Annotated in this window: 52 protein-coding genes and 1 pseudogene (2 of these 53 only partly in view); 11 read left to right on the plus strand and 42 right to left on the minus strand. The window is 56.6% G+C overall.

Translation table 11 applies throughout. From position 1 onward, the window contains the following. The 4 genes from FE782_RS14240 to FE782_RS14255 form a co-directional block, all read right to left on the minus strand. Positions 1-897: the 5' portion of an ABC transporter permease gene (locus tag FE782_RS14240; protein WP_238392488.1), read on the minus strand. Its footprint begins 114 nt before the window's first position; 897 of the gene's 1011 nt are visible here — the first part of the coding sequence; the start codon lies at positions 895-897; the stop codon falls past the left edge of the window. Between the two features lie 200 nt (positions 898-1097). Beyond that, entirely contained in the window at positions 1098-1475 is a 378-nt protein-coding gene (locus FE782_RS14245; RefSeq protein ID WP_138194882.1) for a Rieske (2Fe-2S) protein, read from the minus strand. Next, entirely contained in the window at positions 1472-2614 is a 1143-nt protein-coding gene (locus tag FE782_RS14250; RefSeq protein WP_138194883.1) for an amidohydrolase family protein, read from the minus strand. The genes FE782_RS14245 and FE782_RS14250 overlap by 4 nt, the downstream gene beginning before the upstream one ends. Positions 2615-2805: 191 nt before the next feature. Then, positions 2806-5082 (minus strand): helix-turn-helix domain-containing protein, encoded by a 2277-nt coding sequence (locus FE782_RS14255; protein ID WP_138194884.1) that lies wholly within the window; start codon positions 5080-5082, stop codon positions 2806-2808. Positions 5083-5336: 254 nt separating this feature from the next. On the opposite strand from FE782_RS14255, the gene FE782_RS14260 reads away from it, so the two are divergent. Beyond that, positions 5337-6131, plus strand: a complete 795-nt coding sequence (locus FE782_RS14260; protein WP_138194885.1) for a helix-turn-helix transcriptional regulator — start codon at positions 5337-5339, stop codon at positions 6129-6131. A 42-nt stretch (positions 6132-6173) separates the two neighbouring features. Beyond that, on the plus strand, positions 6174-7430 hold the full coding sequence (locus tag FE782_RS14265) for an ATP-binding protein (protein ID WP_138194886.1): 1257 nt from the start codon (positions 6174-6176) through the stop codon (positions 7428-7430). Here FE782_RS14265 and FE782_RS14270 read toward each other — a convergent pair. The 4 genes from FE782_RS14270 to FE782_RS14285 all read right to left on the minus strand — a co-directional run bounded on the left by FE782_RS14270 (position 7427) and on the right by FE782_RS14285 (position 10865). Next, the gene (locus FE782_RS14270; RefSeq protein ID WP_138194887.1) at positions 7427-7996 is read right to left on the minus strand and encodes a helix-turn-helix domain-containing protein; all 570 of its coding nucleotides are present in this window, start codon (positions 7994-7996) and stop codon (positions 7427-7429) included. The two genes, FE782_RS14265 and FE782_RS14270, sit on opposite strands and share 4 nt — an antisense overlap. Before the next feature lie 75 nt (positions 7997-8071). Beyond that, positions 8072-9043 (minus strand): NAD-dependent epimerase/dehydratase family protein, encoded by a 972-nt coding sequence (locus FE782_RS14275; protein WP_138194888.1) that lies wholly within the window; start codon positions 9041-9043, stop codon positions 8072-8074. An 18-nt stretch (positions 9044-9061) separates the two neighbouring features. Next, the gene (locus FE782_RS14280) at positions 9062-10255 is read right to left on the minus strand and encodes a glycine C-acetyltransferase (protein WP_138194889.1); all 1194 of its coding nucleotides are present in this window, start codon (positions 10253-10255) and stop codon (positions 9062-9064) included. A 202-nt stretch (positions 10256-10457) separates the two neighbouring features. Further along, positions 10458-10865 (minus strand): hypothetical protein, encoded by a 408-nt coding sequence (locus FE782_RS14285; protein ID WP_138194890.1) that lies wholly within the window; start codon positions 10863-10865, stop codon positions 10458-10460. Positions 10866-11073: 208 nt separating this feature from the next. On the opposite strand from FE782_RS14285, the gene FE782_RS14290 reads away from it, so the two are divergent. Further along, entirely contained in the window at positions 11074-12315 is a 1242-nt protein-coding gene (locus tag FE782_RS14290) for an alpha/beta hydrolase family protein (protein ID WP_138194891.1), read from the plus strand. Positions 12316-12387: 72 nt separating this feature from the next. Here FE782_RS14290 and FE782_RS14295 read toward each other — a convergent pair whose 3' ends face one another. After that, the gene (locus FE782_RS14295) at positions 12388-12975 is read right to left on the minus strand and encodes a hypothetical protein (RefSeq protein WP_138194892.1); all 588 of its coding nucleotides are present in this window, start codon (positions 12973-12975) and stop codon (positions 12388-12390) included. A 233-nt stretch (positions 12976-13208) separates the two neighbouring features. Between FE782_RS14295 and FE782_RS14300 the strand changes: the two genes are divergently transcribed. After that, positions 13209-14120, plus strand: coding sequence for an ArsR/SmtB family transcription factor (locus tag FE782_RS14300; RefSeq protein WP_138194893.1), 912 nt, complete (start codon positions 13209-13211; stop codon positions 14118-14120). A 4-nt stretch (positions 14121-14124) separates the two neighbouring features. On the opposite strand, the gene FE782_RS14305 is transcribed toward FE782_RS14300, so the two are convergent. Together FE782_RS14305 and FE782_RS14310 are read right to left on the minus strand one after the other, a co-directional pair. Beyond that, positions 14125-14358 (minus strand): DUF6171 family protein, encoded by a 234-nt coding sequence (locus FE782_RS14305; protein ID WP_238392489.1) that lies wholly within the window; start codon positions 14356-14358, stop codon positions 14125-14127. A 53-nt stretch (positions 14359-14411) separates the two neighbouring features. After that, positions 14412-15905: an alpha-N-arabinofuranosidase gene (locus FE782_RS14310; RefSeq protein ID WP_138194895.1), complete on the minus strand. Its 1494-nt coding sequence runs from the start codon at positions 15903-15905 to the stop codon at positions 14412-14414. A gap of 283 nt (positions 15906-16188) precedes the next feature. Here FE782_RS14310 and FE782_RS14315 point away from each other — a divergent pair, with 283 nt between their 5' ends. Further along, a complete protein-coding gene (locus FE782_RS14315; RefSeq protein WP_138194896.1) occupies positions 16189-16395 on the plus strand; it encodes a hypothetical protein in 207 nt (68 codons plus the stop codon). An 11-nt stretch (positions 16396-16406) separates the two neighbouring features. Here the strand turns inward: FE782_RS14315 and FE782_RS14320 are convergent, their stop codons facing one another. Next, positions 16407-17870 carry a PAS domain S-box protein gene (locus FE782_RS14320; RefSeq protein ID WP_138194897.1) on the minus strand — a complete coding sequence of 488 codons (1464 nt, stop codon included), beginning with the start codon at positions 17868-17870 and terminating at the stop codon, positions 16407-16409. Positions 17871-18004: 134 nt separating this feature from the next. Continuing rightward, on the minus strand, positions 18005-19291 hold the full coding sequence (locus FE782_RS14325; protein ID WP_138194898.1) for a class II aldolase/adducin family protein: 1287 nt from the start codon (positions 19289-19291) through the stop codon (positions 18005-18007). Positions 19292-19558: 267 nt separating this feature from the next. On the opposite strand from FE782_RS14325, the gene FE782_RS14330 reads away from it, so the two are divergent. Beyond that, positions 19559-19978, plus strand: coding sequence for a tyrosinase family protein (locus FE782_RS14330; protein ID WP_238392493.1), 420 nt, complete (start codon positions 19559-19561; stop codon positions 19976-19978). Positions 19979-20080: 102 nt separating this feature from the next. On the opposite strand, the gene FE782_RS14335 is transcribed toward FE782_RS14330, so the two are convergent. From FE782_RS14335 to FE782_RS33400, 15 genes are all read right to left on the minus strand, one after another. After that, on the minus strand, positions 20081-23836 hold the full coding sequence (locus FE782_RS14335) for an OmpL47-type beta-barrel domain-containing protein (protein WP_202914535.1): 3756 nt from the start codon (positions 23834-23836) through the stop codon (positions 20081-20083). Positions 23837-24075: 239 nt separating this feature from the next. Continuing rightward, complete coding sequence (locus tag FE782_RS14340) at positions 24076-26472, minus strand: glycosyl hydrolase family 95 catalytic domain-containing protein (protein ID WP_138194899.1); 2397 nt, start codon at positions 26470-26472, stop codon at positions 24076-24078. 34 nt (positions 26473-26506) lie between these two features. Further along, positions 26507-27652 carry a glycoside hydrolase family 88/105 protein gene (locus FE782_RS14345; RefSeq protein ID WP_138194900.1) on the minus strand — a complete coding sequence of 382 codons (1146 nt, stop codon included), beginning with the start codon at positions 27650-27652 and terminating at the stop codon, positions 26507-26509. Positions 27653-27689: 37 nt separating this feature from the next. After that, positions 27690-28820 (minus strand): oligogalacturonate lyase family protein, encoded by a 1131-nt coding sequence (locus tag FE782_RS14350; RefSeq protein ID WP_138194901.1) that lies wholly within the window; start codon positions 28818-28820, stop codon positions 27690-27692. Positions 28821-28839: 19 nt separating this feature from the next. Next, positions 28840-30900, minus strand: coding sequence for a glycoside hydrolase family 65 protein (locus FE782_RS14355; protein WP_138194902.1), 2061 nt, complete (start codon positions 30898-30900; stop codon positions 28840-28842). Beyond that, the gene (locus tag FE782_RS14360; RefSeq protein ID WP_138194903.1) at positions 30863-33226 is read right to left on the minus strand and encodes an AraC family transcriptional regulator; all 2364 of its coding nucleotides are present in this window, start codon (positions 33224-33226) and stop codon (positions 30863-30865) included. The genes FE782_RS14355 and FE782_RS14360 overlap by 38 nt, the downstream gene beginning before the upstream one ends. A 125-nt stretch (positions 33227-33351) precedes the next feature. Beyond that, positions 33352-35580, minus strand: a complete 2229-nt coding sequence (locus tag FE782_RS14365; protein WP_138194904.1) for a glycoside hydrolase family 88/105 protein — start codon at positions 35578-35580, stop codon at positions 33352-33354. Beyond that, positions 35577-36911 carry a Gfo/Idh/MocA family protein gene (locus tag FE782_RS14370; protein WP_138194905.1) on the minus strand — a complete coding sequence of 445 codons (1335 nt, stop codon included), beginning with the start codon at positions 36909-36911 and terminating at the stop codon, positions 35577-35579. Before FE782_RS14370 ends, FE782_RS14365 begins: the two co-directional genes overlap by 4 nt. A gap of 101 nt (positions 36912-37012) precedes the next feature. Further along, positions 37013-38596 (minus strand): extracellular solute-binding protein, encoded by a 1584-nt coding sequence (locus FE782_RS14375; RefSeq protein ID WP_138194906.1) that lies wholly within the window; start codon positions 38594-38596, stop codon positions 37013-37015. A 62-nt stretch (positions 38597-38658) separates the two neighbouring features. After that, positions 38659-39528: a carbohydrate ABC transporter permease gene (locus FE782_RS14380; protein WP_138194907.1), complete on the minus strand. Its 870-nt coding sequence runs from the start codon at positions 39526-39528 to the stop codon at positions 38659-38661. Next, complete coding sequence (locus tag FE782_RS14385) at positions 39529-40458, minus strand: ABC transporter permease (protein WP_138194953.1); 930 nt, start codon at positions 40456-40458, stop codon at positions 39529-39531. 302 nt (positions 40459-40760) lie between these two features. Further along, positions 40761-40928 carry a hypothetical protein gene (locus tag FE782_RS32295; RefSeq protein WP_158299399.1) on the minus strand — a complete coding sequence of 56 codons (168 nt, stop codon included), beginning with the start codon at positions 40926-40928 and terminating at the stop codon, positions 40761-40763. Between the two features lie 76 nt (positions 40929-41004). Further along, the gene (gene mraY / locus FE782_RS14390) at positions 41005-41958 is read right to left on the minus strand and encodes a phospho-N-acetylmuramoyl-pentapeptide-transferase (protein WP_138194908.1); all 954 of its coding nucleotides are present in this window, start codon (positions 41956-41958) and stop codon (positions 41005-41007) included. Positions 41959-41996: 38 nt separating this feature from the next. Continuing rightward, positions 41997-42503, minus strand: a complete 507-nt coding sequence (locus FE782_RS14395; RefSeq protein WP_138194909.1) for a GNAT family N-acetyltransferase — start codon at positions 42501-42503, stop codon at positions 41997-41999. A 42-nt stretch (positions 42504-42545) separates the two neighbouring features. After that, positions 42546-42992: a phosphotransferase family protein gene (locus FE782_RS33400; protein WP_439116434.1), complete on the minus strand. Its 447-nt coding sequence runs from the start codon at positions 42990-42992 to the stop codon at positions 42546-42548. An 889-nt stretch (positions 42993-43881) separates the two neighbouring features. On the opposite strand from FE782_RS33400, the gene hcp reads away from it, so the two are divergent. Then, positions 43882-45174, plus strand: a complete 1293-nt coding sequence (gene hcp / locus FE782_RS14405) for a hydroxylamine reductase (protein WP_138194910.1) — start codon at positions 43882-43884, stop codon at positions 45172-45174. Positions 45175-45265: 91 nt separating this feature from the next. Here the strand turns inward: hcp and FE782_RS14410 are convergent, their stop codons facing one another. Beyond that, a complete protein-coding gene (locus FE782_RS14410; protein WP_138194911.1) occupies positions 45266-46120 on the minus strand; it encodes a copper amine oxidase N-terminal domain-containing protein in 855 nt (284 codons plus the stop codon). An 89-nt stretch (positions 46121-46209) separates the two neighbouring features. Beyond that, positions 46210-47079, minus strand: coding sequence for a LysR family transcriptional regulator (locus FE782_RS14415; protein ID WP_138194912.1), 870 nt, complete (start codon positions 47077-47079; stop codon positions 46210-46212). 125 nt (positions 47080-47204) lie between these two features. Here FE782_RS14415 and dapA point away from each other — a divergent pair, with 125 nt between their 5' ends. After that, a complete protein-coding gene (dapA, locus tag FE782_RS14420; protein ID WP_138194913.1) occupies positions 47205-48080 on the plus strand; it encodes a 4-hydroxy-tetrahydrodipicolinate synthase in 876 nt (291 codons plus the stop codon). Between the two features lie 9 nt (positions 48081-48089). Here dapA and FE782_RS14425 read toward each other — a convergent pair whose 3' ends face one another. The 9 genes and pseudogenes from FE782_RS14425 to FE782_RS14465 all read right to left on the minus strand — a co-directional run. Further along, a complete protein-coding gene (locus FE782_RS14425) occupies positions 48090-50345 on the minus strand; it encodes an ATP-binding cassette domain-containing protein (protein WP_138194914.1) in 2256 nt (751 codons plus the stop codon). 30 nt (positions 50346-50375) lie between these two features. Beyond that, positions 50376-50747, minus strand: coding sequence for an iron chaperone (locus FE782_RS14430; RefSeq protein WP_138194915.1), 372 nt, complete (start codon positions 50745-50747; stop codon positions 50376-50378). A 221-nt stretch (positions 50748-50968) separates the two neighbouring features. Then, entirely contained in the window at positions 50969-51154 is a 186-nt protein-coding gene (locus FE782_RS14435) for a hypothetical protein (protein ID WP_238392490.1), read from the minus strand. Positions 51155-51245: 91 nt separating this feature from the next. Then, a complete protein-coding gene (locus FE782_RS14440) occupies positions 51246-51629 on the minus strand; it encodes a VOC family protein (RefSeq protein WP_138194917.1) in 384 nt (127 codons plus the stop codon). A gap of 3 nt (positions 51630-51632) precedes the next feature. Beyond that, complete coding sequence (locus FE782_RS14445) at positions 51633-51911, minus strand: ArsR/SmtB family transcription factor (RefSeq protein WP_138194954.1); 279 nt, start codon at positions 51909-51911, stop codon at positions 51633-51635. Between the two features lie 128 nt (positions 51912-52039). Then, entirely contained in the window at positions 52040-52633 is a 594-nt protein-coding gene (locus tag FE782_RS14450) for a YdeI/OmpD-associated family protein (RefSeq protein WP_138194918.1), read from the minus strand. Positions 52634-52671: 38 nt separating this feature from the next. Next, positions 52672-53088: an SRPBCC family protein gene (locus FE782_RS14455; RefSeq protein WP_138194919.1), complete on the minus strand. Its 417-nt coding sequence runs from the start codon at positions 53086-53088 to the stop codon at positions 52672-52674. Beyond that, positions 53085-53414: an ArsR/SmtB family transcription factor gene (locus FE782_RS14460; RefSeq protein ID WP_138194920.1), complete on the minus strand. Its 330-nt coding sequence runs from the start codon at positions 53412-53414 to the stop codon at positions 53085-53087. The genes FE782_RS14455 and FE782_RS14460 overlap by 4 nt, the downstream gene beginning before the upstream one ends. A gap of 55 nt (positions 53415-53469) precedes the next feature. After that, a pseudogene (locus FE782_RS14465) lies at positions 53470-53721 on the minus strand (DoxX family protein); the annotation flags it as partial. 214 nt (positions 53722-53935) lie between these two features. Between FE782_RS14465 and FE782_RS14470 the strand changes: the two are divergent. Beyond that, positions 53936-54577 (plus strand): hypothetical protein, encoded by a 642-nt coding sequence (locus FE782_RS14470; RefSeq protein ID WP_138194922.1) that lies wholly within the window; start codon positions 53936-53938, stop codon positions 54575-54577. Between the two features lie 85 nt (positions 54578-54662). Here FE782_RS14470 and FE782_RS14475 read toward each other — a convergent pair whose 3' ends face one another. From FE782_RS14475 to FE782_RS14485, 3 genes are all read right to left on the minus strand, one after another. Beyond that, a complete protein-coding gene (locus tag FE782_RS14475) occupies positions 54663-54983 on the minus strand; it encodes a 2Fe-2S iron-sulfur cluster-binding protein (protein WP_138194923.1) in 321 nt (106 codons plus the stop codon). A 77-nt stretch (positions 54984-55060) separates the two neighbouring features. After that, positions 55061-56107 (minus strand): flavin-containing monooxygenase, encoded by a 1047-nt coding sequence (locus FE782_RS14480; RefSeq protein WP_138194924.1) that lies wholly within the window; start codon positions 56105-56107, stop codon positions 55061-55063. A gap of 51 nt (positions 56108-56158) precedes the next feature. Then, positions 56159-56608: a MarR family winged helix-turn-helix transcriptional regulator gene (locus tag FE782_RS14485; RefSeq protein ID WP_138194925.1), complete on the minus strand. Its 450-nt coding sequence runs from the start codon at positions 56606-56608 to the stop codon at positions 56159-56161. A 136-nt stretch (positions 56609-56744) separates the two neighbouring features. Between FE782_RS14485 and FE782_RS33405 the strand changes: the two genes are divergently transcribed. Together FE782_RS33405 and FE782_RS14495 are read left to right on the plus strand one after the other, a co-directional pair. Further along, entirely contained in the window at positions 56745-57500 is a 756-nt protein-coding gene (locus FE782_RS33405; RefSeq protein ID WP_138194926.1) for a metalloregulator ArsR/SmtB family transcription factor, read from the plus strand. Between the two features lie 13 nt (positions 57501-57513). Then, positions 57514-57671, plus strand: partial view of an arsenic transporter gene (locus tag FE782_RS14495; RefSeq protein ID WP_138194927.1) — the beginning only. Its footprint extends 1135 nt past the window's final position; only the first 158 of its 1293 coding nucleotides appear in the window; it begins with the start codon at positions 57514-57516; the stop codon falls past the right edge of the window.

Raw genomic sequence — 57671 nt, forward strand, 5'->3', positions numbered from 1 at the left:
GGCTTCCTCGAACGCCAGCTTATATAAGTACGTATCCAATATTTCGCTGACCTCGTACACGATCGGGTTATAGAGCGCATACACCTGCTCCAGCCCGGCGTTCAGAAAGCTCCCTACGTTGAAAATGAGCAGAATGACGATCGTCGTCCGCAGACCCGGCAGCGTGATGTGCCAGATTTGGCGCCATTTCTTGGCGCCGTCGACCTTCGCCGCCTCGTACAGATGCGGATCGATCGTCACGATCGTGGCCAAGTACAGCACCGTTCCGAAGCCGGCCTCCTTCCAGATGCTCGACGTAATGAGCAGCCCTCGGAAGTACTCGCGGCTGGCCATCAAGTTCGCGACCGCGTCGCCGTGGCCGAACCACATGGCGATCTCCTTCGCGACGCCGGTCGTCGGCGAGAGGATCGCGTACAGAATGCCGCCGATGACGACCCACGACACGAAGTGCGGCAGGTAGACGCTCGTCTGCACGAACTTCTTGAACTTCACGTTCCTGACTTCGTTAATCAGAAGCGACAGGAGGATCGGCGCCGGGAACACGAACAACAGCTGATAGGTCGCGATGATGATCGTGTTTCGCAGGGCGCGCTGAAAGCCGGACATCCCGAACAGCGTCCGAAAATTTTCGAACCCGATCCACTCGCTGGCGAATACGCCTTTATAGATGTTGTAATCCTTGAAGGCGATCGCGACGCCGTACATCGGGCCGTAATGGAAGACGAGGAAAAACGACAATCCCGGCAGCGCCATGAAGTACAGCCATTTGTCCTTCTTCATGATGTCGAGCGTGCGTCTCGTTCGACCGACCTGACTCGCTGCATCCGCTTGACTCACGCGTTTCGTCTGACTTACCAAAGGCTCGATCTCCTCCGTTCCTTGCGTTCTTGCCCTCACTATACCCGCACTCTTCGCCGGCGAACAACCTTCAAGATTCCGCGGTGCCTACAATTTTCTTCGACGTCGCTTCGCCGCCGGCTCCTCCCGCACCCTACACGATTCTCGTTCCCTGCACGATTCTCGCGCCGCGCCGGGCCGCGCCGCCCCGCCCGCAATGCAAAGAGGCTGCCCTCGAAGGGACAGCCTCTCATCCAACGCTATCGAATATGCACGTAGATATACTCTTCGTCGTCCACCGACACGTCGTACTTCTCTACCGAGACCTCGTAGGCAATCGTCCGCGTCGCGGGATCGACGACCATCTGGCCGGTCTTCACGTCGAATTCCCACTGATGCCACGGACAGCGAACGATTTCGCCTTCGCACTCGTACGCGAAGTCGCCCGGACCGGACGACGTGACGAAGGCGGTCGTCACGCCCGTGCACAGCGCCGCCCCTTGGTGCGGGCATAAGTTTCGCAGCGCGTAATACCGGCCCTGCACGTTGTAGACGCCGACGCTGCGACTTCCCGCGTCCACGATTTTTTTCCCGCCGGGCGGGATGTCGCCGACCTTCCCTACGAGGTACTTCGTCATGCCGACGCTCCCTCCGTTTCGCTCCTCCGCGCCGGCAAGCCGTACAGCTCGGCGGCGTTCCGGTAGAAGATCCGGTCCCACATTCCGTCGTCCATCTTCGGGAACGACTTGAACGGGTTGTCGAAGTCCCAGTGCGGATAGTCGCTGGCGAAGAGCAGGTTCGTCTCCGCGAACATCGACTTCATGAGCGGCAGGAAGAGCGATTCGTCCGGCGGCAGCTCGATCGGCTGCGACGTGAATTTCACATGCTTGCGCACGTATTCGCTCGGCGGCTCCTTCACCCACGGCGTCTGGCTGCGAAGCGCCTTCCAATCCTGGTCCATCCGCCAAATATACGGCGCGATCCACAGCATGCCCGCTTCGATCATAACGAATTGCAGCGTCGGGAACCGGTCGAACACGCCCTCGAAGATCATGCTCGCCAGATGCGCCATCATGATTTGCGTGCGCGCCATCCGGTATTCGATATAGTGATTGACGTGGCCGGCGCCGGTCGGCGGGTTGTTGATGCCGATGCCCTCCATGCTGACGTGCACGGCGAACGGCAGATTATGCCGGACGCACGCTTCGTAGATCGGATAATAAAACCGATGACCGTAAGGCTTCTCCGCGCCGTTGGACGAGATGACTTGCACGATTTGCGGATGGGAACCGACCCGGTCGATCTCCTTCGCCGCGAGCAGCGGGTCCTGCTTCGGGATCATGACCGAGCTCTTGATGCGCGGGTCGTTCGCGAGGTAATGGTCGATGCCGTAATTGTTGTAGGCCGTGCACAGCGCCGCCGCGTAATCCGCGTCCGGCGTCGTCTGAATCGCGTAGTCGCCGAGACCGGTCAGAATGGCGTGTTCGATGTTGTATTTGTCCAGATGCTCGGTTTGGAAATAAGCCAGCAGGCTCGAAGCCTTCCCGTCCTGCGGGAAGCTTTGGTCTTGCATGATGCCCCCTTTCGCCCCGTTCAAATACATCGCCCCTTGCGTCGGGAGCCGCATGCCGAACGTGTCGATTTGTTCGCGGTAATGGCGCGGCAAGTAGGAGAGTACCTCATCTCTCGCCGTAGGCATATGAATGTCGCAATCGATGATCGACAGCCGCTTCCTGCCTCTTCTCGGGGTTTCCTGCGTCGCTGCAACGCTTTCCATTTTTTGACCTCCTTCGAATATAACGATACGTTAATGGTACAGCGGAAAAAGGTGCGAGTGAATACACAATTCAATTCACTTCTTTCACATTTTTGCGCATCGAGCAGCTCGGAACGAACGAAAGGAGACAGGCGCCCGAACGCGGCGCTCCGTCTCCCTTCACAGCCGTTCCGTATCGTTCCTCCGCACGCTTACGCCTTCCGCAGCGCTACCGGCGTCACGCCCTCCATCCGCTTGAACGCCCGGGTGAAGGACAACGCGTTGGCATAGCCGACCTCCCGCGAGATGTCTTGGATCGGCGCGCCGGATTCGAGCAGCAGCAGCTTCGCTTCCGCGATGCGCCGCCGCATCAAATAATCGACGAAGTTTTCCCCGAATTGCTCCTTGAACGAGCGGCTCAGCGTCTTGCTGTTCATCTCGAACTTGTCGCTCAGCATCGCGAGCGACAGATTCGGGTCCGCGTAATGCCGGTCGATATACGCGCGCACCTCGCCGAGCACCGCCGCTCGGCCGTTCGCCTCCCGCAGGTCGGCGAATCGCTCGCCCGCGGCCTTGAGCAGCGCGCGGATCGACTCGCCTCGATCCGCCGCGAGCTTCGGCTCCCGCAGCCGGCGTTCGAGCGCTTCGTCGAACTCCTCGTTCCAGACCGCGGCGAACTCGTCGGACAGCTGGGCGACCTCCCGGCGGACATGGTACAGCAAGCAATGCAGCAGCAGCTCGACCCGATCCTCCGGCACCAAGAGCTTTCGAATGTCGTCGAACCAGCCGTCGAGCGATTCCCGCCAGCCGGGCGCGGCGAGCCGGAACGCTTCGGCGAGATCCCGCGCCGTAGCGATCAACCCCATATGGCTGGAGCGGTCCGCACGGTCGAGCGCTCCGTAGCCGATGACGCGGTTCCCGCCCAAGGCATGCTTGTATTTCAGCATGCGGCGCGCCTCGCCGAACGAATCGCAGATCGCCTTCGCCTTCGTCACGGCGGCGCCGACCCCGATCGTCGCCGTAATCTTCAGGTGACCTTCGATCCAGGCCAACGCTTCCCGAAGGCCCGCCTCGACCTCCTCCGGCGACGGCGCCGACCCGCCGTTCGCCGGGTACAGCAACGCGATCTGATGCGCCGCCGCCCAGTCGGCCCACGGCGCCGGCCGGCGCCGGGCCGAAGCGGATTCGACCAAGACGTTATACAACGCGAATTTCAGCAGCGATTGGTCGCGGTCGCTAAAGCGCGCGGCGAACCGCTCGGGATCGTCCAGCTCCGCGACCGCCGTCAAGTACCCTCCGGCGTCCGCATGCCAGCCGTGCGCGGCCAGCTGCTCCCGCGCCTCCTCCTCCGAGCCGGCGAAGCCGCCCTCTCGCAGCTCCGCGAACAACAGCCGCCGCTTGAACGAAGCCAGCTCCTTGTGCCGCTGCTCGAACTCGGTCGACTGCTCGATCATCTTCTCGAGCACCTGCTCCACGAAGCCGAATTCGTCCTTGGCCCCCTTCGCCCCGGCGGGCAGCTTCGCGTCGGAGACGAGATGATCGAGCTTGGCGACGATCGCTTGGATCGGGCGGTAATTTTTCCTCGTGGCGTAAATCATCCAGAGCATGCCGATGACGATGACGATGAAACCGATTACAATATATAGGACGACCAACGTGTCCAGAATGCCCGAGACGACGCCTTCCCGATAACCGAGTCGAATCGTATAACCGCTGTACTCCGAACGGGAACTTGCGTCGATCTTCACGCCTTCCGGCCCGGACGAGAGCATCGGGTTGCCTTCGGCGTCCGACATCGCGAGGTACGTGCTGTTCGGGTCGGACAGCCGCTGCGCCAAGCGCAGCAGATCGCTCTGTTTCACGTTCATGACGATAAGGCCCCCGGCTTCCCGGAACACCGGGATCGTCCGCGTCAGCGTAACGACCCGCTCCGGCTGCTGCTTGTCGAATTCCCGGTAGTCCCGAACGCCGGTCCAGGTCGTCGCGTCGATATTGTCCGCCTCGAGCGCCCGGCGGATAAACTCCCGGTCCCCGAACCGCTCGAACGTCGACGTGACGTTCATCGACTGCACCGATCGGTCGGAGAAGCGATAGATGTAGATAGAGTCGATCAGCGGGTACGCGACCTTGAAATCCCGCAGCATGACGGACAGCTCGTAGGTGCTGTAATATGAGTTATGCGTCGGGTTGAGCCGGGTCAGCACGATGAATCGCGACTTGTCGAGGAGATCCGTATGCAGCACATCCTCGAGCGCCTTCAGTTCCCGGTCCATCGCGGCGTTGACGAACTTCGCCATGACGAGGCTCTCCCGCTTGATCGCTTCCCGGGACAAGTACATCGAGCCTAGCAGCAACGCGATGACCAACACGGTGAACGCGGAAAAGAAGATGGGCAAGTAAGAAACGAGCAGCTTCCGGTAATAACCATGATGCTTCAACCCGATCGCCCCCTTGATCAACCGGCCGCCATGCGGCGCCGGTGTCCCCATTATAACCGATCCGCGGAGTATGCGGGACCTGTTGCGGCCCGCTTTCCGTTTTTTGTCCTTATTGCTGCGGGGGTGCGCAGGACGCAACCATGTTTTACCTCTAGACTACAAGAAAGAGCCGGGGGAACGAAATGCACTTTTCGCGCCGAAATTTTCACTTTCTTGCGTGGGAGGTTTCGTCGCTTTTTCGTTGACAACGCTTGCGAGGGGACGTAGCATGAGGAAGAATCCAGTCTTCGGAGGGAGGGCGCCTCGTGATCGCCGACCGCGTGCGCGTGCATCACTGCATCTTCGCCGGACCGCAGCCCGGCTTCATGATGTCGGAGCAGATCAGCAAATACAACGCGTTGCTATCGATGGAGTCGGGCAGCTTCGAATACGAAATCGGCGACCGGACGGGCGTCGCCGCGTTCGGCGACCTGGTGTTCTGCCCGACGGGCGTCAACTTCAAGCGCCGCGCCCTGTCGGCCGTCAGCTTCCATCATATTCAGTTCGAGCTTACGCCCGATCCGGACGACGCTCGGCCCCCGCTGCTCCCGGAGGTGCATGTGAAGATCCGGGATACGAACCGGCTGCAATCCACCTTCTCGTACCTCAAGAAGCTGCAGCGCAGCCGCTTCGCGGACTCGCCCGAGGCCCGCTCCGCCCGCGACCGGCTCTTCGCCGACCTGCTGCTGCTGTGCGAGCTGGAGTCGATGCAGACCGACGCGGCGCGGCGACCGATCGATCCGCTCATGCAGCGGGCGATGGATCTCATCCAGCGGGAGGCGCTTAGCGGAGACTTGAAGCTGCAAGACGTGGCCGAGCGCATCGGGCTCCATCCGTCGCGGCTCACCCGAAGATTTCAATCCGTCTACGGCACGACGCCCGCCGCTTACGTAACGAAAGTCCGTCTCGACGAGGCGAAGCGGCTGCTCGTCGAGACGAACGACACGCTGGAGTCGATCGCCTACCGCTGCGGATACGAGAGCGGCTCGTACTTCTGCCGAGCGTTCACGGACAAGATCGGCGTCAACCCGTCCGCGTTCCGACACAACCATTGGATTTAACGCCAAGCGAAACATAGAGCACTGAAGCACTGGAGGCATACCTTGGATCTTCTGGAACAGTTATTGCTGAACGTTCTATTCTTAATCGTGTTTCTGCTGTTCATTCCGATCCTGTTGGAATTAAACGTATACCGGATCGATAAGCAGAAGCATTGGGTGTACAGCTTGTCCACCGCGCTCGCCATCATCCTCTGCATTATATTCCCGGTGGAAATTATGGAAGGGTACATCTTCGATTTGCGGTTGGTGGCGTTGACGCTCGGCGGGCTGTACGGGAGCGCCTCTTCGATTTTCTTCCTCGCCGGCGCCACCGTGCTGTCCCGCTTCCTGCTCGTCGGGGGATCCGGCGCGCTCGCGACGTCGTTAGTCGTGTCGGTCGTTCTGATTGTGCTGCTGGCGGTGCGGAAGACGTATTCGCAAGCGGGGAAGCGGAAGAAAATCGTCGTCGGCAGCGCCGTCTCGCTGTTCGCCGGATTGCTCGCGCTGCTGAATTCTACGTTGCTGTTCGGGGCGACCTTTTCCATAGGATTCGTACTGGGATACGTCGCCGTCACGTTAACCGTCACGGCGCTGCTTATTTATTTCTACGAGCTGTTCCATGATTTCGTACTCATTCACAAACAAGTCATGAAGTCGGAGAAGATGGAGGTCGTCAGCCATCTGGCCGCCTCCGTCTCGCACGAGGTTCGGAATCCGCTGACGGCGGTGAGAGGCTTCTTGCAGTTACTGTTAAGGAAGAACCTGTCGGAGGAGCAGAAGGAAGAGTATTTGCGCATTTCGCTCGACGAGATCGACCGGGCGAACGACATTATCCAAAGCTACCTGCTGTTCGCGAAGCCGACCGCCGGCAAGATCGAAATTCTGAACATCAAGGAAGAAATCGACCGCTCGCTGCAGCTGTTGATGCCGCTCGCCAACATGAACTCGGTGGAGATCGACAAGCGGGTGGACGATTATTTCGTGAAGGGCGAGGAGAAGACGCTTCAGCATTGCTTGGTCAATCTCTTGAAAAATTGCATCGAGGCGATGCCGACGCGAGGCAAGCTGCGGATCGAAACCTTCCGGCAACCCGACGGATTGCGGCTGTCCATCGTCGATAACGGCAAGGGGATGACGGAAGAGCAGCTGGCGCGTCTCGGGGAGCCGTATTTCACGACGAAGGGCGATCAGGGCACCGGTCTCGGCATGATGGTCGCGATGAAAATCATCGATTCGATGAACGGAGAGCTGCGCGTCGTCAGCAAGCCGGACGAAGGCACCGCGTTCCACATCCGGCTGCCGCTCGTCGAAGCCGATTAGCCTCGAGCCGCGGCGTCCGCGTAGAAGATGACCGTATAAAACTGCGCCGTCTCCGCGCCCGGATTGACGTACCGGTGCGGCCGGTTCGCGGAGAACCGAACGGAGCTGCCCGCCGGCGCTAGGTAGACCTCGTCCCCGATTCGCAATTCCAGTACGCCCTTATGCACGAAAATGTACTCCTCGACCCCCTCGTTATGGGGCTCGGCGCCATGCTCGCTTCCGGGATCCAGCATGACCAAATACGACTCGAACTTCGTCCGCAGGTTGTAGGAGAACAGCGGATACGCCCGGTAGGCGCCATCCTCCTCGACGAACGGCTCGACCTCGTCCGGCGACACCACCGTCACGCTCGCGTCGGCTTCTTCGATCAACGTCGTGAAGGAGATGCCGAGTCCGCCGACGATGCGCCATAACACCGAGATCGTCGGGTTCGAGTCTCCCCGCTCGATCTGGCCGAGCATCGCCTTGCTGACGCCCGTCAGCTCGGCGACGTTATCCAGGCTCAGTCCCCGCGATTTCCGAATCGCCTGCAGGTTTCTGCCTACCTTCTTGTGTATCGGTTCCATTCCGTTCGCTGCACCTTTCTTCGTATCGCCGTAGTTTCGGTAGTTTCGGTATCCTCCGTATCATACCATAAATCCTTAGCCGCTGAGCTTCGCGCAGTTCGGGCCGAGCTTCTCGTACAGCCGCTCGAGCATCTCGTCGGTCATCCGGTCCAGGTCGTATGCCGGACGGAACCCCCACTCCAGGGCGGCGGCCGTCGCATCCAGCGCGCTCGGCCACCCGTCGGCGATCGATTGGCGAAGCGGGTCGATCCGGTACGTTAGCTCGAAGCCGGGGATACGCCTTCGAATGCTCGCCGCGATACGCTCCGGGTCGACGCTCATCGCCGTGACGTTGAAGGCGTTCCGATGCTTCAGCTTCGCCGCGTCGGCTTCCATCAGCGCGACGATCGCTTGAACCGCATCCGGCATATACATCATGTCGAGGAAGGTGCCCGCGCGCAGATAACACTCGTATTTGCCGGCGCGCACGGCTTCCGCGTACATCTCGACGGCATAGTCGGTCGTCCCTCCCCCGGGCGGCGCCGTATGGGAGACGAGCCCCGGGAACCGCAGCCCTCTCGCGTCGACGCCGTACTTAAACGCGTAGTAATCGCAGAGCAGCTCCCCCGCCGCCTTGCTCACGCCGTACATCGTCGTCGGCCGCTGCAGCGTATCCTGCGGCGTGCCGAGCTTCGGGGCGCCCGGTCCGAACGCCGCGATCGAGCTCGGGCAGAACAATCCGCAGCCGAGCGCCCTCGCCGCCTCCAGCGCTTGGAGGAGGCTCCCCATGTTGAGCTGCCAGGCGAACAGCGGTCGCGCCTCCGCCGTCGCGGACAAGAGCGCCGCCAGATGTATGATCGTATCCGCCCGGTGCGCGGCGGCCGCCTCGTAGATCGCGCCGTCCTCCGTCGCGTCGAGCGTGCGGAACGGCCCGCCGAGCGCGGCCCGGCTCCCGTCCGTCCGGATGTCCGTCGCAAGGACGGCTTCGTCCCCGTACAGCTCGCGCAGCCGCGGCGTCAGCTCCTGCCCGAGCTGGCCCAAGGCGCCGGTAATCATGATTCGTCTCATCGCGAGTCCCCCTTCCGGTTACGGAATCAAACGCAGCTCCCGACCGACCTTCGCGTACGCCGCCAACGCCGCGTCGAGCAACTCCGTCGTATGCGCGGCGGACGGCATATTCCGCACGCGGCCGGTCCCTCGAGGTACGGTAGGGAAGACGATCGCCTTCGCGTAGACGCCTTCTTCATACAGCCTTCTACTGAAGAGCTGGGTCGTCTCCTCGTTCCCGATCATGCACGGCGTAATCGGCGTCTCCGTAGCGCCGACGGAAAATCCGAGCTCCCGAAGCCCCTGCTGCAAGTATGCCGCGTTGCGCCACAGCCGCTCCTGAAGCTCCCGGCTTTCCTGAAGCAGCTCGATCGCCGCGATCGAAGCGCCGACGGCGGCCGGCGGCAGCGCGGTCGAGAACAGGAACGGCCGGCTGCGCGCCTTCAGCCAGTCGACGAGCTCGCGCGAGCCCGCGACGTATCCGCCGACGACGCCGACCGCCTTCGACAGCGTGCCGATCTGCAGGTCGATCTTGTCGGACAAGCCGAAATGCTTCGCCGTGCCCGCCCCTCCGCCGAGCACGCCCGAGCCGTGCGCGTCGTCCACGTACACGATCAGATCGTGCGCATCCGCGATGTCGACGATGTCGGGGAGCTTCGCGACATCGCCGTCCATCGAGAACACCCCGTCCGTGACGACCATGATCTTCTCGTACTTGCCGGAGTCCCGCGCCTCGCGCGCCTTCGCCCGAAGATCGTCCATGTCGGAATGCCGATATCGAATCGTCGTCGACTTCGTCAGCCGGATGCCGTCGATGATGGACGCATGGTTCAGCTCATCCGACAGAATCGCGTCGCCGGGGCCCATGACGGCCGAGATCGCCGCCATATTGCAGGCGAAGCCGGACGGAAAGCTGACGGCCGCCTCCGTTCCCTTGAACGCGGCGAGCTTCTCCTCCAGCTCCTCGTGCAGCCGAAGCGTGCCGTTGATCGTGCGCACCGCCCCGCTTCCGGCGCCCCACGTCCGCGCGGCTCGAACGGCCGCCTCTACGAGCCGCTCGTCGGTCGCGAGACCCAAATAATTGTTCGACGACAAATTGACGAGCTCGCGGCCGCGGATCGCGATCGTCGGGCCGTTCGGTCCCTCGAGCGGTTCGATGGTGTTGTACAGGCCTTGCTCTTTCAGCTCTTCCAGACTGCGTTGCAGGAAAGCGGCGAACGTTCGACTCGTCATGGATATTCCCCCAGATTAATAGTTCTGATGTGCGCGATCACGGAAAAAAATGCGTTATTGTCTATGTACACTATAATACACAAAAATATGCTATGTTGTAACGACATTTCGGAAATTGTACGTAAAATTAAACGAAACCGCAGCAGCCAAGGACAGGAAAATAAAGTCCAAGACTGCCGCGGTTTTATGGGTGTCGTCATGTTTATCTATAATGCTTCTTTAAAGCAGATAATTTAGCAAACCTTTTATCGTACGTTTGCCGTACAAGTAAGTTGTCTAACCAAATTTGAGCTCTTTGTTCATCCCCATTTTTGATAAAGGCTTCGATCATCTGCTTGAAGTGTTTGTGATACTTAAACTCTTCTTCGGCCGTTACCTCCAATGCTTGGTGGTAATAATCCGACGCCTCGCTCATTTCATTTTTCTTTTCGTGCATCATTCCTAAATAAATCAACCCGCTCGCGATTTCTTTTTTGGCGAAGGGTTGTTTTACTGCTTCTTTCATCGTTTCGATCGCTTTATTTCTTAGAGAAAGCAATTCATAAAAACTCGCTCGGTCTACGTAATGCTCATATTTTCTAGGAGGTCTGACGAAAGAAAAGATCCCCATAAATGCCCTCCCCAAAGGCGTTTCGGCTACCTTTCCTCAAATTTTGGGGAATTATTCTATGTGCAGACTTGCGGAGAACGCGCAAAAAATTGCGTGGAACGGGTCATTGTTTGCGCGCCGAGGAAGAGGCCTCTGTTTTATGCTGAACTTCAGGCGCTCCTGTCCGAAGGATCGGACGCTAAACATATAAATCGTGGAGGAAACGCGTATGAAAAAACTAGCAGTCGGTTTGACGGCGGCGGTTGCCATTGTTTCGAGCGGGCTCGCCATCCCTGCGGAAGCCGCCGGCGACCCGGCGACGACAGAAATCAAGAAGGTGTCGGCCGCCCACGCGGTCGCCTTACCCGACACCACCGGCGATTATCAAGTCGGAACTACCAATTTCGATTGGGTAGACTTGTCGAGGAAGGAATCGTTCACGCTTGTTCCCGACGATCACAGGGAGCTGATGGTTCAGGTATGGTATCCGATCGACAGCGTAGAGGGCTTTGAAAAGGAAACCTACATCCCCTCCCCCGCGAACGGAATCGAAAGCGTGGCGGCAAGCCTCGGCATGGGCCCGCAATTCTCCGCCGTCAACGAGGTGGACACGGGGACGTATAAGGACGCCTTGTTGTCGGACGAGGAATCCAAGTATCCGATCGTCCTGTTTTCGCACGGATTAGGCCGCGCCAGATGGGAATACCAATCGATTACTCGCGAGTTGGCCAGCCACGGCTATATCGTCTTCAGCATAGATCATACGTACATGAACTTCGGAACCGAATTCAAAGACGGTCGATTCGTCCCGCTATCCCCGAGCCTCGTCCCCGATTTCAAGGCGATGGACGACTACATCAACCAAGTCTGGGTGAAGGACTTGCAGTTCGTCGTCCGGAAGCTGGCGGTGCTGAACCGAACGGAAAACAAGCTGAATTTAAAAAACAAGCTGGATCTCGCTAAAATCGCGGCGATCGGCCACTCCTTCGGAGGAGCGACGTCGGCGCGGGCGCTTCAGGTCGAACCGAAGATCAAGGCGGCCGTAAACATGGACGGCTCCTTCGTCGGTCTGTCGACGGAGAGCGGAGCCATGACCAAGCCGTTCGCGTTTCTGAAAACCGAGGCCCATGCGAAGGACTTGTCCGGGGAAAACGAACTGCCGCCGACGCCGCCGGGCATGGATCCCCGGGTCATCGCAGACCAATTCAAGGAATACGCCGTCAGGTACGAGAAGGCGGTCGAAGGAGACGCTTACGATATTACGATCGCCGGCACGACGCACTTCGATCATCTGAGCTTTACCGATCATCCCGTGTTGAAGCCCTATTACCAAGACGGCACCCCCTTCTTTGATAACGGGAAGAACCCGAATGATTTTTACGAGCTCGCGAACAGCCTTCTTTTGTCTTTCCTAGATAAGCACCTCCGAGGCAAAAGCCCCACGTTATTCGACGCCGCGATCGTGCAATAGCGAATTGCGTGCTTGAACGTGCACAGGGCGGCTCGGGTTATCCCGAAGCTGCCCTGCAGGCTCGTTCTTCCTCTACTTTTTTCTCCAAACATTTTTATAAAGGTCAGTAATCGTAAGCTTGGCTACGCCCTCTTCACTGTTACCTTCAGTCCGTTCGTCACTTAAGAAGAAAGCGAATGAAAAACAGTCGCCATCCTTGTAGTTGATCCCGCACTGACCAGAGGATTGGGCATTGGACAGGTTACCGTCGTACTCGACAACCATCTTAGCTTGCGTCGACGTTGTGAAGGAATGATCGTTAATCGTCTCGTGGTACGCTCCTGAAACGAGCGTAGCTCCCGATAAAGCATACTTGCCGCTTGATCTAAAACCGATATCGTATCCGCCGTTTTGCGTCGTTTGGAGCCACGAGACGTATATGCGATGGTCTCCGTCATTATAGATCTCTTTACCGAGATTACTTTCAATATCGGACAAATCAACTTCCATCGAATACTCGCCTTCGATAAGATGACCCGTTTTATCCGTGAATTTTTCCGCGTTGTTAACAATATAAGCCATCCCATCCGTCCATAAGCCGAGTAGCCCCGAGGACCAGGCGACTGCCCCTATAACTACTAAAAGAAGGACACTTGCGTAGGGTTTTATTTTATCCTTCATGGCTATCCCCCTCCTGTCGCGCACTTCTCGAATCGTCGATTCGTCTCCTATACGATTCCAATGACTGGAAAGTTGCGCTCTTCAACGCGAAAGAACGCCGCCAGTCCCTGTCGAATCGAATTCGGCGGGGAGCGGCGGCGCTCATTGAATTAATACGTCAATTAAATACATTTGATTTTCATTAACCCAATCCTCTACAATAAGATCAAAATCTCTCGAAGGAGAGGATTCTCTTGATCAAAGCTTCCGCGGACCCGCAGTGGCTCCCGCTTTACGACGCGTTGGCCAGCGACGTCCGGCTGCATATCATTCGCATGCTGTCCGAGCAATCGATGAATAACAAGGATCTCGCGGAGCGATTGGGCCTTAGCGGCGCGATCGTCTCGATGCACGTCAAGAAGCTGCAGGCGGCCGGCATCGTCACCTCCGCGATGGTGCGCAAGGACGGCGGCACGCACAAGATGAACGCTCTCGCCGTGCCCGGCGTCGAAGTCCTGTTCCCGCACGTCCGGCAGGAAACGAGAACGTTCCACGAAGTCGTCGTTCCCGTCGGCCATTACAACGATCACGAAGTGTATCCGACCTGCGGACTCGCGACGACCAGCAAAATGATCGGCCAATTCGACGACCCGCGCTTCTTCCTCGATCCCGAGCGCGTGCAGGCAAGCATTCTATGGTTCGGCCGCGGATTCGTGGAGTATCGGCTGCCGAACTTCCTGCTCTCCTCGCAGCAGCTCGAAGAAATCGAGATTTCGCTGGAGATCGGGTCGGAGGCGCCCGGCGTCAACCGGGATTGGCCGTCGGACATCACCTTCTCTCTCAACCAGAAGGAGCTCGGCGTATGGACGAGCCCGGGCGACTCCGGCGAAGGCCGAGGCGCGTTGACGCCGGCATGGTGGACGGACCAAGTCAATCAATACGGCTTTCTCAAGCTCATCCAGATTCGAGAAGACGGCACCTACCTGGACGGGCAGCGCATGTCCGCGGTCGGGCTGCACGACTTGGCCGTGCAGCGCAATCAGTGGACGCTCCGTCTGGAAGTGAAGGAAGATGCCGCGCACGTCGGCGGACTGACGCTGTACGGAGCCGGATTCGGCAACTACAATCAGGACATCGTCTTCCGCACGTATTATCGATCGATGTAAGCCTCTAAGCGTACGTCTCCCACTCGGCCCCGCCCGGCAGCGGGCAGCGCTTCTCCTTCAGCTTCGCCGTAATTCGGACCAAGCAGCCGCACGCGACGCACGTATGTCCGTCGATCAGCTTCGGACAAGCGCGGCAGCGCGCCAGACGTTCCTCGTAAACCGCATCCGGCACGCAGTAGACGCTCCCGGGCCGAAACATCGGCGAGGAGAGGATCTTATCGATCCTCTCCTCGGTCACGCGAAAGTCGCTCCGGCACCCTTTGCAGTCTCGATCCGCCTCATTCCCCGCCCTCATCGGTCGGCGATCAGCTCCAGTACCGTAACGGACATCGGGGGCACGGTCGCCGCGAGCGCGTTCCCTTCGATCGTGAAATCGGCGAACGGCTTCGGCGCCACTCGCTCCGGCGAATCGAACGTATTATGCCCGTCGATTCGGTCCGCGGTCAGCGTCTTGCCGCTCGCGCTTACGTTCCCTTCCGCCAAGCCCCGCAGTTCGATGCGGACGCTCGCGCCCGCCTGATGATCCAGATTGCACAGGCTCACATGAATGCGCCCCTCCGCGTCGCGCGAAGCGGAAACGGAGACGTGAGGCAGTTCGTTCGCGCCGCCTCCGATCGTCCCGATCCTCTCGTGCGTATCCAGCAGCTCCGCGTCATGATGCACCTTGAACATCTCGAAGACGTGATAGGTCGGCGTCAGCAGCATCTTCTCGCCTTCCGTCAAGACGACCGCCTGCAGGACGTTCACCAGCTGCGCGATGTTCGCCATCCGAACGCGGTCGCAGTGCCGATGGAAGATGTGCAGTGTCATGCCCGCCACGAGCGCGTCGCGGATCGTATTTTGCTGATACAGGAAGCCCGGATTCGTGCCCGGCTCCACGTCGTACCACGTGCCCCATTCGTCCACGATCAGACCGATTCGCTTGTCCGGATCGTATTGATCCATGATCGCCGAATGTCTCGAGATCAATTCCTCCATGTGCATCGCCTTCTTCAAGGTGACGCTCCATTCTTCTTCGCTAAAGCCGGTCGCCGGCCCCTTCTCCGCCCAGGTGCCCGGGAGGGTGTAGTAGTGCAGCGTGATCGAATCCATGAACCGGCCCGCCTGCTTCATCAGCGTCTCCATCCAATGATAGTCGCCCTCGCTCGGACCGCACGCGATCTTATGAATGCGGTTATCGCCGTAATTCCGGACGTACGTCTGGAATTGACGGTACAAGTCCGCGTAATATTCCGGCCGCATATTGCCGCCGCAGCCCCAGTTTTCGTTGCCGACGCCGAAGTATTTCACCTTCCACGGCGCCTCCCTGCCGTTCGTCTTCCGCAGCTCCGCCATCGGCGACACGCCGTCGAACGTCAAGTACTCCACCCATTCGGACATCTCCTGCACCGTTCCGCTCCCGACGTTGCCGTTAATGTACGGCTCGCAGCCGAGCAGCTCGCACAGCATCATGAACTCGTGCGTGCCGAAATGATTGTTTTCGACGACGCCGCCCCAGTGGGTATTGATCATGCGCTTGCGCTGCTCCCGCGGCCCGATGCCGTCCTTCCAATGATATTCGTCGGCGAAGCAGCCGCCCGGCCAACGCAGGACGGGAATCTTCATCCGCCGCAGCGCGTCCAGGACGTCGTTGCGAATCCCGTTCGTATTCGGGATGGGCGAGTCCTCCCCGACCCACAGCCCTTCGTAGATACAGCGCCCGAGATGCTCCGAGAAGTGGCCGTAAATATTGCGGTCGATCACGCCTCTCGGCCGATCCGCGTGGATCACGACTTGATTGGTCATTGCGATCATTCCCCTCTCCCAAAGAATTAACACTGATATTAATCGTCTTCATAAACCATTAATTCATCTTCTATATTAATAGACAATTGTAGACTTCGCAATCCGTAATCGGATCATGCAGCAAAAGGAAACAGCCTTCTTCGGCGGACTGCCGAACGAAGGCTGCTTCTGACGGAACCCGAGCCGATTCGACACGATGTCGAACCTTCGGGGTTTTTCTTCCTTGTCACTTCTATCAAATCCTCAGTATGATGATTGTATTCTATGGGAAAGGATGGTTGTCGTGCAAAAGCTATCGAACCAAGCGTTGTTGGACGCCTACCATTACATCGCCAAGGGGGAACGACCGTTTCGCGAAGAGTTTTTTTCGGCCGTCTGCAAGGAACTCGCATCCCGAGGCATCCTCTTCCAGGGTAACGCGGAAGCCGCGAAGGAGGGAATTCGTAACGTCATGTGTCCGACGCAGGGAATCCAATTCAACGCCGGCTAATCGTACCATGCTCAACGGGGGAGACGGATCGTGACGACCGTTCCGTTTCCTACCTTGCTTTCGAATTTCATTTCGCCCCCGTGCTCCTGAACGATTTTATGGCAGATCATGAGCCCCAGACCCGTCCCGTGCTCCTTGGTCGTATAGAACGGGTCTCCCAGCTTCCCCAGCGCTTCCTCGTCGATGCCCGGGCCTTCGTCCGCGAAGCGAATCGTAACATGCCCCGCTTCCTTCCCGGCGGCGACACGCAAATTCCCGCCGTTCGGCATCGCCTCGATCGCATTCTTCATCACGTTCAAGAACACCTGCTTCAACTGATTGTCGTCGCACCGAATTTCGGGAATGTCGCCGTCGCATTCGAGATGAAGCGTCACGTCGTTCAACGCGGCGTGGGATTGCACGAGCGGGAACAAGGCGTCGAACAACGTCTCCAGCCGATGCCGCCTGTACTCCGAGGGGACGGGCTTCGCCAGCTGCATGAACTCGTTGACGATGTAGTTGATTCGCTTCAGCTCCGTCTCCATGATCGCGCAGTAGGCTTGATTGCCGTCGAACTTTTCCCTTAACAGCTGATTGAAGCCGATGAGAGCGGTCAACGGATTTCGGATTTCATGAGCGACGCCGGCCGCCATCTGTCCGATGACCGACAGCTTCTCGGACTTCCGTAAAGACTGCTCCCTCCGAATTCGCTCCGTTATGTCTCGAATCGTCGTTTGGTACACCTTGCGGTCCAATAAGGAAAAGGTTTCCCCGCTCGAAGCTTCCCCCTCGAACACGTCTCCGTCGCACCGAATGAACGACAGAGTGACCAACTCCAACCCGCCGCTCGATTGCCCCGCCGCGATAAACCGATCGCTCGTCTGCAGGTGGAAATCCGGATGGATAAAGTCGAGTATCGATCTGCCGACCACTTGCTCCGGGCCCTGGGCCCGAAGCAATCGGATCCCCGCATCGTTCGCGTAGACGATGATGCCTTCGCTGTGGACGAAGATCGCCTCCGGAACCGACTTCAGCAGCTGGCGGTAGCGCAGTTCGCTCTCCCGGAGCGATACCTCCGCCTTCTTCCGCTCCGTAATGTCCCTGCACAACAATTGAACGGCCGGCTCGCCTTTATACTGGATCGGCACGGCTCGAACCTCCGCGGTGACGACTCTTCCGTCGCGGCGAACCCACTTTTTCTCCATAATGTCCGTAGGCTTTCCGTATTCGAACGTTGGACCGCCCGGTTCCATGATCGACGGTCCGACGTCCGGCGACCAGAGGAAATCCGCGAGTCGTCTCCCGATCGCCGCTTCCGCGTTCGGGGCTCCGATCATCTCGGCTCCGGCAGCATTCGTGTACACCACGATTTCGTTGCTGTACACCAGAATCGGTTCCGGGGAAAATTCGACGAGCTGCTTATACTGTTCGTTCGTGAACCCGATCTCCCCGCCGGACGCCCGCTTCTTGCCCGGCCTCTTCTCTCTTCTATCCATGGAGTTCCCCCGCAGTCGCGTCCTCGTTCCAAGCTTACCCTACCCATGTATATATTACCTGCGCGGTCGGTTGTCAATCTAAAAATCTAGAAAAAGAGGCTCCCGACCGCGGCCGAGAACCTCTCTATGAAAATCTATAAGTTGAAAGCGACTTCCAGCTCCCGGATCCGGCCCTCATCGATGTGGACGATATCGCCGAGCGCTTTCGCCGCAAGGATCGATTTGGCGCTGTACTCCGCCACTTCCAGACGGTCGAACGCGCTGAGCAGTCCTTGGCCGGTAACGATAACGCAATTGTTTCGCACGATGGCGATCGGGGTATCCTTCGTCATGCGGGACGCCGTCGCCTCAGGATCGCGATAGACCGCGTCGAAAGCCAGCTTCGGCGCGCCGCGAAGCAAGATATAGCTTTCCGGGATCGTACGGGAATCGAAGGGCGCGTCGGTGACGGCGAACGCCATAATATTCGGCGGGTGCGCGATGACGATGGAGCCGACATGGGGCTGAAGGCGGTAGATCGCCTCGTGCAGCAGCAACGACTTGCTCGGGATTTTCCCTTCCTCCACCCTCCCGTCCTGGACGGCAACGAAATCTTCGGGCTCCATATACTTCCGGTCTTTGCCGAAAGGTGTAATTAGGAAACCATTGCCTTCCAGGCGTTGAGAGAAGGTGCCCTGGGTGCTGGTGAACAATCCCTGGTCGTATGCCCGGCGAATGAGCCCGCACATGTCCTGCCGCGCTTTCCTCTCTTCGGAAGAGACGAACGCGGGCGCGAACGTAGGAAGCCGGGGCTGCCCCTCGCTTCGGACGATGTCGAAGTCCTCGTCGGTCAGCGGCGCCGGCGTTCCGAGGCGGCGAGCCTCGATTTCCAGGCGGGCGCAGAAGTCGAGCGTCTCGAACATGCGGAACGCCTGGAACAGGTCGGTCGAGCCGACCACGACGCCGTGATTTTCCAGCATGACCGTGTCGATCCCCTCCGCGAACACCGCCGCGATGTTCCTTCCGAGCTCCTCGCTGCCGGGAAGCGCATAGGGCGCCATTCCGATCCTTCCGCAAATTTGCCGTTCGTTGGGGAGCAGCCTCGTATCCGGAATGCGCCGAACGATGCTGAACGATACTAACGCCGGCGGGTGTGCATGAACGATGGCCGCCAGGTCGTCGCGGGCTTCGTAAATCAGCCGATGGAACGGGAATTCGCTGGAAGGTCTATGGATGCCCTCGACCGTGCCGTCCGCTTTCACGCATACCATGTCGTCCCGCGTCAGCGCGCCCTTATCGACGCCGGCCGGCGTAATCCAGATGTCCCCGTTGCGATCCTTCACCGACAGGTTGCCGCCGGACGTCGTCGTCATGCCGTACCGATAGATGCGTTGGATGAACAGCAACAGCTGATCCGCCGGGTGCATGAATTCGATCTTCATTTTCTTCTCCTCGATTCGCCCGATTATTTTTGTTTGTCTTTGCTTATCTGTATTATAGCGAATCGACCGATCGAACAGGGAGACAATGATCACACAAAGAGCCGAGGCCGATGGAGCTAGTTCTATACGATTTCCTTGCAAGCGCCCAAGAACTCTCCCGATCCTTGAATATAACTGAATTAAAAAAGGTGAGAACATATGGCGAGGATACCGAATTACCCGCAATCGCTTCTTGATGAGCATTTTTTATGGCATAGCAATATGAACATGAATTTACGTCCTGGGGACGGTATCGAATTCCTTCGATTTCATCGTAACTTCTTACGGAAATCTTTACGATGGTATAACGCCCAAGGATTAAACCCGAAAAGCGTAGAACCTTGGTCTTCGATCCCCGTCGAAATAAAGACGCATCCAGGATGGACCAGCAGACTACAAGAGGCTGAAAATCGTATCACTAGAAATCTAGCGTCGTTCGAATCCTCCGATGAGCTCGGCATATTTTTGCTGACATCGTCTCTTCATGATGCCGTTCATGCCATCGGAGCGGAGGTTTATAGCGATATGGATTTCGGTCAAATTCGTTGGGCTCCTAGAAGCACACTTTTCTTTAACTGGCATGGAATGATCGATCGTAGGTGGAGGGCGTTTCAACGCATCAAGAAGAGCATCAGACGATCCAGATAACTTCTCTTTGCTTTAGCCCTTCCCATGCACAATCGCGGAGCATCGACGAAAGAGAACTGCTCCCGCGGCGGCGGCGCCGGAGAGCAGTCCATTACAATGAATCTATTGTTTCAATCCCCCAAGATCCGTTAGAAAATGTTCCGCGAACGTCGCATCCAGCTGCTTGCCGGCCAGCGCGGACACCTCGCGTTCAAGCGCGTTCAACCCGTTGCGAAGCTTCTCGGCGTCGTCTTCGTCTTGAAGACCGGCCGCCTTTGCAAGCAAGCTGTTGAGTACGCCCCGATTTGAAATCCACCCTTGCTCGTATGCCGCTTGCAGCGCTTCGTCAAGGAGACTGATATCCGTCTCGACCTTCAAGACGAATTGCCGCTCCGTAACGTTGCCGGCCGCATCCGTTGCTATAATCGCGATCTCATGATCTCCGACCGATAAAGCATAAGGCGCCGCTTCGATCGGCAGGCCGACCTCGGTCCCGTCCAGCATCGCTTTCGTATCGGTCAAGCCGCTGAGCGCATCCGTAATGTCGAACGGAATTCGGACGGCTTCATGGCGGTACACCGCGGTGGTCACGGCAGGTTCGACGCCTGGACCGGTCCGATCGATGCTTACCGTCGCCGATCGGACGGCTTCCTCGTTCCCCGCCTCGTCCACGCTGTAATAACGCAGCGTATGGACGCCTTCCGCGTCGATTTCGACCCGATTGCCCGAGACGAACGGCGCATCGTCCACGCTGTAATAGGTCGTCGTCTCGGCCCCCTCGGCGTCGACGGCGGTCAAAGTGACGACTTGGGCCGTATTTTGCCAGCCGGACGCGGCGTCGGCCGTCGTAACCGGCGGCGTAGTGTCCGTCGGTGTGGTCCGCGTCTTCACCGTGACCGCGTTGGACGCTTCCGATTCGCCGGCCGCGTTTTGCGCTTTCAGATAATACGTGTACTCGACTCCCGGCTCCGCGGTGCGGTCGTAGAACGTATCCACCTTCGCATACCCTACGTTCACCGCCGGTTCGCCGCCGGTCGAACGGTAGACGTTATATTGCGTCGCTCCGCCGTGGGACGTCCAGATGAGTCCGACGAACGTTTCGCCCGTCAGCCCTGCGAACAGATTCGACGGCGCCGCGGGCAGCGGCATCTCGACGGAGAGCGCTTCGGACGGCGCCGATTCGCCGACCTCGTTCACGGCCGTCACCCGGTAACTGTACCCGGATTGTCCAGCGCTCACTCCGTCGTCCGCGAATTCCGGCGACTCGGTCCCGGCCAACAAGGCAAAGCCGTTATCGCTGTACCCTTTCCGATAGACGTTGTAGCTTTCGGCGCCGTCGACCTCATTCCACGTCAGCTCGAATTCGGACGTGGATACCTTGCCGGCGGACAGTCCTGCGGGCGCCTCCGGCATCGCGACCGGCGGCTTCGTCGTCGCTGTGACGCTTCCGGACGGCGGGGATTCGCCGCCGGTCGTCGTCGACGATACTTGGTAATAGTACGTCGTCGACGGGCTTACGGTCCGATCCGTATATGTCTCGGCGCGAGTATACCCGATCTTCGCGTACGGGCCTTCCGGCTCGGTCGCCCGGTACACTCCGTAGCCGACCGCGTTCTCGTCAGGCGTCCAAGCGAGCTCGACGGAGAGGCTTCTCGCCGCCGTAACCGCAAGGCCCGAAGGCGCCGGAGGCTTCGGCTGCGAAGCGTCGTAGGCGAGCACTTCCGCGTCGCCGGCCGGCGGGGATTCGCCGCCCGCGTTGACGGCGGACACCCGATATCGGTACGTCACCCCGAGATCGACGGCCCCGTCCGCGAACGCCGCGGACTCGGAACTCCCGACGACCTTAAAGTACGGATCGAAGGTGGACGAGCGGTAAATCAAATAAGCGTCCGCCTCGCCGACCGGAGACCACGTCAGCGACGCCGCCGGACCTTCCGAGAGAGCTCCCGCCAAGTCCGAAGGCGATGCGGCGGGAGGCGCCGCGTTCGGCTCCGTCCGCTTTACGATGACGAAATAGTTCATGCGGGACGTATTTCCGTTCGCCCCCAGGACGACATGCGATCCTGCCGGATAAGTCTTCTTATACAGCTGGTAGGTCACCGGTTGGTCGTCCGTTACGACGAGTCCCGTATTCTCGTACGAGGAAGCCAACCACTGGGGCTTCGTCGTAATTCTCGAGTCGTGCGCGACGTATACGTCCGCGTCGGCGGCTGTATAGAACGAAACCAAGTCCTCGCTGGAAGCGCTTCTGGACCCGACCGCCGTCCGGATCCATTCCGAGCCCGCCACGTCGTCCGGAACGGTTACGAATTTATAAACCTTGCTGCCGGTCAGGCGGTCTCCGGCGACATAATCGCCGACTTGAAGATTGTCCTGCACCGACCAAGCGGCGGCGTTGACGGCTCCGTTGCTGCCGTTATCGTTGACGATCACGTTCCGGATCGCCTCCCCGTCCAAGCCGGGCGCAGGCTCCGGCTCTTCCGGCGCCGGCGGCGGCACGACCGGCGGCTCGAACGGCGTGCCGGTCCAAGACGGCGGAACCATCGGGTACCCTTCCGGGAAGCCAGGCGCCGCCAATTCGTTCAAGTAATCCTCGAGGTTCGTATACCCGTCGCCGTTCCGGTCGCCGTTGCGGTCCTCCGGGTCGGCCGGATCCAGCCCCTGCGCCGTCTCCCACGCATCCGGCATGCCGTCCCGGTCCGTGTCCGCGGGCGCCGTCTCCCGGGCCAACGTCGGGAAGCCGCCGACGTCGTCTTCGTCCCCGATGATGACCCCGGTTTGGTTCCGCACGCCGTCGATGACGCGAGCGTCGACCGCGTCGCGCGCGATCGATGCGCCGGAGTAATCCAGGATGTTCGCATACGCGTCCTCCGGCTCCTCCGTATGAACCGGAGGATACTCGAACCGCTCGGGAACGAGCACGCTCGGTCTCTCGGCCTCCATCATGCCGCTGCCCGTATCGGTTCCGTCCAGCACCCCGTTCTTGTTGCTGTCGATGCGATTGTTCTCGAGGAACAGGCTGTAATTCTCGTTCCCGCGTACCACGGCATACTCGGGATCGGCGGAATTCAGTCCCGCGATGAAATAGTTGCCGACGACGTTGCCGTAGCCCTTCGTCCCGGATTCGCCGCCGGCCACGTACGGGAACCCGCCCCAGTTATAGACGATGTTATTGACGAAGTCGATTTGGCCTTTCGTTTTCGGATTGCGGTCGTTGTTGTGGGCATACAGATTATGGTGCATCGTGATCGTGTTCATCTCGATCAGTCCGCCCATCGAGTGGGTCAGCAGCCCTTCGGAAATGATCGACCACTGCACGGTAATGTTTTTCGATCTCGGATTGTCGTAATCCTTGCTCTTGATGGACAGCACCTCGTCGGTTCCCCAGGAGAAGGAGGAATGATCGATGATGACGTTCCGGCAGTCCTCGAAATACATCGTGTCGTCGTTAAAGTCCTGCACCCCTAAGCGGAAGCGCATATACCGAATGACGATATCGCTGCAGTCGATAAACCGGATGTTGTTGCCCCGGATCGTCACGCCGTCTCCCGGCGCGGTCTGGCCCGCGATCGTAATCTTGGATTTGTTCCTCGCCACGATTTGAGGAATCGTGATTTCGCCGGATATATCGAATACGATCGTTCGCGGCGCAGCCCCGGCCGTCATGATGGCGTCGTGGAACGTTCCCGGGCCGGTCAGCTCGTAGCTGGTGACATGGTACACCTCGCCGCCCCGCCCGCCGGCGGCGGCGTAGCCGAAGCCCTCCGCCCCAGGGAACGCGGGCAGCGCGTCATAGCCCGCCGCCTTCGCGGCAGGCATCGGTTGAAGCAAGGACAGACCGATCACCGCACATAACAAAAGCGCAAACCATCTTCTCATAACGTCCCTCCGAACTACGAATTAGATGAATTTGCAATCGCTTACATATCAGATGTCCCGACCGTTTCATCTTTCCGTTCATCACTCGCCTCCTTTCCCTGTATGCGCCGCGATTGCAACTGCCATGTTACGATGCGGCGGCGGCGGCTTCAATCGTCGGATGTTACACGTCGTCTACAATATCGGGATCGCGGATTTGTTCATTCGCCGGAGGATCGGTTTGGCTTCCCGGATCGGCGCTACTTCCGGTTTCGAATCGTTACGACCGAACCGGCTCGCAGGCGAAGGCGGAAGCGGCGGCCCGCCTCCTCTTCCTCGAACGAGTGCGGCGTTCCGTCGTCCGACAGCGCTAGCGAACCGAACCGTTCCGGCAGCCGCAGCGTCAGCTCCGCCGCCCGGTCCGCGCGCAGCTCGGCGGCGAACCGGCCGCCGTCGACGTCCCACTCCATCGACACGGCGCCGGCGCAGAAGCGCCAGCCTTCCAATCGGCCGCGCCTCCACGCGGACGGCAGTGCCGGCAGCAGCTTCACGAGCGCAGGAGACACGTACAGCAGCATCTCCTGTACCGCATTCACCCAGCCTAGATTGGCGTCGAGCTGAATCGGAGCGGACGGCATGTCCATGCAAATTCCCATATTGCGCCAATCGTTGTGCAGCGTAAACAGGTTCGGCAGCAGGCAGGAACGGGCCAGCGCGTTCAAGCTCTCGAGCGCGCCGTCGCCGTCCCCGAGCCGGGCGTAGACCGACGCCATATGCGAGAGCGACCATCCGCTCTGAGCCCCTAGGTTGCGCAGCCGGACCGCCCGGTCGAACGCGGCGAACAGCTCGGGCGACTCCTCCCGCTGCACCTCATGTCCCGGGAACACCGGATACAGATGCGACAGGTGGCGATGATCGTACCGATCGTCGAACGTCTCGTCCATCCACTCCCGCACCGCACCGTCTTCGTTGACTTGATACGGCGGAATCCGCTCGAGCATGCGACTCCACTTCTCCAGTTCCTCCGCTCCGCAGCCGACGACGCGCCCCGCTTCGAGCAACGACGTAAGCAGCTCCTTCAGCAGCGCGAAATCCATCGTCGCATTTACCGCGGTCGGCATCGGATGGGCCAACGCTTTCCCGTCCTTGGGCATAAAATTAGACGGCGTATTTTCCGGGGAGACGGAAGGGTACATTTTGTAAAATCCGTTCTCCCCTTCGACGAGGAAATCCTCGTAGAACGCTGCAGCCTCTTTCATGAACGGCCACGCCGTTTCCTTCAGGAACCGCTCGTCTCCCGTGAAGGCGTAATGCTTGTAGAAATGACTGGATAGCCAGGCGGCCGCCCCCGTCCAATTCAGAATGACGGGAACGATTTGGTTCGGAACGCCGATGCCCGGCGTGGACCCGGCCGGGATATAGATGCCGCCGCAGCCGTACAGCTTTCGAGCGTTCGCGCGGAAATCTTCCATTAAATTGGAGTAATACCGGTACAACGATTCCGTCAGCCCGCCTAAGCCCCCGACGTGAGCATGCCAATACATCATCTGCACGTTCTCGTTCGCCATGTTGTGGCACCAGACGAGCCGATAATCGCCGCCCCACAGCCCGTATAAGCCGAACGGCTGATCGTTCGGACCGGCGCCGCAGATAAACAAATACCGCCCGAACGCCCACAGCTTCTGCGCGAGCGCCGCCGGCGCCTCCCCGTCGTAAGCTTCGAGCAGCAGCTGCTCGTTAGAACGCGCGTCGTCTTCGGCGTCATTCAGCTCCAACGCGGCGGAACGGAAAAGCGGTTCATGCAGCCGGACATGCCGCGCCAGCAGTTCCTCGTAGCTGAGGGAGACGCCGGACAATTCCGCCTTCAGTCGAGACCATTCCCGTTCGCGGTCCTCGCAAGACACGAACGTCTTTACGAGCGCCAGCGCGCGATCCGCGCCCTCGAACCGCAGGCCCTCCGGTCCCTCCGCAATGCGGCCTCCCTCCGGAATGAACCGCAGCACGGCTCCGAAATCCGTTCCGTCGTCGTTGCGGGCCCCGTACAAGACGTAAGCGCCGCCCTCCCCCATCTCCGTCCGCACCGTCGCGGACCGCTCCAGCTCCTGAAACTCCGGTTCGTTCTGCCAGCGGTCGCTCGGATGCAGCCGCAGCGCGATGTCGCCGCTCACGGCCGAAGGCGCGTCCGCCCGAATCTCGTACGCGATGCAGTCGTCCGCGCGCGAGACGAACAGCGTCCGCGTATACCGCGTCTCTCCGTCGTTCCAGCCGACCTCGACTTCCCCGGTATCCATCCGAAGCGATCGTTCATACTTGCGGAAAGGATGCGCGCACGGCATCCGCAGCCGGATGGCCGCGAGCGGAAACCGGGAAGCCAAACTCGTCTTATATCCGCGCTCCTTGAGCGCGTTCGCCAGCAGCCAGCTAGCCTCGAGAAACCGGTTTTCGTCCATCAGCCTTCTCGTCTCCGACAGATGAAACCGAACGTCCGGCAGCTCGTCCTTGCGACCCCAATGCCACAGGTCCGCGTGATTGACGACGACGGTTTCCTCCTGCACGGCGCCATATACGGAAGCTCCGAGCGTGCCGTTCCCGGAAGGCAACGCCTCGCGCCACACATTCCGCCACCAGGACGCCGGGTATTTCAGATGCATCTTCATGCAGAGGTCCTCCCTTGGAAAAAGAAGAAGCCGGCTACTCCCGCCGGCTCTCTTCTTCTTTCAGCTTCTCCATCTCCATGCTCGCCAGAAGGAACGGAGCGACGCCCATCAGCGCGTCGCTGACGATCTGCTCGCTCAAGTAATATTCGTAAGAACCGTCGCGATACTTGCCGTTGCCGCCGAGGCCGGCGCCGTGGCAAATCCGATGCAGGCGGACGCCCTGTTCGTCCTCGGTGACGAACCGCTGCAGGATGCCCTCGAAGGCGCGGTGCACTACGCTCGAATCGAGCTCCGCGACATAGTTCAAGCGAATGCCCTTGGCCAGCGCGTACGTAAGCATACACGAGGCGGACGCCTCCAGGTAGTTGCCTTCCCGGCCGTTCCGATCCATCACCTGATACCACAGCCCGCTCTCGTAATCCTGCGCGTGCCGGATCGCGTGAGCCATCCGATGGAAGATGCCCATGATCTGCCCGCGCTGCGGATGATCGAGCGGGAAGTGCTCGAGCGCGTCGACGACCGCCATCGCGTACCAGCCCATCGCCCGGCCCCAGACGTGAAGCGAGCGTCCGGTATCCCGATCGCACCACCGCTGCTCCCGGCTTTCATCCCATGCGTGGTGCAGCAAACCGGTGTCGGGATTGCGCGTCTTGCGTTCGATCAGCGCAATTTGGTTCGCGACGTCGTCGAAAAACCGCGGCTCCCCGAACGTCTTCGCGTACTCCGCCAGGAACGGAGACGACATATAGACGCCGTCGAGCCACATCTGGAACGGGTAAATCTTCTTGTGCCAGAAGCCGCCTTCGCTCGTCCTCGGCTGACCGATCAGCTGCACGGCAAGCCGCTCAGCGGCCTTCGCGTACTTTTCGTCTCCGGTCCGCCTCAGTAAGGAAAACAAGTTTTTCCCTTGATTGATATGGTCTAGATTGTAGTCTTCCAGGATGTACGTACGTATGGAGCCATCCTCCTGCACGAACAGGTCCATGTGCCGGCGCATCGCTTCGCGGTAGGCCGCTTCGCCCGTATGATCCGTCAACCGATCGAGCGCCATCAGCGCCATCCCGGAGACGTACCCCCACTTGTTGCCCATCTTCGGATGAACGCCGTCGACGCAAGCCGCGAGTATCGAATCCGCGATTTTCACCGACCATCGCGCTGGTTTGACCGCCGTTTCCGTCATCGTTTTCCGCCTCCTTCGCGCTTCTCTGTTTTCCGGACTATGGCAGCTCAAGCATCGGCAGCGTGTCGAACGCTTCCGGAAGCTTTACGAGGTACAGATTCGCATACCCGTTCTTATCGCTCGTAAACAGCAGCTTCTTCCCGTCCCGCGTAAAGCGCGGATGCGCATGCACCTTCTGGGAATGGAAGCTGCAGCGCAGCTCGCACAGCACGCGAGGGCCGTCCGTCTCTCTCCAGACGCATAACGTCTTTACGTTCCCCTTGCCGTCGACGACGGCCTGGCCGTAGCCGTCCGCATGCGAATGCCACGTGTCGAAGCCGAAATCCGTCTCCTTCATGGCCGTATTGTCGTATCGGATCCGTCCGAAGAAGTTCGTGCCGTCCGCGCGGAAGCCGTGATACCCGATCGTCTCGCCGTCCGGGAAGAAAAATTCGTGCCCGACTTTCTCCGAGGGCTCGAGCCGCTCCCGAATTTTCCACGCCCCGCCGTTCCGCAAATCGAGACCCCATATGCGATGATCGACCAGATGCCACGGCCCTTCGTGGCAGAAGGTGATGAGCCAAGGAAGCGTCGTCGACGCATTAATATGCGTTATGAAGCGGTTCGCTTCGTAGATGACCTCCGCCTCGCCGCTCGAGGCGTCTACGCGGATGATGCGGCTGAGCGGCGCCGCCTCCATCAGTTCGCGATGCCCGACATACCCGTTGCCGAGGTCGAGCCGGATCCGATGGGACAAGTCCTCTTGAATGCACGTCATCACGAACTTTCCGTCCGCCGTGCAGCTTAAGTTTCCTATATTAAACCCTTCGGGGGCGGCGTACAGCGGCCTCTCCTCCAGCGTATCCAGCGACAGCCGGGAAATCGTCTTCCGAGTTTTGACGAAGGCGACATCCCCTTGGGGACGCAAACATGCGTCCAAGTAATCGTTGTCCGGAACGTCGGTAAGCTGCTTGATCGCCCCGTCGTCCAGATTCAGACTGAACAAATTCGTACTGTTGTTCCGATCCGAGACGAACAACAGCTTCCGGTCGCCGTCATACCAACCGTCTTCCGTAAAATATAAATGATGGCTGTGCGTCTTATAATCGGTCAGCTGGAGCACCTCGACGCCCGTCAACCGATCCGTATACGTCTTCCACTCCGCCGGCCATATACGTCCCTTCCCCATTCAGTTCCCCTCCATCGCTTTAAAGAATCGGATGCAGCCCTTCCCACCGCACGGACCAGCGTCCGTTCCGCGGGAAGCCTGGGCAATCTCCTCCGGTTTCCGCGCCGTCCCAGCCGCAGGCCATCATGGCGACGGCGGTCAGCAGTCCCCCGTTCCCCGGCAAATAGGCGGTAAGCCCAGGCCGCTGATAGTTATGCCCATTGGACAGGTACGTGTTCTTCGTGGCTTCCATCAACAGGAAGTCGACCGCGGTCTCCGCGTCGCCGAGCCGCGCGGCCGTCATGGCGCACATCGGGAAGTCCCAGCCCCAGGCGGATTCCCATTGCCAATCGGTCTGCACCTTCCGCAGCGTGTTCCGCATGACGTCCTTGTCGACGAGCGTACCCGGCAACAGACCGAGCGCGCCGACCATGGACGGATGGTCGCGGTTTTTCAGCGTGAAGGTGTCCGGACACCGCTCGTGCGCAAGATAGACGCCGTTCCGCTGCGGAAGAGGAGCCATCGCGCCCGCCACCTTCGCCCAAGCCGGATTCGCCCGTACCTGCAGACGCTCCGCCCAACGCAACGCGATCTCCAGCCCGTACTTCCAATACTCCACTTCGTACGGCGGATTCATGCTTTCGTGCAAGGAGTGGCATTCCTGCGCAGGAATGAGCGGCGGCCCCAGATCGAACGACTTCCGCTCTTCGTTCCAATGCGCGTAGGACACCATAAAATCCGCGGATTGAAATACGAGGTCCGCATATCGCTCCAACGTCTTGCGGTCCGGCTCGACGCGGTAGATCAGCTCCGCCAGCGTCATCGGATGCGGCTGCTGCCAGATGAGTCCCGGCGCCACGGGGGAAGGGCTCTGCGCGCCGTCGAAGCCGACCATCTTCGGCCAGCGTGCGCCTTCGTAGCCTTGGGAGGCCGCCAGCTCTTTCGCCAGCGGCAGGATCGAGTTGTACCAGTCCATACTGTTCTTAAGCAGGGACGCCCGGCCCCAAAGCGGAAAATGAGCCGCGTGCCACCAATGCATCTCCAGGTGCATCTTCCCGAACCAGCTGTTGTACATCAGCCCCGTCTCCTGCGGCGGCATCGTACCGGCGCTGTGAATCGCCGTCAAATATTGCGACAGCACGACTCTCCGCTCCAGCTCGCGTGCCCGCTCGTCGGCGGAGCCGGACAAATCGACCGCGCCGCCGCTTTCCCAGAACGTCGACCAACGCTCGGCGCTCGACGACTCCGCCTCCGCCGCCGATGTCCGCGCCGGGTCGCCCGGAGCGAAGCCGATCGTGCACTCCAGCCGGTCCGCGCCCGTCGCCCCCCGCAGCGTAAATTCGTGCGCGCCGGTGCGTTCGAGCGCACCCGCCGTCCACTCCAAGCGGACGCGGTAGCCGTCGTCGTCCATCGTCCGGCGCAGCACGACGGACGTCGCCGTCTCGGCGTCCGCCTCCGTCCGATGCCTGTCGTCGTTCCCCCAATCCGGGAACACCGACTTCGCCCATGCGGTATTCGTCATATCGGGGGCGGGGAAGCGGACGAACAGCTGCAGCCGGTTTTCGGCGATCAAGGGGGACGAGACGCGAACGCCGACGGCGTCCTGTTCCCCGTGGCAGCTGGTGACGACGTCGACCGGCCGGCCATCGAAGACGAACTCGCTTCGGACGATCCCGGTCCATAAATCCAGTTCCTGCCGAAGCCGCTCCAGCTCGGAGAGACGCGCTTCCGAACCGTCCTCGCGAAGCAAGCGGAACGCGATCCGCCCCAATTGCAGACGATGCGGATTTTGCCGCAGCCAATGGTACGCTTCGGCTTTGTCCTCGGGCTTCATCGGGTAGCCGACCTTGCGGCCGTAAGTCTCGTACGTCTGATACGCGATATCCTTCTCCGAATAGACGCCTCGCCCCCCGGTGTAATGCCATCCCCAGTTCGACTGCGTGCCGAGCGGCGTCTCGTAATCGTCATAGAACGTTTGAAGTCCCGTCGCGTCGACGCTGAAGCCGAATCGCCCGTTCCCGATCGACAGCGGGGCGAGCGGCTCCGGCTTCGTCAGCACCGGATTATGGCGCGACACGATTTCCTTTCGATTCAAGTTCATCTCTCCCTCGCAACTCGACATTCGCCGCTTCGCTTCTGAACTTCATCATCTCGCGGTACTTGCCCGGCGTAATGTTTTTATATTTGCGGAACACCCGAATAAAGCTGTTCTCATGCTGATACCCGACCTTCAGGGCGATGTCGGATATTTTATCCTCCGTCTCGACCAGCAGCTCGCCGGCGCGGTCCATGCGCAGCTTCGTGAAGTAGCCGTAGATCGTCTCGTCCATCTCCTGCTTGAACAGCTGGCTGGCGAGACTGACGCTGACGCCGGCCGCGTCGGCGATTTCCTGAATCCCGATCGGCTCTCCGAGATGCCGCTTCATAAATTCGACCATGCCTAAGCAGAGGACGAAATCCTTGCTTTCCATCAAGCTGCGGTACCGCTCCGACAGTTCCGCCGCCTTGCTTGCGAAGAGCGACGCGATATCGTCCAGGCTCAGCGTATGGAGCTCCTCGAACGGCCCCTCCTCCGCCCAGTCCTCCGCATCTTCGCGCAATCCGATTCGGCGAAGCCGCTCGCCTGACGATTTCAACAGCTTCAGCGCGTCGGAGGGGTAGTACGCCGCCGTGCGCAGCTCTTCCGCCATGCGCTCGACGATCGCGACCGAGCGGGCTTCGTCGCCGGCCTCGATCGCCCCGGCTAGATCGTCCAACCACTGATCCTTCATCGTCGCCGCGGACGGCTCGTGATCCGATACATCGGCGAAGAGGATGACGCTCTCGTAACCGCGGAACAGCCGATAGCCGAGCGCGTTATCCGCCTCCAGCATCGCCTGCTTCAGCTTGCCCGCGTCGGCGTGCGCCGCGCTGACGCCCATCGACACGCTGAAGCCCAGCATGCGGTGAACGACCTCCGCCGCATGCCGGCACGCCTCCCGACACGCCTCCTCGCGGCGCTCCGAAGCGCGCTTTCGCTGCAGCAGCAGCGCAAGCTTGTCTTTGCCGAAATCCGCGCATACGGTGCGCCATTCCGGCGAGAACAGCTCCGCGGTGACGTTCGCGATCGCAAACTTGAGAAGCGAATGATCTGCGCTCGGGTAACGCCGAGCCCATGCCTCGTAGCGGTCGATCGAGACGACGACGAACGTAAGCGGCTCGTCCGTCCAATCCTGGAAATAACTGCTCCATTTCTCCCGCATTTCCCGAATGCTGCTGACGTTGCCCATATAGATATCGAATAGATACTTCGAGGACGCCTCCGGCATCGTCTGACGGATGAGCTGGGACAGCTGCGCGTGGTCGCTGAGCAGCTCGGTCGTCAGCCGCTCCAGATGGAGCAAGTCCGCGTTCGGAATGTCCCGGTTGCTTTGCCGGAACAGCCGCTGGATCCGCCGAACCGGTCGGAAGGCGACGGATTGAATGTAGACGACCGTGAGCACGCCGAGCAGGAGCGCAGCGGCCGATACCGACATGACGACGTCGCGGACATGCTTCGACCGCGCGAGCAGGCTGTCTTGAGAGACGAAGGACACGTACTGCCAGCCGGTCAGCGGCGACACGAGCCGATTCACCAAATAGGACACGCCGTTATGCCGGAAATCCCACAAGCTTTCTTCGCCGGGTTGCGATACGGCGTCCTGAACCAGCGTCGCATCGAAGCCGCCGCCCGAAACGGAATAGAGGATGTCGCCGTCGAGATCGACGATGAATCTCGCCCGCTCCAACTCGGACCGGTGCGGCGGATGGAGCCTCGCGAACAGCTCCTCTTCCTTCAGATTGATCGCTACGATGCCCTTGAACTCCCCTTGAATCAATACCTTGCGGAACAGCGTAAGCTCCGAGCCGGCGTTGCGAATCCCTCCGCTCGCTCCCGGGGGGACGGAACGCTTTCGAACCAGCATCTTCTTGTCTCCGAATTCGCCCGCGATACCGACCCACTCGGAATCGGGGAAGGTCACCTTGCTGGAGCTGTAGCCCTGCGGCATCGATACGAAGCTGCCCCGCTCCGTGTCGTAGACATAGATGCTGTCGATATACGAGGTGTTGCCGATGAGCGTCGAGAAAAACTCGTAAATTCCGGAAATGTTGGTATAAGAGTTTTGATTGTCCGCCGTCAAGAACGTATAGACGTTGGAATGCAGCGCCACGGAAACCGCGATTTGATCGGCCTTTTCGATATAATCGTCGATAAAGTTCATGCTGATCTGCAGCATCTGGTGCTGCGGTTCGCTAAGCTCGCTCTGCAGCACGGATTTGGAGGTATAATAGGACGTCGCGCTGACCCCCATGATGATGATGCAGACGGAGACGGTCAGAAACAGCACCAGCCGAGTTTGCGTATTCGTCAACGTATAGGCGAGCCATTTTTTCAAAGACTGGACCATTCGGGTTCCACCTCTCGCAGTCTTTCGCAGGTTCCTTCCATTGTACTTCGAACCGCCTTCGGCTTTGCAAACGCTTCCGACCGTCTTCTTGCATCCTCACCCGCGGTTTCCGCCTCGCTGCTCTCTTATCCTATCGTTTGCTCCTTTTTCCGGCCGCTCCCCAAAACTTCCAACAACTTCATCGTTTCGACGCCCGCCAGCATGACGATCCCGATCCCGTGCGTATCGTTGAGGTTCCATGAAAGCTCGTGTTTATAATAATGGTTGGAGAAGGAAAAGCTCGAACCGCGGCACACGCCGTACAGGTTCCCGCGCTTGTCGATCGCCGCTTCGCACAGCCCCTCCCATGCGGCCAGCGCCGCCTTCCGGTACGGCAGCTCGGGCGCGAGCCAGCCGTTCCGCACTCCGCGCGCGAAGCCGTACAGAAACATCGAAGTGCAGGAAGCTTCCGGGTACGACTCCGGATCGGTCAGCACTTGATGCCATAGCCCCCGTTCCCCTTGCAGCGCCAGATAGCCTTCGGCCAGCTCTTGATAGAATCGTAGAATATCAGGGTACGCGTCATGTTCGCGGGGAAGTACCGTCAGCAGCTCCGTCAAAGAGAAAAACACCCAGCCGTTCCCGCGGCCCCAAGGCGTCAGCGTCGGCTTCCCGGCGGCGACGTCGTATACATGCGACATGATTTTCTTGTCCGACATGTACAAATATTTCTTGTACAGCAGCAGCTGGCGGGCCGCTTCGGATACATAACTCGGGTCGCCCGACGCTTCCGCGAATCGGCATAAGAACGGCACGCTCATATACATGTCGTCGCACCACATCGTATTGTGCATGCTCGGCGACACGCCGACCTTCCGGTACAGCGCGCCGTCCTCGAGCCGGTCCTGCCGATGCATCACATACTCCGCGATATGCGCCGCGGCTTCCCGCACGCCCTTCAGCGGGCGGATGGCGCGATCCGCCAGCAGCGACAGCGCGCCGAACGAACCGCAATCGTCCAGACTGTCGACGTGGGACAGCTGGTTGTTGATGCCTGCGGCGCCGAATTTCGCGCGATCCCAGAGCGAATAAGCGAAACGGGAAGACGCGAATTCGACGTGCCTAGCGACGTAGTCGAGGATATCGGGACGGCCCAGCGTCTTCCCCGTCTCGAGCAATCCGTAGAGCGTCACCCCGAGCGGGTAGTTCCACTTCCCGAACCGTTCGTTCTCGAGGAACGGGCGCACGAAGCCGACCGGCGACGCCGTCCGCCAATAGAACGGCTCTTCCCCTTCCGGAGCCGCCAATGCGTCCATCGTTAGGTAGTCCGTTATATCGACGGCGTCCGCCGCGGGGAAAGGCCCGAGGTAAAGCCACGGCTCCTTCGCCCCCGCCGCCCGGCGCGGCGTCCGCAGCTTGCCGGCGAGCGACGCCCCGGTCAGCCGAAAGCCCCAGCCGCCGGAGCCGCATTCGCTCCGGACGACCAGGTCGGCGATCCCCGCGGGGACCCGGATCGGAACGCGGAAGTCCCCGGGACGGTTTTGTCGAAGCACCTCGACGCCGTTGAGCTGCACTCGGATCGGTCCGTACGCCGTGCCCTGCAGCGCGAGCGGTTCGCCGTCGGCGAGCCGGCCGTCGATTTCGGTCCAAGCGTATGCCGCGTATCCGTCCCGCCGTCCGTATAAGCGCTCCGGCCGCGCCTCGAACACATCCGCCCCTGGCGCTTCGCCCTCGGCTGCCTCCTCGGAAGGATCGCGCTCCGGAAGCCACTCGGCGCCCGTCGCCGCTTCCAAGACGGACATGGCGGGAATGCCGGGAAGCGGATCGTCCGTCGGTCTCGTATACAGCCAGCCTTCTTCCCCGTCCCGGTCGACGGACGGAACCAAGAAGTGGTACGGAAAGTTTTTCCGATTGCTCGTCCCGAAGACCGCCCCCGCGCCTCGCTCCAGCTCCAGCACGAAGTGATTCCACCCCTTCGTCAGCGGAACGGGCAGCCGCAGCGGCTGCGCCGCGGCGCCTTCCTCGTCCTTCGACGAGCCGAACCGCTTCTCGCCGTTATGGTACAGCTTCACCGGGCCGAGGCAGGTGATGGAGAACGGGAAGGTTTGCGCTTCGGGGCTCCATAGCTTCGCCCAAGCGTACGCCTTCCTCCCGGTCGTCCCCGGCGGGAATAAGACGTCCCCCGGAAAGACGTATCGGTGGTCCTCACCTTTCCTTATCGGCTGCTTCCGCGATACCCGGTACACGGGTGCGTGCATCGGATGGTCGCCGATATACTTCTGCGCCATCGTCGTCAGCACATGCTCGACGGACGTCCCGTCCGTCTGCCGCGCCATGCTTTCTTCGGGATCGAAATACGGGTTCCGCGTCGTCATGCTCGTCCTCCCCTCGCCAGGCTCAGCTCTTCCGACTGAAGGCCGCCGAGCACCTCTTCGATGGGGATCGGCCGATGCTCCTTCGCCGAGCGCCAGACCGCTTCGCCGGTCGCGACCGAATACGCGCCGTCCACCGCCCCCGACAGGATCCGGAACGGCCTTCTCGCGTCCTCGCCCATGAACAAATCCTCCAGCAGCAGCGGATCGCCGCCTCCGTGGCTGCCCTCCTTGTGCACGACATGGATCGTCTCCTTCGAGCCGAACAGCGGGAAGTAGTCGATCGTCTGCAACGGCGTCGGGAACGGCGTGCGGGCGGGCATATGATATTCCAGCGTCTCGAGGCGTCCCTTCGTGCCGTTGATCGCAAGCCGATAGCCTTCATACGGAAGGGAGAAATTGACCGAATAGCTGAGCAGCGCGCCATGGTCGTACCGAACGACCGCCGTATACGTGTCTTCGATGTCGATGCTGGAGTCGAAAATGCACTGATCCGCCCGATATCCGGTATACGGGAACGCGGGAGACCGCTGTCCGCCCAGCGACTCCAGATGATCGTCCGGGACGGGGGCTCGCTTGCTTCTCGCGTTCCATCGCGCGTAGTACGCGCAATCGTCCGCTGCGTCGCAGGTGGCGCAGTGGCGTCCGTCTTCGCGCCGCGGATTCAGCTCGCTGTCCGCTCCATAATAGTTCAGGGCTCCGTAGGCGAACGCCTCGACCGGCTTCTGGTTGATCCACCAGTTGACCAAATCGAAGTGATGCGTGCTCTTATGAACGGATAAACCGCCCGAAAATTCCCGTACGCGATTCCAACGCTTAAAGTAACTGGAACCGTGGTACGTATCCAAATACCAGTTCAGGTCGACCGAAGTGATGCGGCCGAGCTTGCCCTCCGACACCATCTCTTTGATTTTCGTGTGAATCGGCGCGTACCGGTAATTGAACGTTACCGTGACCGTACCCTTGCTCCGCCGCTCCGCTTCGACGATGCGGCGGCTGTCCTCGCCCGTCGTCGCCATCGGCTTCTCGGTAATGGCGTCCAAATCCCGGTTCAGCGCCTGAATAATGTATTCGGCGTGCGTATGGTCGCGGCCCGCCACGATGATGCAATCCGGCTTCGTCTCGTCGACCATCCGGTCGAACTCCTCCGGCCCGTACGTTCGGATATCGGCATGCTCCGGAAACCGGCTGCGGAACAGGTCGAACCGGGCGGGGTCGGGATCGAGCAAGCCGACCAGCTCGCAGCCGCCGGCGAACGTCGTCGCAATCGGCTTCGCGAACTGACCGAGCGCCCGGCCGCTTACGCCGCAAATCGCAAATCTTCTTCTGTTCACGGAAACTCCCCTCTCGCTGTCGATGATGAACCGCGTACATAAGGCGTTGCCCGGAACCCACGTTCCGGGCAACCGACTCCTGCTTCACGCCGGCGTTCGCGTTACTGCGTCGCCTGCGTCTTGGCGTACCATTGCTGCACGCGCTCCGTCACTTTGTCGCCGCCGGCTTGACGCCAACGCTCGACGAACTCGTCGAACTTCTCGATCGGCCATTCCCCGATGACGATCTTCGTCAAATATTCTTGGAACAGCTTGTGGGACTGAATGTCCGGGAAGCCTTCGTAGACGGTGCTCGGCAGGCCGTCGCCCGCGATTCTTCTCGCGTCCGCGGTGCTGACTTCGAAAATATCCCGCACCATCTGCTGCATATCCTCCGGTATCGTCTGATCGATCCGGACATCCATGTCCTCCTTCGTCGTCAAATTCCGCATGCCGAGCGCGATCGGCTTGTCTTCCGACGGCGGCAGAAGCATCTTCTTCCCGTCGACGATCTCGTGCTGTACGCCTTCGATCCCGAAGCGTACGAAATCTTCGAATTCCGGATTGTAGAAGAAGTCGAGCAGCTTTAGCGCATGAGGCGCTTTCGCTTCGGACGCCTTCGGGATGATCCACTCCGGTTCGCCCATGCTCTTCTGCGTGACGAAGCCTTCGAAGCCTTCGACCTTCGGCAGCGGCATGCCGGACACATAGGCTTCTGGCGCTCCCTGCCGCATCGCCGTCAGGCGGTCTCTCAGGTTGGCAGGCAGGTGGTACCAGCTTCCGACGAGATTGTTATTGATTTTCGCGGTCCATACGTCGCCTTTGTTCAGGAACGTCTCGTTATCCAGCAGCTTCTCCGCGTACAGATCGCGGGCGAACGCGATCGCGGCCTTCATGTTTTCGGTGACGCCTGCATATTGGATCTCCCCGTTGTAGATATCCCACTCCGGGTACCCTTCCCACATCGCTACGCCGTATATCGCGAACAAGTGATCCATCCAGCGTCCCAACTCGCGGCCCGTCGTCGGCAGCTCGTCCGCCTGACCGTTCCCGTTCGGATCGTTGTCGCGGAAGGCGCGCAGCATCTCTTTGTACTCCTCCACCGTCTTCGGCATTTCCAATCCTAGTTTGTCGAGCCAGTCTTGACGGATAAGAGGCGCCCGTTCGGGGACGAGGAACACCTTAGGCACGTAATAAATTTTGCCGTCCTCGGAAGCGGAACGAACGACGTCCCAAGCCTCCTGCGGGATGCTCTTCCATACGTTCGGCGCATACTCCGGCAGCAGGTCGTCGAGCGGCAGCGCGCCGCCTTGCTGAATCAGCGTCTGCTCGACGCCGCCGATCGGACGCAGGATGTCCGGCAAATCGTCCGAAGCGATCATCAGGTTGACGTATTCGTTCGGCTCCGAGCCCGGAGGCGTCGTAATGAGCTCGTATTCGACCCCCGTTTGCTCCGCGACGTACTGAACGTGCGGGTCGCCGCTGCCGGGAATCGTTCCGACGCCCATGTGGCTCTTGAACACTTTGATTTTCACAGGCGCTTCCGCGCCTTCGGCTTCCGTTCCCGTTCCCGTCTGCGCAGGGGCTTCCGTTTGCGTTTCGCCGCCGGACGTCCCGCCCGCGCCGCAGCCGGCGATCGCGGTGAACGCGAACGTTACGATCAGTGCGACCGCCGCGTACGGCCTTTTCAACCCATTCGATATCATTGCGAACCCTCCTAAGATATGTTCAGTAGTCTATACCAAACCGAGCGACTCGGCTTAATACCTCACTCCTTCAAAGACCCCAGCATGGCGCCCTTCACGAAATACTTTTGCAGGTAAGGATAGACCAAGATGATCGGAATCGTTGCGAAAATGATCGTTGCCGCCTTCAGCGTCGTCGTATTGAAATCGTAATCTCCCAAAAACAGATTGACGGCAGCCAGCTCCTCCGGCGTCGTTAAGTACGAGCGCAGCTTCATCTGCAGCGGCCACATCGACGGATCGCGAAGGAAGAGCACCGCCCGTTGGAACGTGTTCCAATACCCTACCGCGTAAAACAGACCGACGGTCGCGAGCACCGGCTTCGACAACGGCAAATAAATTTGAAACAAAATCCGGAAGTCGGAGCAGCCGTCGATTCGCGCCGAATCGTCCAGCTCGCCCGGAATGCCCATAAAAAACGTCCGGATGATGATCATATTGAAGGTCCCGATCACGCCCGGAATAATGAGAGCCCATAGCGAATTCATCAGTCCCAGCTCCCGCACCGTCAGGAAAAACGGGATCATCGGCGCGTTGAAGATCATCGTAATGACGATGCCGAGCATGACCGGCTTGCGAAGCAGAAATTCTCTTCTCGACAGCGGGAACGCGGTCAGCAAAGAGAAGAACATGCTGATCAGCGTACCGACCACCGTAATATACACCGTAATGCCGAACGATCTCCATAGCTCCTCGGTCTGAAGAATGTGCGCCCAAGAGCCCGTCGTAAACTCCACGGGAAGCAGGAACACCTTCTTCGAATCGGCCGCGATCGGCGAGCTGAACGACATGGCGAGCAGATGCAGGAGCGGCATAATCATCGTCGCCGCGGCCGCGGTTAAGAACGCATAGTTCAATGCGTTGAACGACTTTTCACCGAACGATAGTCTCATTTACCACAACCCCTGTTCCGATTTTCGGGCGAGACGGTTAAAAATCCAAAGCAGTATGAATCCAATCACGGATTGGAACAGCCCGATCGCCGTCGTTACGCTGTACTGCCCTTGAAGCACGCCCGCCCGATACACGTAGGTCTCAATAATGTCGCCTACCGAATACGTCATCGGCGTCAGCAGGTTGAAGATCTGATCGAAGCCGAGCTCCAAGAAGTTGCCGATGTTCAGCAGGAAGAGCACCAAGATCGTCGGCGCCATGGAAGGAAGCGTGATGTAGATCGTCTGCTTCCACCGGTTCGCGCCGTCCATGACCGCCGCTTCGTACAAATTCGGATTGATGCCGGTAATCGCGGCGAGATAGACGATCGTTCCCCAGCCGGCTTCCTTCCATATGCCCGACAGCACGACGATGGATCGGAAATAGCGCTCCCCTTGCATGTACAAGATCGGTTCGAAGCCGAACCATCCGCGGATTTGGTTCATGACGCCTTGCGTAGCCAGCAGCTCGAAGACGATGCCGCCGACGACGACCCAAGACAAGAAGTGCGGCAAGTAAAACAAGCTTTGCAGCGTTCGCTTGGCGAGCATCCACCTGACTTCGTTGAAGAGCAGCGCAAGGATGATCGGCGCAGGGAACCCGAAGATTAATTGGTAGAAAGCGATGACCGCGGTGTTTCGCAGCACCTGATAAAAATCTTGGTACGTAAACAAAAAGACGAAATTTTCGAACCATACCCATGGACTTCCTAAGATGCCGTTAAAAATTTGGTAGTCCTGGAACGCGATGACGCTCCCCGCAAGCGGCACATATTTGAATATCACGTAGTACGCGATCCCGGGAAGGATCATCAAGTACAGCATCCAATGCTTCTTCATATTGTTCAGGTACCGATTCTCCGACCGCTTCCGCCGCGCATCGGTCTGCATCGGAATGCCGCGATCCGCGCTTGCCGGCGTCGTTGCCATCTTTTCCCGGCCTCCCTCCTGATGTTCTCATGGACATCGTAACGGCGGCGGCCGGTATGTACAATCGTTACATCTTCCACCGAATGCGCAAATCCGTGAAACCGCGTCGTTCCGCGCAGGTACGGGTTTTTTTCGGCCCATGCTGGAGAGACGGTTTGCTCCGTGGAAGATCGGTTCATCCGGATAAGGCAAAGAAAAAAGACGCCTGTGCAGCAAGGCGTCCCAGTTCATTGATATGATATTCGGTAGTTTGATTGTCTGGATTATCGTGAGGAAGGGGGAGAGCGCTCGCCTTCTTGACGGGTCGCCTTATCCATAATTTCTTTGACCTCCCCGGCATCGCCTTGACTGTTGATCCATTCTACTAAAGCAGTAAGATTATCGGCTTGATTCTCGGCTTGATTCCCAGGTGCAGGATCGCTTTTTCTCATATGCTCATCCCTTTCCAGTCGAATATGCGTTTAGTTTCATACAAAAACCCTTCAATTATGTGCTGGAAGCCAATATTTAATGTAATACATATTTATATAGACCCCAGCAAATGAAAGTAGAAATCCAAGAAACAAAGCCGAACACAATGACAATCTTATTCTCGCTCCACCCGTACTTTAGTCTAAAGTGGAAATGAATGGGGGTCATTCGGAATAAACGCAATTTTGTACGTTTGTAATACCAAACCTGCAGAATGACGGAAAGTTGTTCCGCTAAATACACGGAAAACAGTAACGGGATCAAAATCTCAACTTTCTCGATAACCGCTAAAATGGAGAGGGATCCTCCGATCGCGAGCGACCCGGTGTCCCCCATAAACGCTCTTGCAGGGTAAATATTATATAGGAATAAACCGAGCAGACAGCCTATCATTACGAGCGAAAACGTTTGTACTTCCGGTTTGTCCGAGATCAGAAAAAAGAAAAAATAAGTCGGGATCGCAACATTGATTAGTAACCCATCTAGTCCATCGGTAAAATTTATTGCATTCGCCGAACCAACTACAAATAGGAGCATGATTACTATGTACACATAAACAGGCAAGTGCAATTGAAATCCGTTGAACAAAGCAATGTCGCTTGTCAGCGAAAACGAACGGAACAAAGTAAATAGCAGCAAACCGGTAAATGCAAACTGCAACACAAGTTTCGTCCGCCCGGAAATTCCGGATGGATCTTGCCACGCCGCCTTTTTGAAATCATCCATAAAGCCGATTGAGCTGAATAAGAGAAACGTAATACTCAGGAAGATCATCAGCGGGGCGGGTTGAGACTGTATCGATGTGATCAGTCCGATAAGCAAAATGAGGCCGGCCATCAATGGAGTTCCCCGTTTGGCCTGGTGGTCGGAAGGCAATTCCGATCGAATCGGTTGCGTAAGCTTTAAGACGCGTAGTCCTTTAATAAGTAGTGGCGTAAAGAAGACTACAAGCAAGAACGAAAGTCCAGACACCCCTAAAATTCCAAACATGTGGAATCCCACCGCTTTCCAAATAGTCTTACATTAACTTAAAATTCATCATCACAGGCAGCGTAATCCCCCAGCCTCTTCTTTAACAGCTGTTCATCGTCTTTAACATAATTGCAGTGTTCATACGTTCTAATTGCAGCATTATTAGTTTTACCTGTCAGTACCTTCATACTTTTCACACCACGTTCTCTAAGGTTTTCTTCCAGACAAGAAATAATTGCAGTTGCAATTCCTTTTCTTCGAGCGGCTTCCTCTACATAAAGTTCGGTAATTTCTCCGAGCGGCTCTTCATAACAAAATGAATAAAAACTTTGAGCACAGCCAAATCCAACGATTTTACCAGTTATCTCAGCTACAACAACCAACTCGTTAGGATTACATTTCAGGCATTCGATTATTTTCTCCGGAAGTCTTTTTACGCCGCCGTTAAACTCCTGATTTAGTCTAGAAAGCTCTTCGGCATCGGCTAAGGATGCTAGTCTTACGATTGCATCGGAATTAATGATACTCACCTCTACAACGGTATATTGATACGATCCTACCATATTAATACTTATTCCCAGGATCCACGAAAATAGTACAGACGGTCATTGTTCATCCCTCATCTCATAGATTTTTTGCAGGGTATGAATGTGGAGCGTTCTTTCATCTTCCGTTTCTTGGAGTTTGTTTCCCGATCCTACGTTCATATACCACTCTACAAGCCTGTACCCGAACATAAGTAGAATCATCTCATATACGCAGTTATCCGTTATGCGTGAAATATCCGCATATTCCGAGAAGCCCTTGTAATACGCCGGGATACATCTACGGTAGTATTCGACCATGTGTTCGATATCGGCTTCGTCCGCGATAAGACTTGCCATATCTTCGCCTAAATAGCCCCACCCAGCGGTATCCCAGTCGATGAGTATGGTTTTACCGTCTGAATCGAATAGGTTTGCCACCCAAAAATCCCTGTGGCACAGCACGATGGGCAGCTTTTCAATACGTTTGAAAATTTTGTCTGCGTTTTCGTCAATGTCGATGAGCATTTTACAGATGTGTTTCGGGATTTCGCAATCGTCGGAGCGTATATAATCGTACACTCTATTCCATACCGATAATGAAGATAGAAGTTCTTCATATACTCCGCTTTGCTTAGATTCGTCAGGTGCTGTAAAAAAGCCGGCTGTTCGGCATATAACTTGCCTTGGAACCGTCCTAATTCCTCGGCTGCTCGTTCATACATATCGCCGGTCAAGTCTAAACCCGATATGCCGTCGATATATTCCATCCATATCTGCGTTTCGTTTTCTTCTTCGTTCATTTCGACGTGATAACATTCAGGCCAACGGAATGATTCAGAAAACAGAGCGCCGAAATTGGATTTGTATAAATCATATTCCCTACGCCATGAATCGGGATCGCTGTAGCGTTCCCATTTCCTTTGCGTTTTTGAAACGATGTTATAGGGTAATTTCCCGCCGTCGGTGGTTTTGGCATTGCCCGTTACAAGCTGTACATCGCCTAACGTACCGCCATGTAATGGTTTGGTTTGGAAATCGACGCAGATTATTTTTGTACCGAGCATTTTGCTTAAAACCCGCGTCAGGGTTTCGGCTTTTATTTCTGTCATTATGAAGTCCTCCAACCGTTTTTTAACAAGGCGAAACATTTTTTTAACTTATCTCATCATACTGTTTGGAAAATTATATCATTTTTATGACCAAGTGCTCTCAGGTAAAGAATGACCATAATTAAAGATTCCCGCCCATGAGTTGAACGGAACATCCCGCATTAGCGGCAACCTCGCATTTTTGTCATTACCGTGACAACGAGCCGATCTTGCGACAAGTGTGATTTCCATCACTAACCGACCGCATCGTTTCTGATACCCTCTGGTCATGAGCAAAGAAATTATGAACGGAGGAGACGTATCTGATGTTTTGTTATCAATGCGAGCAAACGCCGACAGGCGGATGTAAGGTCGTTGGGGTGTGCGGGAAAGACGAAACGATCGCGAGCCTTCAAGATACGATGATCTTCGCTTTGAAAGGAATCGCCGCCTACGCGACACATGCAAGACAGCTGGGATATAGCGATCCGGAAGTGGATAAGATCACCCATGAAGCGTTATACATGACATTGACGAATTCCAACTTTAATCTCCAAGAGCATATTGACATGGCGATGAAGGTCGGTTCCGCCGCGGTCCGTATTATGGATGTGCTCGATCGCGCGCACACGACCCATTTCGGGGTACCGCAGCCGATCACCGTATCCCAAAATAAAATCGAAGGAAAATCCATCGTGGTCACCGGGCATAACTTATATGCGTTGGAGGAGCTGTTAAAGCAGACCGAAGGAACAGGCATTAATATCTACACTCACTCGGAGATGCTTCCAGCCCATGGATATCCTCAATTAAAGAAATACGAACACCTGAAGGGGAATATCGGTAAAGCCTGGTATGACCAACGCCGATTGTTCGAGCAGTTCCCCGGCGCGATCCTGGCGACCACCAACTGCGTCATGCCGATTAAAGGCACCTACGCAGACCGTTTCTTCTCTTATGAAGTCGCCGGGCTGGAGGGAGTCGCGAAAATTGTAAACGACGACTTCGCTCCATTAATCGAAAGAGCTTTGGCGCTGCCGTCCGTCGACATCGAATCGGAGCAGGTATTGACCACGGGATATCATCACGAAACGGTCATCGGGCTTGCGCCGGAAATTATCCAAGCCGTCAAAGACGGAAAAATTAAACGTTTCTTCGTCATCGCCGGCTGCGACGCTCCGGGGAAAGGCGGAGAATACTACCGGGAGCTCGCAACCTCGCTTCCGAACGATACCGTAATTCTAACGACCTCCTGCGGGAAGTTCCGTTTTAACGACGTGGATTACGGGACCGTCGGGGATACCGGAATCCCGCGTTACATCGACTTGGGTCAATGCAATAACTCCGGTTCGACCGTTAAAATCGCGTTGGCCTTGGCGGACGCTTTCGGTTGCGGCGTGAATGAATTGCCGGTCAGCATCGTTCTCTCCTGGTTCGAACAAAAGGCCGTAGCGATTTTGCTCGGATTGTTTAGCTTAGGCATTACAGATATCCGGATCGGGCCGAAAGCCCCGGAATTTATTAACGAGGGCGTGATGAACGTTCTGGTAGAAACCTTCGGTTTGAAGCTGATCGGCAACGCGCAAGAGGATATGGCCGAGATGCTGGCGCTGCATTAAATTAATCAACGAAAATGAAAAAACTGTCTCTCGCTCGGCTCCGGCCTGAATAAGCGAGAAACAGTTTTTTCTTTAGGTCGCTCTTGCAGCTTTACACCACTGTATCCTTTATCACCGTCAGGAAACCGTTCCTCGATGCGTCGCCGATGAACCGCCCGATGGATTGTCTTGCTTGATCGTCAAACAAATACCATTCATCCGCAGTCGCATCATGAATCAAGAGCTCCGGGTACCCTGTCAAGAGTTCGGACGGGAAGGAACGAATTAATGAATATACATCGTAACGAACGATGCTGTTCCCTTCATGGTCCAGAAAATCATATTGTGCATTTTTGTAATACGATCCAAGCGTGTCTATCGTAAACATCCACGAATAATGTTCGGGAGCTTCGACCTTTTCCCCTTTGTTTTCTTTGAAAATACGATATACGGCTTCGATATATGCATTCCCGTTAATTTGCTGAACCACGCCGCCCATCGTCATATGGTATTCTTCTTGCAATGCCTTTATTGGAACGCCGTCGATAGCCAATGGTACCGTCTCGACGGTTACTGCGGAGCCGCTGTAATCGACATTGCATCCGAACGTCTCCGCGATAAAACGAATCGGAACGAAAACCCGGTTATTTTTCAAGTATGGCTTCACATCGAGCGCTATCTTTTCACCGTTTTTCTCCGCTTCGGAACTGTTCAGTTTTAACATGACTTTCATATCGTTTTTAACGAGAATGACTTCGGAATCGGACCACTCGACGGTGGCTCCCAAACTTTCGCTGATCGCCCGGAGAGGTACCATTGTCCGTTTGTTCTTGATTTCCGGCTTTGCATCGGATGAAATCGCAACGCCGTCGACTTTGATTTGAATATTTGCCGCATAAGTAATTGAGGATGACGACGAGACAAATAGAATGATCCCAAATAACAAACCGAAGAATGCCTTTTTCATGAATGCGCTCCTTTTACGGAAAATGTCGGCGCACCGCAATCGCGCCCCATATGTAGACGCAACTGGAAATGATTTGGTTGCGCAGCTCCCTAGGCTCTGACCCTCTCTATAAACGCCCGCAGCGGCTGCGAGATCCACTTCTTGGGCCGCAGGCCGAGAAGCAAATCTAAGCGAATTTCGGGATGACGAATAGGTAGCTCGACAAGCTTGCCGCTCCGAATCTCATCCTCCGCCGCCATTCGCGGCAGCAACGAGACGCCGGAACCGGCCGCCAAGCACCGCTTGATCGCTTCCGGATTGCCGAGCTCCAATGCGATTCGGTAGGAGATGCCCTCAGACCGAAGCACGCGTTCAAGCATCGAGCGATAATTACAGCTTTCCTCCGCCATGATCCATTCGGTATCTTGCAATTGTTCTAACGTAAGTGCTTCTCGCGCCTTCCGAGCGTCGGAGGGATTCATAAGAAAGACGAGCGGCTCCTCCCTGATTGTTATCCATTGCAAATCGAGTTCAGGAGGACCCTCCTCCAGTAGAAGACAGACGTCCAGTTCCCCTTCCTTCACTCGGTTGATCATTGCCTGTTCGCGGCCGGTCACGATCCGGATAGAAAGCTCAGGATCATCTGCCTTCAGCGGCTGGATGACGTCCGGCAGAACGTATGAGGCGATCGAATCGATCGTCCCGATCGTCAGCGTCCCGCCGCTCTGCCGCGCCAGAGACTCCCTCGACTGCTGGTGGAGTTCAAGCATAAGCATCGCGCTCTTTAACAATTCGTCGCCGGCGCTCGTCAATCGCACCCCCCTGCCCGATCGTTCGAACAGCTTCGCCTCGTAGTATTGCTCCAGCTTCTGCATCTGCATCGTTACGCTCGATTGTGCGTAACCGAGCTCCGCCGCGGCGCGGGTAAAGCTCCTATGGAGTGCCACGACGCGGAACGTATTGAGATAGGTCAGGTCCATGCTTCACACCAACCATCATAATTATTGATATTACTCATCATCTATTATAGATAACTGTGATGCGATGCACGATGGTAAACTGAATGTAATTCGAAACTATTCCAGCTATCGAAAGGCGGAGAACGATGCTTCAATCGAACGATCTCAAAGGTATTTTCGTCCCGGTGGTTACCCCGTTCACCCAGGACGGCGAGCTGGACCTGCCTTCTTTCGAGCGCTATCTCGGTCAATTGTTACGTCATCCGATACAAGGGATTGTGATCAACGGAACGACCGGCGAAGCGCCGACGGTAGAATGGGCGGAGGTCGAAGCGTTGTTCGAGGTTGCGCGGACGGTCATTCGGAGGCTTGGAGTACGTACGCCCATCATCGTCGGGACCGGCACCAACGACACAAGAACAACCGTAAGAAGGACGGCGGCGGCCGGCGAGTGGGGCGCCGATGCGGTTCTGGTCGTTACCCCATATTACAGCCGCCCGTCCGAAGAGGGAACGTTCCGACACTTTCAGGCCGTTGTCGAGACCGGAACGCCCCTTGTGGCATATGAGGTGCCGGAGAGGACGGGGATTCGGTTGTCGGCCGAGACGATGGAGCGGATCCTTACACTGGATGGGGTCATTGGCCTCAAAGACGCTACAGGAGGCATCGACTTGCTGCATGCATTGGCAGGTCGAACGGAGAAGCCGATGATGGCCGGCTCCGACGATACCTTCGCACGGATGCTCCGCCGCGGCGCAAGCGGAGGCATATTAGCGTCGGCACAATTCCGAACGGAAGCCTTTCTGGAAGTCAATCGGCTGGCGGCGAACGGGTTGTTCGACGAGGCGGAGGCAGCCTTCAGCAAGCTGCTCCCGCTTACCCGTCTGCTCTTCCGGGAGACGAATCCCTCCCCGATCAAGTGGATGCTCGCGCAATCCGGCATTCTCGCCTCCGACGAGGTACGCCTACCGCTTACCCCGATTACCCGGTCATTGCAAGAGGAACTGTCGGCGTTCCTGTGATTTGACGGATTACGCCAAGTATCGTCCCGTGATCGACTGCTCCGCATGGATGATCTGCGAAGGCGTGCCCTCGAATACTACCCGGCCGCCCTTGCTGCCTCCGTCCGGCCCCATATCGATAATCCAATCCGCTTGGCTGATTACCTCGAGATTGTGCTCGATGACGATTACCGTATTGCCGGCATCCACAAGACGGTCGATGATCCCCATGAGGTGACCGATATCCGACATATGGAGGCCGGTCGTCGGCTCGTCCATCACGTAGACGCTGCCCTTCTTATGCAATTCGCTTGCCAGCTTGATGCGTTGGCATTCCCCGCCCGAGAGCGTGCTGAGCGGCTGCCCGAGCGTAATATAGTTCAATCCCACATCGCTCATCGACTGGAGCTTGCGCACAACCTCTTTCAGCTGAAAGAAATCCAGTGCCTGCTCCACCGTCATCTCCAACACTTCTGCAATGGATTTGCCGTTAAGCTTGTACTCGAGCACCTCTTCTTTAAACCGTCTGCCTCCGCATACCTCGCAAGGCAGCTTCACGCTGTCGAGATAGGCAAGGTCCGCATACACGACACCCAGCCCTTGGCAGTTCTCGCATGCCCCCTTGGAGTTGAAGCTGAACAAGCCTTGGTTGACCTTGTTCGCGGAAGCGAACGCCTTGCGCACATCGTCCATAATGCCCGTGTAGGTCGCGGGATTCGAGCGTGTCGACACGCCGACCGCCGACTGGTCGATGACGATCGCATCCGGATGCTGGCCGAGGAATACGTCATTAATCAGCGTACTCTTGCCCGAGCCGGCGACGCCCGTAACGACGGTCAGCACTCCGGCGGGGATGTCTACGCTCACGTTTCGCAAGTTGTGCAGCGTGGCACCCCGGATGGACAGCTTGCCGGACGGCTCCCTGCAATCGCGCTTCAACTGGAGCGGCCGATTCATATGGGTGCCTGTTAACGTACCAGCCTCCAGCAAGCCTTGGAAACTTCCTTCGTACACGATAGTACCGCCGCGGCTGCCGGCTTGAGGCCCGACGTCGACGATATGATCCGCCACCTTAATCACATCGGGGTCATGCTCGACGACGATCACGGTATTGCCCTTATCGCGCAGCTTCTGAAGCAACCCGTTTAACCGATGCACGTCGCGGGGGTGCAAGCCGACGCTGGGCTCATCGAAAATGTAAGTGACATCCACCAGACTTCCGCTCAAGTGCTTCACCATCTTGACGCGCTGCGACTCGCCGCCGGACAATGTATCCGTCTCGCGGTCCAACGTCAAATAGTCCAGTCCGATATCCACCAGATGCTGCAACCGCTCCGTCAGCGACTTGACGACTGGAGCGGCGGCAGGATCGTCAATCTCCCGAATGACGCGGATAAGCTGTCCGACCTCCATGGAGGACATATCGGCGATGCTCAGTCCATTGATCTTGCAGCTGAGCGCAGCTTGACTGAGTCTCGCGCCGCGGCAGCCGGTGCAGGGGCCTTCGGAGATGTATGGCGCAACAGCTCGCTGCGTGCGCTCGGACATCGTCTTTATATCCCGTTTGATGTATTTATTGGTGAATTTCTCGATCACGCCTTCTACGGTGATATTCATTTCTTTCCCGCCGAACAGCACCTTCACTTTCTTCGCCTTGCCGTAGAGCAGCTGCTCAAGCTCCTCCTCGGAGTAATCCTGAAGCTTCTTGTCGAGATCGAAGGAACCGGACTCCACGATCATGTTCCATTCCCAGCCGTTCTTCGCATAATCCGGCAATAGGAGCGCACCTTCGTTCAACGACTTCGACATGTCGATTGCCTTGCTCATGTCGACGCGCAGACTGCGGCCGATGCCGTTGCAATCGGGACACATGCCTTGCGGATCGTTAAACGAGAACATATTCGCTTGTCCGACGTACGGCTGGCCGAATCTGGAATAGAGGAGACGGAGAATGGGAGAAATGTCGGTAATCGTGCCCATCGTGGAATGGGAACCTCCGCCCAGCCGCTTCTGATCCACAACGACGGCCATGCTAAGATTTTCGATTCTATCCGCATCCGGCTGCGGGAACCGCGGCAGAAAGTTCCGGACGAACGTGCTGAAGTTTTCGTTCAGCAGACGCTGAGATTCGGTAGCGATCGTATCGAACACGATCGACGACTTGCCGGATCCGGATACCCCAGTGAAGATCGTGATCTTCCGCTTGGGAATGCGCAAGGATACGTTCTTCAGATTGTTTTCCCTCGCGCCCGAGATGACGATATACTCTTGATTCGATTCGCTCATGCCTAATTTCCCTCCGATAACGCTTGATTTCTATTTCCGCCAAAAGGTAGAACAGTCGGCCTTGTCCAATATATTAAACTCGATCATGTTCTCAAGTAATGAGAAATCGACCGGACGGTCCCACGGGATCCGTACCAGCTCCTTGCTGTGATCGTAGCCGGCCTGCACAATGTCATCCGTGAAACGGACAATCCCCGCCCTTTCAGGGGCAACGGCCAAATGTTGTTTGGCTACGCTAAAGCCAATAATAAATGTGCCGTGATCGGTATACATCGGCTGATTCCACGCAACTTTAGGCAATAAATTCGGAAATCTCTTCCTCACCCAACCCAAAACCTCTTCCGTTCGCGCCCGATGCTGCGGGTTAGGCATACGCTCTAAAAATTCTCCAAAAACTTCCAATCCGTCTCCTCCTAGAATAAAATTATTTCATTCATAGAAGCTCCTTAAACCCTTTCGTTGATTATACTAGATTTCGTTCACGATTTGTTCAGGGGGGGGGGCATGCAACGAGAGTGGAAAGTCGGGGAACTTGCGAAATTATGTAACGAGGATCCGTAAAACCTGGCAAAACGCCAGGTTTTACGGCCCAAGCACGCGTCCGTCTTACATGTTACGCTTCATCAACTAGGATCCTCATCCAAATGAACGGCAGAATCAAACACATTGGCTTGCGGAACGTTCGTTAGATCGAATTTTCGTTTGACCTGATCGCCGATATTCTCATACCACGCGTCAAAAGAATCATCGAGTTGCTTCTCCCGATTCCGGTCCTCGTTCACATTCGAATCCACTTCGAAATCAGCCATCTGCATTTTCAACCCCCTCGCGTGGAATTGAAATAAAATTCCCTGAAAATCCATTTTTATGCATGGAAAATGCAGTTGTTACCCTCATCGGTTACTTCTGTATCATCTGAATAAGGTTACCGCATGTATCGTCGAAGACGGCTATTGCGAGTTCGCCCATTTTGGTCGGCTTCATAGTAAACTTTACGCCGTTATCCAATAATCGTTCGTACTCTTTATGAATATCTGCAACGCCGAACATGGTTGCCGGGATGCCTTCGGCAAATATCTTCTTTTGATACTCTTTGGCGGCAGGATGGTTATTCGGTTCGAGCAAAAGCTCGGTTCCGTCTTGCTCATCGGGAGAAACAAGCGTTATCCACCTGAATTCTCCGACGGGAACGTCATGTTTTTTTACAAAGCCCAGCGTTTCTGTATAAAACTCCAATGCCTTGTCTTGATCTTGAACGAATATACTCGTAACAATGATTTTCATCGGTTACTCAATCCATCCTTTCAGCAAATTTTTAAGCGGTTCGTTGTTGAATATAATCACTCGATATTTCCCTTTCTTTTCCGATTTTACGAGTCCTGCATCTTCCAATGCGGAAAGATGTTTAGCTATCGCTTGCCGCGAAATGGAAAGGTCGTGCTTCATAATGAGACGTACCGAAAGTTCATACAACGTCATCTCATTGCGTTCGGATAGTTCGTCTAACATGAGCCGCCGAGTCGAGTCGCCAAGTGCTTTGAATATAGCGTCATTGTCCCAATTCATACATCGAGTATAAGCAACCGCACGGTTGCTTGTCAAGAATAAGCAACCATATAGTTGCGTGGTTGCATCATGCAACCTTATTTGAGAATACAAAAGGCAGCTAAGGTTATCCCAAAGCTGCCCCTGTTCTAATCGTCTAATCCCTTTCCGTCGAGGATATGCGCGATATACTTTTCAACCCTTGCCTCTCGAGTTTTGGATTGCTTGGGCGTAGAAAAATGCAGAATGTATGCTCTTTGCCGTCCCGGCGTCAATGCTTCGAAAGCCGTTTTTAAGTCGGGGATTTCAACGAATTTATTCGCTAATTCTTCAGGTATGGTGTAATCCGTATTCTTTTTGTAGTTCACTTGCAAGCCGGCTTTCTCAACTTCAATGGCTTCATCAATATATGTTTTCAAGATAAGTTGCTTTTCATCGATTTCTTGTACATTCGTGAACCGAATCTGGCGGGCCGCCTGAACATTCTCCGTTTGTTGGATGAGAAGCCCATGGGGATCTTTCAACAACGCGCCTTTGTGGAACAAAAGCGCGCAGTAATCCTTAAAGCCATGAATCAAAACGATGTTTTTACCGTCAAACGTATAACAAGGATGCATCCACTTAAAGTCCTCGGTCAGCCCGCAGTCAAGAACGATCTCCCTCAACAGCTCGAATTCTTCTTTCCACTTCTGAAGCTTGTTAAAATAGGGATCAATCTTCGGATTTCTTTCACCTTTTACCATCATGGTACCTCCTTCTGCTTTTGTCCGATACATCGAGACTAGGCAAATACTTTTTCAAGATCGCCGCACCATTTACTCCAGCCGTATTTCGCTCCATTGAGCGCTTGAGCATTAGAAATTCCGGTTTGTTCGAGATGAAGGTTAACCTTTCCGTCCCCTAGGTCCTGCAACGTCCAGGTGATCGTGTGCTTCTCGCCGCTCGCCCAAGTATAGGACAACCGGTGCGGTTCCTCCACAATCAAGACTTCGCCCTCAATAATTCCGTTCCAATATTCGGTCGGTTGCGTGCGAAATTGAAAATGGTGTCCCACGACGGGCTTAAAATTATTTTCCATCGGCTGACCGGTTTGGATGTTGGCCACCCACTTGGCAAGCTTGCTCGAATCGGTTAAGGCGGACCAGAGCTTCTCGATCGTTGTCGTGTACTGAAAATCCAGGGATAATGTTAAATTCATTCTTCTTCCTCCTCTAATAGTTGGCCCAAGCGCAACATATTCTTACTCCAGAACTTGCTGTAGAAAGCCACCCAATCTTGAATTTCTCTGAGCGGAGAGGCGTTCAGCCTAAATCGCGTTTCTCTGCCGACTTTCCGGTCAAGTACTAAGCCGGCCTCTTTAAGAATTGTCAAATGCTTGGATACCGCTGTACGCCCCATCGGAAACTGTACCGTTAATTCATGGAGCGGTATCTCCGCTTTCTCCGACAATAGTTGAATCAGTCGGCGCCTGGTCGGATCTGCAATCGCGTCAAACACATCTCGAATCTGTTTGTTCTCGCTCACAACTCCCCCTTCTCTATAGTACTTAATGAAGTAAGCGGCTCTTCGGACGCAGCGCCTACGAGGCGATATTGAGTGCAGTATAGGAAAGCGGAAGGATCATATAAAATCCGTACTCGCCATAATCGTTCGCAAGCGCATGGGATGCAGCCGCGCCCGTCATTAAAAAGAAGATACCGGCGTTTACCCACTCTTTCGGCCGCGGAAAACCCGGTACGACGAGAGCGATAGCTCCAACGACTTTCCAACTCCCGAGAATGGTCAAGACGTATAATGGGTAACCCAGATTCGTCACTAACTCAAGGTTTCCGCACCGATCGCCTTATTCATTGTTTCCTCCTTCTCATAATGGTTTCAAGTGAAACTTTCCTAATAACTTCATTTTAATTGGACACCATTCGGTGGTTTGGACTATAGGACACCGTTTGGTGTCTTGTCAACACTTCCGCCCATTAATTGGTTAGGAATTGAATAATCGCGAGCGTAATAATCCATATTATAGGAAAAATGAACGGGTGGTTTTAATGGAGGATAAGGGGAAAACACAAGATCTAATTATCGGGCTAAGGGAACAATTCGCAGAGACGGCCCACTCCTATTGGGGTCACCATTCCGACCCGACCTCATGGCAATTTTGGTTTGTTGCTTCGAGTCTTTTACTCCCGCTCATCATCCTTTTCTTCGCGGTAGATCGAAGGAAAATCTTTGAGTTATTCTTTTTCGGATATTCGGTACACATGCTTTGGACTTACACCGATATTGCGTTAGAGAATTGGGCTTACTTTCTTCATCACCATTTCATCTTCCCGTTCCTGCCTATGGGTTTTAACGTTTCCGCCTCCTTAATCCCGGTCACGTTTATCCTTTTGTATCAATACTGCATCAACCGCAACAAAAATTTTCTATTGCTTTCGATCGCGTTGTGCGCCGCATTCGCTTTTGGATTTGCTCCACTGGAGAAGGCCATCGGCATATTGGAATTACGTAAAGGGATGAATTACTTTCATGTATTTCTAATCGACATTGCGGTTTCGTACACCGCTTATGGAATGACGAAGCTCGTTGTTGCTTTACATCGTTCCCGCAAAGAGGAAGACAATGGCGGAGGGCGTAGTTCCGGTCGCGTGGACTTCCGGGAGCTATTCTCTAGAAGAGCTAGGACTTAGTTTGATGAGCTTATTAGCGACGGCGCATAGAAAAAAAAGATCGAACGAAAGGCGCTCCTTCGTTCGATCTTGTCGGTTCCCTTCCCTACGCCTGCGGCCGTTGTCCCGGGTCCATTCCGGTTTCCGACACCGTCATCAGAGGTTTCACGGCGACGTCGGCAACGACGCGAACTTGGCACGACAGCCGAATATGATCGTCCGTGATGCCCTTCGCATTCCGGATGCCCGCTTCCGCCTCGCCGATCGGGCCCAAGTCGCCTTCCAGCACCTCCACGCGGCACGTCGTGCATCTCGCGTTGCCCCCGCACCGATGCAAAATGTCCACCCCGTGATCCTCGAGGGCGAGCACCAGCTTCGTGCCTTCCTCCACCGCGAACGATCGGTCTCCTACTTTCAATATCGGCATCTTCATAACCTCCTTATCTTACCAGTATAACCTTAGTGATCGATATGCCAACCTTTTTCGTTCTTAAGTCTATGTTTTTAATGGTTTTTTAGCTTCTTTACAACAAATCCAGCATCCGGCCCTACACCCCTTAAGGTGGCGGACGAAAAGGATCGCTGCCCTTCAAGCCCAACATAATACAGTCCCGGAACGACACTTATCCCCCCGCGATGCAACGGTTTTCCACCTTCATCGAGTGCCCCGATCCCTTCAAGGTACGGCAAATTAGGTCTGTACCCCGTTGCAAAGATGACTGTATCCACCTGTTCTTTTTGTCCATTCGGCCAAACTACGCCATCGTCATAAAAGCGTGTAAACATGGGTTGTTGATCCGGTTGCCCGGCAGAGATTCTTTCTTCATACCTCCCCGTGTCATTTACTGCGCTTGAACTCGGTGCGGTTTTTCTGAACCGCCAGAACGGAAAGGTATCAAAGCCGATTAGCCGGACCCAGAAATGCAAATCCAGGCCCAAAAAACGTTGTTTTACAAATTGAACGGGACGTAACACTGCTAAAGACGTTTTACTTACCTCCGCCAGTTCTACCCCGATTTGAACAGCTGAGTTCCCGCGTCCTACTACTACTACCCGTTGATTCCGAAAAGACGTCGGATTTCGATACTCGGATGAATGGATAATACGTCCTTGAAATAGCTCCTCTCCGGGGATCGCGGGCTTATAGGGATTGTGAAACGACCCGGTTGCATTGATGATTGTACGGGAACGGAATTGATCGCCAGCTGTGGTGCGAATTACAAACCCGAATCCCTCTTTCTCAACGGACTCCACCCGCTGCTTCAACTGAACCGGCAGTTGAAATTTGTCCCGGTATTCTTGTAAGTAACGAATGACCTCATCTCTCGTGGGATAGCCATTCGGTTCACCCGGAAACTTCATTCCCGGGAGCGAAGAGAAGCCGGCCGGCGAAAAGAGCTTCAAACTATCGTAGTAACGAGGCCATGACCCGGTGGCTTCTTCACCTGCTTCTAAGATCAAGAATCGGAGCCCCTTCTTCTTTAGATGATACCCGGAGGCGAGTCCAGCTTGCCCTCCTCCAATAATGATGCAATCATAAACGATATCCATCATAGCGCCTCCATTTTTACTTGCAATTTGCAAGTATCATCCGAAAAAAAATCACCCATTTTGGGTGGAACAGCATAAACTTGTTTTCGACATGGCTCCATTAAGGAGTCTCAGTGAACGAAGGACTGTTTCTTTTTCAAATTCGTTCATATGGGAGAAAACCTCATCTAGATAGGCGTTGATTTGTTTATCGATCGTCGCAGCCACGAACCTCCCTTCCGTCGTCAACGAAAGAACGTATACCCTTCGATCGTCAGGATCGGACGTCTTCTTCACTAAATTCATCTTCATTAAAGATTGAACTTGTCGGCTAAAAGTCGTAATGTCGGTACCTAGTGCCTCCGCAACCTGCTGTATAGATGGGTTATGCTGACGATCGATTTCGTAAAGAATATGACTTTGGACTAGGGAAATGTCAAACCCGCCGGCGGAACAACAGTTTTTGTTTAGAAAACCAAACCTACGGGTTAAGATCTGGAATAGTTCGCGAACGTTTTCCATGAGAATCACCTCTAGACCTTGTTTTATCGAATTTAATTGCATTTTGCAAGTAAATAATATCTTAACACCTGTTGCGATGACAATATAATCAATTAATTATATAATGATAACCGAATGGATAAGGGGGTTCTAACCGATGATAAAACCAATTCGGATTTATTTCCTCTGTATGCAAAATCGTTGCAGGAGCCAAATCGCCGAAGCTTATGCGAAGCATTACGGCGGTCCAAACATTATTGTCCAGAGCGCCGGCTTGGAAGGCGAGGAAGTCCACCCGTTAACGATTGAGGCGATGAAGGAGGAAGGAATTGATCTCAGCGCCCACTTTTCGAAGAAGATCGACATGAAGACGTTTATGGGTGCGAACGTCGTTGTTAAGCTTTGCGAACAACTGAAAGAGCGCTGCCCGGTTGTACCGTTCGGGATCCAAAATCACCAATGGAATATTCCCGACCCGCTCCCTAGCGGCGATATCGCGGAAGTTCGGAAAGCTCGAGACGCCATTAAGCTAAAGGTTCTGGAGCTCCTCTCTACCTTGAACGTCCTGCATGCCGACCACGGCACAGCCGCAACCACTGCAAGTACGGAGGAATTCGCCGAGTTGTTTAAGCTCCTTGGCGATAGGAACCGATTAACCATCGTCTCCCTATTGAAAGAGCGAGAGTTATGCGTCTGCGAACTGGTGGAGCTTCTCCAAACGAGTCAACCGAACATCAGTCAGCATCTAAGAAAATTGAAAGATGCGGGATTGTTACATGAATCCAGGAAAGGTCAATGGGTATATTATTCCCTGAATATGAAGGATAAGCCCCATTTGGAGCCCGTCTTGGCAATCCTTCCATCGGCAAAAGAGAAATTACTTCAACTGACCAGCACGAATTCCTGCAGCTAAATCGGAGGCCGTCATGATTATCGTCGCATCGCTTATTTTCGTCGTCACCTTAACGTTCGTCATTTGGCAGCCGAAAGGACTCAACATCGGATGGTCCGCTTCCGCAGGGGCGATTCTTGCCCTTCTGTTTCAAGTCGTAAGTCTCGGCGATGTAGCTGCCGTTACCGGTAT

This window comes from Paenibacillus antri, from assembly GCF_005765165.1.
GTDB lineage: Bacteria > Bacillota > Bacilli > Paenibacillales > YIM-B00363 > Paenibacillus_AE > Paenibacillus_AE antri.

Excerpts from the sequence above, each read along its gene's own strand:
- FE782_RS14330 (WP_238392493.1), top strand. The coding sequence starts at position 19,559 with ATGAATTTACGTCCTGGGGACGGTATCGAATTCCTTCGATTTCATCGT.
- FE782_RS14335 (WP_202914535.1), bottom strand. The coding sequence starts at position 23,836 with ATGAGAAGATGGTTTGCGCTTTTGTTATGTGCGGTGATCGGTCTGTCC.
- FE782_RS14380 (WP_138194907.1), bottom strand. The coding sequence starts at position 39,528 with ATGAGACTATCGTTCGGTGAAAAGTCGTTCAACGCATTGAACTATGCG.
- FE782_RS14480 (WP_138194924.1), bottom strand. The coding sequence starts at position 56,107 with ATGGATATCGTTTATGATTGCATCATTATTGGAGGAGGGCAAGCTGGA.
- FE782_RS14415 (WP_138194912.1), bottom strand. The coding sequence starts at position 47,079 with ATGGACCTGACCTATCTCAATACGTTCCGCGTCGTGGCACTCCATAGG.
- FE782_RS14360 (WP_138194903.1), bottom strand. The coding sequence starts at position 33,226 with ATGGTCCAGTCTTTGAAAAAATGGCTCGCCTATACGTTGACGAATACG.
- mraY (WP_138194908.1), bottom strand. The coding sequence starts at position 41,958 with ATGTTTGGAATTTTAGGGGTGTCTGGACTTTCGTTCTTGCTTGTAGTC.
- FE782_RS33400 (WP_439116434.1), bottom strand. The coding sequence starts at position 42,992 with ATGCTCATCGACATTGACGAAAACGCAGACAAAATTTTCAAACGTATT.
- FE782_RS14435 (WP_238392490.1), bottom strand. The coding sequence starts at position 51,154 with ATGGCTGATTTCGAAGTGGATTCGAATGTGAACGAGGACCGGAATCGG.
- FE782_RS14455 (WP_138194919.1), bottom strand. The coding sequence starts at position 53,088 with ATGAATTTAACATTATCCCTGGATTTTCAGTACACGACAACGATCGAG.
- FE782_RS14280 (WP_138194889.1), bottom strand. The coding sequence starts at position 10,255 with ATGACGAGTCGAACGTTCGCCGCTTTCCTGCAACGCAGTCTGGAAGAG.
- FE782_RS14485 (WP_138194925.1), bottom strand. The coding sequence starts at position 56,608 with ATGGAAAACGTTCGCGAACTATTCCAGATCTTAACCCGTAGGTTTGGT.
- FE782_RS32295 (WP_158299399.1), bottom strand. The coding sequence starts at position 40,928 with ATGAGAAAAAGCGATCCTGCACCTGGGAATCAAGCCGAGAATCAAGCC.
- FE782_RS14365 (WP_138194904.1), bottom strand. The coding sequence starts at position 35,580 with ATGACGACGCGGAACCCGTATTTCGATCCCGAAGAAAGCATGGCGCGG.
- FE782_RS14255 (WP_138194884.1), bottom strand. The coding sequence starts at position 5,082 with ATGGGGACACCGGCGCCGCATGGCGGCCGGTTGATCAAGGGGGCGATC.
- FE782_RS14275 (WP_138194888.1), bottom strand. The coding sequence starts at position 9,043 with ATGAGACGAATCATGATTACCGGCGCCTTGGGCCAGCTCGGGCAGGAG.
- hcp (WP_138194910.1), top strand. The coding sequence starts at position 43,882 with ATGTTTTGTTATCAATGCGAGCAAACGCCGACAGGCGGATGTAAGGTC.
- FE782_RS14375 (WP_138194906.1), bottom strand. The coding sequence starts at position 38,596 with ATGATATCGAATGGGTTGAAAAGGCCGTACGCGGCGGTCGCACTGATC.
- FE782_RS14310 (WP_138194895.1), bottom strand. The coding sequence starts at position 15,905 with ATGACCAATCAAGTCGTGATCCACGCGGATCGGCCGAGAGGCGTGATC.
- FE782_RS14425 (WP_138194914.1), bottom strand. The coding sequence starts at position 50,345 with ATGAGCGAATCGAATCAAGAGTATATCGTCATCTCGGGCGCGAGGGAA.
- FE782_RS14325 (WP_138194898.1), bottom strand. The coding sequence starts at position 19,291 with ATGAAGATCGAATTCATGCACCCGGCGGATCAGCTGTTGCTGTTCATC.
- FE782_RS14445 (WP_138194954.1), bottom strand. The coding sequence starts at position 51,911 with ATGAATTGGGACAATGACGCTATATTCAAAGCACTTGGCGACTCGACT.
- FE782_RS14320 (WP_138194897.1), bottom strand. The coding sequence starts at position 17,870 with ATGGATAGAAGAGAGAAGAGGCCGGGCAAGAAGCGGGCGTCCGGCGGG.
- FE782_RS14470 (WP_138194922.1), top strand. The coding sequence starts at position 53,936 with ATGGAGGATAAGGGGAAAACACAAGATCTAATTATCGGGCTAAGGGAA.
- FE782_RS14355 (WP_138194902.1), bottom strand. The coding sequence starts at position 30,900 with ATGAACTTGAATCGAAAGGAAATCGTGTCGCGCCATAATCCGGTGCTG.
- FE782_RS14385 (WP_138194953.1), bottom strand. The coding sequence starts at position 40,458 with ATGCAGACCGATGCGCGGCGGAAGCGGTCGGAGAATCGGTACCTGAAC.
- FE782_RS14350 (WP_138194901.1), bottom strand. The coding sequence starts at position 28,820 with ATGGGGAAGGGACGTATATGGCCGGCGGAGTGGAAGACGTATACGGAT.
- FE782_RS14440 (WP_138194917.1), bottom strand. The coding sequence starts at position 51,629 with ATGAAAATCATTGTTACGAGTATATTCGTTCAAGATCAAGACAAGGCA.
- FE782_RS14295 (WP_138194892.1), bottom strand. The coding sequence starts at position 12,975 with ATGAAGGATAAAATAAAACCCTACGCAAGTGTCCTTCTTTTAGTAGTT.
- FE782_RS14410 (WP_138194911.1), bottom strand. The coding sequence starts at position 46,120 with ATGAAAAAGGCATTCTTCGGTTTGTTATTTGGGATCATTCTATTTGTC.
- FE782_RS14290 (WP_138194891.1), top strand. The coding sequence starts at position 11,074 with ATGAAAAAACTAGCAGTCGGTTTGACGGCGGCGGTTGCCATTGTTTCG.
- FE782_RS33405 (WP_138194926.1), top strand. The coding sequence starts at position 56,745 with ATGATAAAACCAATTCGGATTTATTTCCTCTGTATGCAAAATCGTTGC.
- FE782_RS14450 (WP_138194918.1), bottom strand. The coding sequence starts at position 52,633 with ATGGTAAAAGGTGAAAGAAATCCGAAGATTGATCCCTATTTTAACAAG.
- FE782_RS14340 (WP_138194899.1), bottom strand. The coding sequence starts at position 26,472 with ATGAAGATGCATCTGAAATACCCGGCGTCCTGGTGGCGGAATGTGTGG.
- dapA (WP_138194913.1), top strand. The coding sequence starts at position 47,205 with ATGCTTCAATCGAACGATCTCAAAGGTATTTTCGTCCCGGTGGTTACC.
- FE782_RS14285 (WP_138194890.1), bottom strand. The coding sequence starts at position 10,865 with ATGGGGATCTTTTCTTTCGTCAGACCTCCTAGAAAATATGAGCATTAC.
- FE782_RS14270 (WP_138194887.1), bottom strand. The coding sequence starts at position 7,996 with ATGGAACCGATACACAAGAAGGTAGGCAGAAACCTGCAGGCGATTCGG.
- FE782_RS14345 (WP_138194900.1), bottom strand. The coding sequence starts at position 27,652 with ATGACGGAAACGGCGGTCAAACCAGCGCGATGGTCGGTGAAAATCGCG.
- FE782_RS14245 (WP_138194882.1), bottom strand. The coding sequence starts at position 1,475 with ATGACGAAGTACCTCGTAGGGAAGGTCGGCGACATCCCGCCCGGCGGG.
- FE782_RS14395 (WP_138194909.1), bottom strand. The coding sequence starts at position 42,503 with ATGGTAGGATCGTATCAATATACCGTTGTAGAGGTGAGTATCATTAAT.
- FE782_RS14475 (WP_138194923.1), bottom strand. The coding sequence starts at position 54,983 with ATGCCGATATTGAAAGTAGGAGACCGATCGTTCGCGGTGGAGGAAGGC.
- FE782_RS14250 (WP_138194883.1), bottom strand. The coding sequence starts at position 2,614 with ATGGAAAGCGTTGCAGCGACGCAGGAAACCCCGAGAAGAGGCAGGAAG.